Origin of the sequence: Bacillus sp. KICET-1 (assembly GCF_027721405.1) — a bacterium.
GTDB lineage: Bacteria > Bacillota > Bacilli > Bacillales > Bacillaceae > Bacillus > Bacillus velezensis.
Genome location: NZ_CP113515.1, coordinates 2307933 through 2365603, shown reverse-complemented (window position 1 = coordinate 2365603; position 57671 = coordinate 2307933). Strand labels below are relative to the sequence as shown.

Here is a 57671-nt window from a genome sequence, read left to right as displayed (position 1 = left end):
CGCAATGGACGCCGCCGGCAATTGAGCCGTTGTATCCGCCGGCAATCATCCGCTTATCTCTGACTACGGTTGCCCCGACTGACAGTCTCGGACATGTGCTTCTCAGCGCCAGCAAATGGCTTTGCGCCATAAAATATTGATTCCATGAGATTCGTTCCACAAGTGTTCCCTCCAAAAAGTCTTGTTGCTTTTCTAAGTTTACATAGATTTAAGCAGAACCGTCAATTCACTTTACCGTAATGGAAGTTTTTATCCGCTCAAATGACTTTTCTCCAAAGCCTGATACATTCATCAAATCTTCAGCAGTCTGAAACCGTCCGTTTTCTTCTCGGTAGGCGATAATGGCTTCCGCTTTTTTCTGCCCCACCCCGGAAATCGCCTGAAGTTCGTCCAAAGATGCCGTATTGATATTGACAGCTGCATTCTCCTTTTCACCCGCTGCTGTTTTCGGGTGATTCTCTTCTTCGCCTTCACTCGGAATATAAACAATCGTCCCGTCCTGCAGCTGCTCTGCTAAATTAACATTCAATTCATCCGCCTTTTTCTTCAGGCCTCCGGCTTTTTCAATGGCTTGCGTCACTCTGTCTCCCGCTTTCATTTCATACACGCCGGGATTTCGGACCGCACCTTTCACATCAATCATAATCTTATCGTCTGCGGTGTCTTTTTTGTCCGCGACGGATGCCGAGGCTGTTTGGCCGAGCACGGACTGCTGTTTGACCGGCTCTTCCTTTTCAGAACGAAACAGCCAAATACAGATAAAAACCGCCCCTGCCGCAAGACAAGCGCCCAGAATTTTCAGGTTCCGCCGCAGCCGCTCCGTCATCATCGCTTTCGTCATATTGCATTGCCTCCCCGCATAAGGTTTAGAGGATTAAGGGAAAAAGGAGGGGAATTCATTGAAAATAGGCTTTATCGGCACCGGAAACATGGGAACGATCCTGATTGAATCGTTTATCGAATCAAACGCTGCCGATCCCTCACATATCACCATCACAAACAGAACAATCGAAAAAGCATTAAAACTAAAAGAACGTTTCAGCGGCATCCATGTCACCGAGGATCAGGAAAAGCTCGTACAGGATAATGAAATAATATTCATTTGTGTAAAACCACTGGATATATATCCTTTGCTGAAAAAACTCACACCGCATTTACGGAAAGATCACATTTTAATCTCCATTACCAGCCCCGTTCAGACGGATCAGATTGAACATACGGTTCCGTGTCAGACGGCCCGCGTCATTCCGAGCATTACGAACCGCGCCTTGGCCGGCGTCTCGCTTGTTACGTTCGGCAAAAGCTGCAGCGAGTCTGCAAAAGCGGATATTCAAACGCTGTTCACTCATATTTCAAAACCTGTGGAAATCAGCAGCGGCATTACAAGAGCGGCGTCAGACATTGTCAGCTGCGGACCCGCTTTTATGAGTTATCTCGTTCAGCGCTTTATTGACGCGGCAGTGGAAGAAACGGACATCACCAAAGAAGAAGCCGTGATTATGTCGACAGAAATGCTTGTCGGTCTCGGAAAGCTTCTTGAAACGGGGCATTACACGCTTCCCGCCTTGCAGGAAAAAGTATGCGTAAAAGGCGGCGTCACCGGAGAAGGACTGAAGGCTCTCGAAAGCGGTGTTCAGGATATGTTCAATCGTGTCTTTCAGCGTACACATGACAAATACGATGAAGATATATCGTTAGTGAAGAAGCAATTTCACGTGTAACTGAGTATGCCATAAAGAGCTTTATCGCGCCAATCGCAAAAAATGCATTTTAAAAACCATCGTTCCGTTTAAACGATGGTTTTTGGTTTGCCTGCCGTAAAGAAAAGACGTTCAGACTCTGTTGAAGGAGGCCGGTCTGTAAAATCAGCCGTCACTTTCTTCAATTCAAATCCGGTCTCTGCAAGCATTTGTTTATATTCTTCAATGTAAAATGTTTTTTGCTCATGCGTCTCGTCATAGCGGTCATAAGATTGTCCGTTCCATACGAAAAAGGACATATCATGGATGACAGAAAGCTCTTCATCGCCGGCAAAGCTTTGCCAGATATAGCTGATCTGCTCATCCTGATCCGCATGGGTGCTGTCCGGAAAAAGCTCCGTCATTTTATACGGGGAATGGACGTCAAACAGAAGCAGGCCGCCCTCCTTCAAAACTTGAAAAACACTTTTGAAGGTGCTTAAGACATCATTTTTCGTTTTTAAGTAATTTAGGGAATCACAGCAGATGACTACGGCATCAAACTGTTCTTCAAAACCGGAAAGCTCTCTCATATCCTGCTGGAGAAAAAGAATCGGCTTTCCTGTTTTTTTCTGCTGGGCACAGCTCAGCATATCTTCACTCAAATCAATCCCCGTGACTTCGCAGCCTTTTTCAGCAAGCCTGATGGATATTTCTCCGGTTCCGCAGGCAAGATCAAGCACCCTTCCCTTTTCCGGAAGAGACGCTTCGATCCAGCCCGCCCATTCATCATACGGCGCATGGGACATTAACTCGTCATATACACCGGCGAAGCCTTGGTAAATCATGAGTTCAAGCCGAGTTCAAGCTCTGCGAGCGGCGCGTCGCCCCATAGCTTTTCAAGATTATAGTAGCTTCTTTCATCTTTATGGAAAACGTGGACAATGACGTCGCCGAGATCAACTAAAACCCAGCGGGCCTCATCAAACCCTTCCATCTTTTTGACATCAATGCCGTTTTCTTCTGCCTGATCTTTAATTTCGCGCGCAATGGCCTGAACCTGTTTATCAGAATTCCCGTGGCAGATTAAAAAGTAATCCGCTACAAGTGAGATTCCTTCCATGTCCAGCGCTAAAATATCTTCTGCACGTTTATCGTCGCATGCTTTTGCCGCGATTTTTAATACGGAAGCTTGATTCATTTTCCATATTCCTCCTGTCGTTTTTGAGACACCAGCCAGTTATAGGTTGCAAACGTCTCCGGAAAGACCGGCTGGTTTTTGTTCATCAGAAATATCATTGTATTTTTCATCGCTTGTATGAGCGCTTCGTTCAGATCTGTTTCCGCCAGACGGCGCACCTCTTCCACTCCGGGAAAATGGCGGCCGGGTTCAATGTAATCCGCAACGTAGATGACTTTGTCTAAAAGGGTCATTCCGGGACGCCCTGACGTGTGATAGCGGATTGCATCCAAGATCTCGGGATCAGTGATCCCCGCTTCTTTCTCAGCCAAATACGCTCCCACAGGGGCATGCCACAGCTCGGCATTGTAATCCAAGAGCTCAGCCGGCATTTTTTCCCGCACGATGATCTGCTTCATTTCTTCTTTCGGCCGGAATTTCGCATAATCATGAAAAATAGCCGCCATTTCCGCTTTTTTCGGATCTGCTCCGAACCGGCCTGCGAGAATAACCGCCGTATCTGTCACGCCGATTGTGTGGATGTAGCGATGCTCGGTCAGCTGTTCTTTGACGCAGGCAAGTGCTTCCTCACGATTCATATAAATCATTCTCCTCTATATACTGCCTCACTTTATCCGGCATTAAGTATTGCGTCGGCTTTTTTGCTTTGAGACGTTCTCTCAGCATCGTTGACGAAACGTCAAATTCCGGAACGTCGGCAAAAAGCAGCGGGTACGGGGTCTCAATATGATACCCCGGGCGCCGCACTCCGATAAATTGAATGAGCGTGAGCAGTTCGTCCAGTTTGTACCATTTCGGCAGATATTCAATCATATCCGCCCCGATAATAAAGAAAAGCTTGTCGTTCGGGTGCCGCTCCTTCAGCAAACGGACGGTATCATAGGTATAAGAAGGGCCTTTCCGGTCCATTTCCGCAAGCTCAAGCTTAAAGCCGGAATTAGAGCTGATGGCAAGCTTCAGCATCTCCACCCGGTGCCGGCTGTCTGTAAAGTCTCCATTCTGCTTATGCGGAGGGATTTTATTTGGCATAAACCAAATCTCATCGAGCTCCGCCTGATGAAGGACTTCATTAGCCATCAGAAGATGTCCGTTGTGCGGAGGGTCAAATGTGCCCCCGAATATTCCGATTTTCTTCATGTCAACCACCTTACGGAAGCTCGATTTGTTTATTTTCCTTTGATTCCTTATACAATACGATCGTATTTCCGATCGTCTGCACCAATTGTGAACGACTGCCTTTCACAAGGGCTTCTGCGACATCATTTTTATCGTCTTCGCAGTTTTGAAGCACGCTGACTTTAATCAGCTCTCTTGCTTCTAAAGCCTCGGCAATCTGTTTCACCATGTTTTCGTTGACTCCGCCTTTTCCCACTTGAAAAATAGGCGTTAAGTGATGCGCTTTTGAACGCAAAAACCGTTTTTGTTTTCCTGTTAACATTGTGTTCCTCCTAGTTTTCCTTCAACAATCGCTCTCATTAAGCCGCTGTCAGGCTCTTGTTCCGTCCACAGCTTGAAAGACAGTGCGGCCTGTTCCACAAACATGCCGACACCGTCAAGGGTTGTTAAACCTCTTTTTTCAGCTTCTTTTAAGAACGCCGTTTGAATCGGGTTGTATACGATATCACAAACGATGGCGCCCGTTTTGGCCCGTTCCAATGAGAGCGGCACGGCATCCGTTTTCGGATACATGCCGACAGATGTTGTATGAATAATGACGTCATATTGTTCAAGCTGATTTTCAGCTTCTTTTAAAGTAAGGGCGCGTTTCTGCTGAAAAGAGGGAGCAGCCGCAATCAGACTTTCTGCTTTTTCCGGCGTGCGGTTGCAAACGTCAAATTGTTTCGGCTCTCTGCGGACGATCGTTGTAAAAATCGCTCTTGCCGCTCCTCCCGCCCCAATCATGAGGATGGAGAGCTCTGATATCGATTTGTCCAATACTTTGACTAAGGATTTATAAAACCCATCTCCGTCAGTATTATACCCGATGAGCCTGTCTCCCTCTCTTTTGACGGTATTTACGGCCCCAAGTACTTTCGCGCTTTCATGTATTTCATCCAGATGCTCCATGATCGCGACTTTATGCGGGACTGTGACGTTCACTCCGCAGATGCCAAGCGCCTTGATTCCGTTAACGGCGTCCTTGAGATGATGAGGTTCCACCTGAAACGCAAAATACTGCCCGTTGATGTTTTTATCTTGCAAAGCCGCGTTATGAATATCGGGTGACATTGAATGCCCGATCGGATTTCCGATTACTCCGTACAATTGTTTCATGCTCCCTCTCCCCTTCTCTCTATATTAATGAACGGCGGACAAATACGTGTACGCCTTTCGGAGCGTATGCCGTTATTTTTTTATCTGCTTGCTGCACCGTGACCCAGCCGAGACCGGAAAAAACGATATCCGTCTTTCCTTCTTTAATCGTAAACGTGTGGGGCGTAAGCTCCGGAAATTCATCCAAATGATCTTTTCCGGGCGGGGTAAGCAGTTCTCCCGCATGCTTTTCGTATAAGGCATCAGCATTTTCAAGCTTTGTTCTGTGAATCATCAATTCATTCGGCATATAGCAGACAAACGCCGTTTTATCGCCTGATACATAGTCAAACCGGGCAAGCCCGCCGAAATAAAGCGTTTGTTTTTCATTCAGCTGAAAAGTGCGCGGCTTCAGTTCTTTTTTCGGTGTCAGCACCTTTAAGTCACGCTTGTCCACGTAATGCGCCATCTGGTGATGGTTAATGATTCCCGGCGTATCATAAAGTGCAGATCCGTCATCAAGCGGGATTTCAATCGCGTCAAGTGTCGTGCCCGGAAATTGAGAGGTGGTAATAATATTCTCTTCCCCTGAAACCTCTTTAATAATCCGGTTGATAAATGTGGATTTGCCGACATTGGTACAGCCCACCACATACACATCGCGCCCTTCGCGATAATGTTCAATGGCGTCAATGACTTCTTTCATCCCTTGTCCGCGGGAAGCGCTGATTAAAGAGACATCAAGGGGTTTTAAGCCGTATTCTTTCGCTTCGCGTTTCATCCATTGAACGAGGCGTTCCCGTTTTACGGATTTCGGCAGGATATCGGCCTTATTACCGACAAGAATAATCGGATTACCGCCGACAAAGCGGTTCAGCCCGTTTATCCAGCTTCCGTTAAAATCAAAAATATCAACGACTTTGACAATAAGAGAGTCAGTATCGCCGATTGTGTGCAAGATATTTAAAAAGTCATCATCCGTTAATGAAACATCTTGAATTTCATTGTAATTTTTCAGTCTGAAGCAGCGCTGGCAGATGACATTCTCTTTCGTGAGCGATGCCTTTGGCGCGTATCCGAGACCTTGTTTATCCTCGGTCTGGATCGCTACTCCGCAGCCGATGCAAACAACCTTTTCCATTTCTAATCCTCCCACTGAATATGGCCTTTACGTTTCAAAGAACTCAATATTCTCCGTTCAATCCGGCGGTTAAAGCGCGTCATGACTCCGTCAGAGGAAGCGACAGGCACGACGAGGATCGTATGATACCCGTTTCTGTTTCCGCCGAGAACATCAGTAAGCAGCTGATCGCCGATGACCACACAGTCTTCTTTTTTCAGATCCATGCTGCTGACGGCTCTTTTAAAGGCGCGTCCCATCGGTTTTCTTGCCTTATAAATAAACGGTATGCCAAGCGGCTCCGAGAATAATTTCACTCTTCGTTCATTATTATTGGAGACGATCGTGACTTTAATGCCGTGCTCCTTCATTTCTTCAAACCACTCGATTAATCGAGGTGTCGCACTCGGTCTGTCCCACTCCACAAGCGTGTTGTCAAGGTCTGTAATAATCCCTTTCACATTGCGTTCTTTGAGCTTTTCCGGTGTGATATGAAATATATTTTTCACAAATTCGTCAGGTAAAAAAAACTTTTTTAACAAAACCCGCACCCTTCCTTTTCTTTCTATCATCTATATGTCGAAACCTGTCAGATTTAAAAACAAAGTCGGACTCGGTAAAAAAATTTCGACAAAAATTGGGTTTCTTCACCAGTTGTGGATAAAATTACACACATTATCCACTCTTATTACATCCGGATTTATCCAGATTATAAACAAGATACTAACAAGTTATCCACTTACGAGTGTGGATAACAGAACGATTGTTCTTATTTGTATTTCATGGTAGATTAAAGATAACCTCACCATGATTGAAACGCAACCTTCCATCATATGCTTGCGTCTGATGATTGATTACAATTGTAAGGAGGTGCCACTCCCATTAATTGGGTCCCCGGCATGAGAAAGCTTTCTGATGAATTACTAATAGAATCTTATTTCAAAGCCAATGAAATGAATTTGAGCCGTGAATTTATCGAGTTAATTGAAAACGAAATCAAAAGAAGATCGCTCGGACACATTATTTCCGTTTCCTCTTAAACAGAAAAAAATTCCCGGGCGAATTTCCTTTTTTTACTCAGATGACTGATATTATATCACTTCGGTTATGCGCATTACTACCACTTTCAACAAAAAACACCCCTAAAATAGAGGTGTTTAAGAGGATGGCTGCTATATATTGAACCAATACAGACCGCCCAGGACGAGAATGACGACGAGCAGCACAACAAAAAATGCGTACCAGTACCCCGCATTCACCCGAGGAGGCGGGCATACAGGATATTGCGGAGGGAAACCGCGGTTCATAGCAATCGCCTCCAAAAGATGTTTTTTCTACAGCCTATGAAGCAGAAGCAAAACGGTTTAGGCAGCTGACGGCGTCAGCGTTCCAAAACCCGCCCATTTTTTATGCCTTCAATTAAGATTCTGGCGCCTTTTGGCGTCATATGATTTCCGGAGGGATCTATCAGTCCGGATTGGATCAGCGCCCGGTCTGTATCTTTGCCGCCGTCCGCGCGTATAAAGTGTTTCCAGTTATCCACCAGCGGCACTTTCAACTCAGCTGCAACCTGCCTCGTAACGCCGTTATAGGAATTATGCCATTTTCTCGCGCCGCCTTTTTCTTTAAAGGCTGAGGCTTTATATCTCGAATAGTAATAGAGATGATGCGTTCCGTTTCCTTCTATAACCGGGATGCACGTCATTAAAATCGGCTTTATGCCGTGATTTCTGCTTTCGTTTATGAAATAAGTCAGGTTTTCTTTAAACCGTTTCTTTGATACTCGCGGCTGATCTCCCGTCAAAATGCCCGCATCATTTGTTCCGAACATGATAAATAAATATTGGGGCTTACGCTCCAGCACATCGCTTTGAAAGCGCAGGCGCGCATCCTCAGTCGTCTGGCCGCCTATTCCCGCATTTATAACCGTAAGACGGCCGCGTTCCGCTGTTTTTAAAATGTTTACCCACTGCTGCGCCTTCGGATAATCACGATAATCCCAGTTGGAACCGCGCGTATTGCTGTCGCCGAACGCGACAACACTTTTCTCTTTGCCCGCAGCGCATCCTGATAACAGACAGGTTATCGTAATAAAAAGAACAGCAAACTTCATTTTCTCTCCCTCCAAACCTTACCTCCTATGGTACACATCTCTTTGGCGGCTTTCAACGCGGCGCTCTCTTTACTGGATATGAAAAGGACCGGAATCCTGTCCGATCAAATCCGAAACCTTAACAAACGTGTAGCCCTGCTTTTTCAGCTGGGGAATGATTTCTTTCAAAGCCTCCACCGTCTGGCGCCGGTTTCCTCCGCCGTCATGCAGAAGAACGATATCTCCATCTCTGGCATGTGAAACAACGTGCCTGACGATTTTTCCTTTTCCGGGCCTTTTCCAGTCCCTCGGATCTTGGTTCCATGACCACATGATGATATGATAGCCCTCTTTTAAGATGCTTTTGAAAGCCGTCTGATTCAACGACCCTCCCGGCGGGCGGAATAACTTGTCCCCTTCCGGCTGCAGCGATCTGATATGATGCGCGGAGCTGTGAAGCTCTTGTAAAATGTCTTTGCGTTTTAAACGGTGAAAATAAACATGGTTCATCGTATGGTTGCCGATTTCATGTCCTTCTTCAACGATGCGTTTTGCCGTTATGGGGTATTTGTCTATACGGCTCCCGATACAAAAAAAGGTTGCTTTAACATTGTGCTGTTTCAGCACGTCTAACACAGCCTCCGTATAGACAGGATGGGGGCCGTCATCGAAGGTTAAAGATAGCTTCTTTTTTTCAGACCTTATATCCCAGTACACGTTTCCCGTCTTCTCCATGTCACTTCTTTTTAAAGATTTCGCATCGGCGGACACGGCAGTGAGACTCGTGAGAACGCATATCATGATGATCAGATGAAAGCATCTCAACGTTTACACCTCCAGTAAACACTACTGTTAACGTGTCCCCTTTTATAAAAAATCATTCTCTGCATCAAATGATGTACATCCCCGCTTCCCGCTTGTTTTTGTCCAAATCCGGGTGCAGCCGTTTCTCATCAAACGGCAAATGCTGATAAACAAGTACGCTTATCGGACAGCTTATTTTAATAGAAGGAGATAGATTTGTGCTGTATACTAATTGAAAAGAGGTGAACGTACAGATGATAAAAAAGGGATTCAGTCTTGCCGTCATCATTGCTGTCGTGATGATCGGCTTTATGCAAAAAGACGTCTGGCTCAGCATGATTCGCGCGGGCGGCATGTACGCCGTGCTTATGAGTATCCTTCTGGTCGCAGCTGACGTATTTTTTCCGATCGTTCCATTCGCCATTATCGCAGCCTTAAACGGAGCGGTTTTCGGGATTGTAAACGGAGTGTGGATTACATTGTCAGGCGCGATGCTCGGAACAATGGCATTGTTTTTTCTCGTCCGGTACGGATTCAGAGACTGGGCCAGAAAAAAGCTGGTGGCTTACCCGGCCGCGGCTCAATATGAAGATTCATTTCATCAGCACGCGTTTACGGCGGTGCTTTTCGGGCGGCTGATTCCGATTATACCGTCGCTTGCCATGAATACCGTCTGCGGGCTGAGTAACATACGATGGCCGATCTTTTTTTCTGCGTCGGTGCTCGGCAAAATTCCGAACATTGTGATCGTGACCGTCGCAGGCGCTTCATTTACAAGCAACAAACTGCTGTCTTTCGGGATTTACGGAATGTATATGCTCGTCTTAATGGCGGTCATTTATAAGAAGTTTCCCGGCCTTTTAAAAACAACGAGAAAATGAAACGCGTACCGCCCCCTATTCCGGCGGTACGGCTCCTCTCATTCTGAGAACTTTTCCGTTACATTCTGAACCGATCACTTCCATGTTTTTCTTTCTGTAAAATGACAAAGCCGCTTCATTGCCCGGCGAAACTCTCAGGTGATATTCCGAAACACCGTTCGCTCTGAAAAACTGATTCGCGTATTGATGCAGTTTTGTTCCGCTCCCTCTTCCCCTCTGCTGCTCAGTCATATAGTAAAGGTGCACATAACCGATTTTTTGGCTGCGGTAAAATTTGATGGAAGCTTCAAGCTGTCCGATCGGCTGCCCGTTATGAAGAAGCAGCATAAAACCGTCGGGAAAGCATTTGATTTGGGATGACAGCCATCTGAGATATTCATCCTTATTAAAATGATCCGCCGTGCCAAAGCTGACGAAAAACGAATCCTCACGAAATGAAACGGCCGTCTCTTTATGTTTGTTTACATTGATCCGCTTGAAATACATCGGGAGTCCTCCTTTTTGAGGCTGCAAATAAGAACGAGCATAAAACGGCTGCCAACGCCAGCATAACAGCAGCCCCTGCGAGGACGATGCCGCGGACGGAAGAACTGACAGCCGCCGCTCCGAAAACCGCCGTTACCACTATAATGAAGACGGCTTCGACTAATGAATAAAAGCTCCCCACTCTCCCCATAATGTCCACCGGAACATTTTTTTGATAAAACGTCTGAAATCCCGTATTGGCAAACGCCAGAAAAAAAGCGAGAAGGAAAAATCCGAAAGCAGCCGTCCAAAAAACGTCAGAAAACGCATAAATCATATATCCAACCGCTGTGAATAAAGAGCCCATTCCCATCAATAAAGAAGCCGGCATTTTTTTATTAAAGAACACATTGACAAGCGCCCCCGCAATAACCCCTGCCCCTGAGACACTGACGAGAAAACCGTAATCGGCATCAGTCAGCTGAAGAACTTCTTTTGAAAAAGCGGCTTCAAGCGAATCAAGCGCGGATGGCATAACGGTCATGACCAGACTGAATAAAAAATAAATGATCATGACGTCTCGCGCCGTTCGGCTGAAGCGATAGACGAGCTTCCAATCTTCTTTGTACACTGCCAAAGAAAGCTTCTGTCTGGGAGAATGTACGTGAGGCTCATTTTCAAGGTTCGGCAGCATCATCGTGATGAACCCGGACAGCACTAAAGCCGCCGCATTCACCCAAATCGCAAAAATCGGCGTGCCGGCGATAAAAAGCAGCCCGGCCGCAGCCGGACCGAGGAGAAAAGCCCCTGATTCCGACAAAGCCCTTAGTGAATTGAATCGTTTTCTCCTTTCAGCCGGGATAAGCATCGTCACATACGCCATGGAACACGGACGAAACATCGCATTGGCCATTTGAATCAAAAATACAATACAATAAACGGAAAATAAAGACCGTGCAGTAAACATCAGCGGCAGAACGGCAATGAATGCAGCCCGGATGAAATCAAGCGACATCATCATATTCCGTTTGTTGCACCGGTCGATGATGCTGCCCGCCCACCCATTTGTCATCAAAACAGCCGCAGGCCTGATTAAATAAAGGATGGAAACCGCAAAAGCAGACCCCGTTTCTTTTAAGACAATAAGATTAAGAGACAAAAAATAAATCCATTCACCAATATTTGCTATCCCGATTCCGGTTAACAGAAACATCGGGTACCGCCAAGACTTCAGGTTTTTCATCTTATCCCTCCCTTAGAAATAAAAAACGCCCTCAAGACAATAAAGTCTTGAGGACGGGAAACAGCCCGCTATGCCACCTCAATTCGGTTTGGTGCCGGCCATGCCGGGTACAAAGCTTACTCGGTAACAGGAGTATCCGCCGCATCATCCTCGTGTTGCATGATTCCGATGCGAAGCTAAGAGGTTTGTTTCAACACATCCATTCATACTCCTTCACAGCTCCCGGAGCTCTCTGTCATGAATGATATCTGTCTACTCGTCTCTTCAGCGCTTTTCGGTTATATTGTTTTTACCCTTACTTTTTTTAACAATATACAGGCTCAATCAGCAAAAATCAAGAGGCTGTAAGAAATAAAACCCGATTTTGATTAATTTCCCTGTACAGACACAAACAGCCCTACCGACACATACAGTTACATATAGGCGATTGCCTACATAACTTTGTGGAGGTGAGGACGGTGACAGGTGTTTTTGCAGCGCTCGGGTTTATTGTGAAAGAACTTGTGTTTTTAGTATCATACGTGAAAAATAATGCCTTTCCACAACCGCTCTCAAATAATGAGGAGAAAAAATACTTAGACCTTATGGCTGAAGGAGATGAACACGCCCGCAACATGCTGATCGAACATAATCTCCGTTTAGTCGCCCATATTGTGAAAAAATTCGAAAACACGGGAGAGGACGCGGAAGATCTGATCTCCATCGGTACAATCGGGCTGATCAAAGGAATTGAAAGCTACTCAGCCGGAAAAGGCACGAAGCTTGCCACATATGCCGCACGATGTATTGAAAATGAGATTTTAATGCACCTGCGCGCATTGAAAAAAACGAAAAAAGACGTCTCCCTTCATGATCCGATCGGCCAGGATAAAGAAGGGAATGAAATAAGCCTGATCGATGTCCTCAAGTCGGAAAGCGAGGATGTGATCGACACCATTCAGCTCAACATGGAACTTGAAAAGGTCAAAAAATATATCGACATTTTAGACGACCGCGAAAAAGAAGTCATCGTCGGCCGCTTCGGGCTTGATCTAAAAAAAGAAAAAACGCAGCGCGAAATCGCAAAGGAGCTCGGCATTTCAAGGAGTTATGTGTCGCGGATTGAAAAACGCGCATTGATGAAGATGTTTCATGAGTTTTACCGGGCGGAAAAGGAGAAGCGGAAGAAGAAGGGAAAGTGAGCGAAAAGCCGGATCTGACATTCCGGCTTTTTCTATTTTATCTTTTTCAATCATGACTATAAACAGAATATGCGTAGCGCTCAGTATGAAGGGACAAATATACAAACTGTTTAATCGCGTCAAGGCCTGTGATGAATTCATTTGTGATACGGCCATTTTCAAAATCTATTTTGTAGGTTTGCGAGGTCTCTATAACTTCGCTGTCATCTTCAATATCATCAGATTCAATTTCTGAGGAAAGGGTCATGATAAGATCACTCGTATAACGTTCCTCCATTTATTGATTGAATGAACCATAATAAAAACCGCTCCTAAAGAGCGGTTTTAAAATATAAGAAATAATCTTTCTAAGAAGAAATCGAAAGCGATTTATTTACTGCTTTTTGAGCATGGATTAAAGTCGTATCAAATAATGGCACTTTTGAATCGTCTGCCTTTACTAATAGTCCAATTTCAGTGCATCCAAGAATGATTCCTTCTGCTCCTCTATCTACCAAATTATTTATGATCTTCTTATAAATGTTTTTGGAAGACTGTTTAATTTCACCCAGACACAGTTCTTGATAAATAATATTATTTATTAATTCCCTTTCCTCATCATTAGGAACAATGACATTAATATCATGAGACGCAACACGTGATTTATAAAAATCTTGTTCCATCGTATATTTAGTCCCAAGCAATCCTACTGAGCGAATGTCTTGTCTAATAATTTGTTCTGCAGTTGCATCGGCAATATGCAAAATAGGTATAGTGATCATTTCTTGGATATATCCAAGAACTTTATGCATAGTATTTGTACATATTACAATAAAATCTGCACCTGCTTTTTCTAATGATCTTGCAACTTGACCTAAAGCTTCACCTGCTTTATCCCAAGCCCCTACGGATTGATAATGTTCAATTTCCTTAAAATCAACACTGTATAAAAGGCATTTTGCCGAGTGAAGCCCTCCTAACTTCTTTTTTATTTCTTCATTGATAATTCGATAATACTCAGCTGAAGATTCCCAACTCATTCCGCCAATAAGACCAATAGTTTTCATAACCCACCTCGGATGAAATTTTCAAAATATTATAGTTATTCTATAGCATAGATTAGGTCTTTACAATTATTTATTTTTTCAGGATTATTATCATTAAATTTTATCGAGAATAAAAAATGATTGCCCGCCTTTTAAGGAGACAACCATCAAATTCTCACTCATTTCCAGTTATTCATCTTCTCCAGAGCGCAACCGTATAGGAATAATAATCAAATCAGCAGGTATTATTAATTTGTCATTTTCATTAAGCCTTATTTCAATAGATGAAACGGAAATCACTTCAGCCGGCATAATATCCACCGGTGACTCAGAATCAATAAAGTCAGAATATAGAAAAAGAGATGTGACAGTTATGAAAATCATTTTTCTCATTCGTTACTGCATTTTGGTATCAAATGACTTGACTTATAAGTCCTTAACTTGCGTCTTCTCTCAAACGATTCAACGCCGGACGCTCTAAAAACTCCTCAGAAAATCTTTCACAGGCATACTTCAGTCCCTGCTTTCTATATGCAGACCTCGATCTGGCTGCCGATGCTTGAGCCCGTGTTCCTCGGTTGATAACCTTACAGCTAATGGCTATCATCCTGAAGTTTGTCCTACTGAGGTGATTTTCAACGGTGGAAAAAAGAAAAACTAGTTACTGATTAGTAACTAGTTTTTATCTTAAAAGATTCAAATATTAGGTTTCAGATTTTCTGGTTTAACCATCTCATCAAATTGTTCTTTCGTTAATAATGTAAGCTGCACGCAGTCTTTTTAGCATTAACCCTTCCTTATGAACAAACTTGGCATTTTCTAATAATTTTCATACCCGATAAGGTTCTAATTCCCTAAGTTGTAGTATCGATATCCTCTGTGTAATCCATGGGATTAACCTTTTAAGTTCATTAAACTTAACTGTTTTATTAGACAAAGCTTACAGATCGAATTTCATGGCGCCTATCGATTTTACAATTTCAGGATCTCGGTGCGACCCGAAAAGACTTTCTCCTTTATCAAGGGTGGAAATCTTTTCGATATCCTCTAAGCTCAACTCAAAATCAAAAATGTCAAAGTTTTCGACAATCCGTTCTTTGCGCACCGATTTTGGAATCGTAACGACTTCACGCTGAACAAGCCAACGCAGCACGACCTGGGCGACGGATTTATTGTGTTTTTCCGCAATGGAAGTCAACACGCCGTTGCTGAACATGTTATTGCGTCCTTCAGCGAACGGTGCCCATGACTCGTGTTGAACTCCCTGCTCTTTCATAAAAGCAGCACTTTCTTTTTGATGGCAGAATGGATGCGTTTCGACTTGATTGACGGCTGGCACGATTTCATTATGCATGATCAGATCCATTAGACGGTCGGGATAGAAGTTGCTGACTCCGATTGCCCTGATTTTTCCTTCGCGGTACAGATCCTCCATCGCGCGCCAAGCGCCGTAGTAATCGCCGTATGGCTGGTGAATAAGGTATAAATCAAGATAATCCAGCTGCAGCTTATTTAAAGATTTGGAAAATGCCGCCTTGGCACTTTCATAGCCGGCATCCTGAATCCAGAGCTTGGTCGTAATGAACAGCTCCTCACGCGGTACGCCGCTCCGCTTGATTGCACGTCCGACTGCCTCCTCATTTAGGTAACCGGAAGCAGTGTCAATCAGGCGATAACCGGCCATCAGTGCTTCATATACTGCGTTTTCACATTCTTGAGCATCGGGGACTTGGTATACACCGAAGCCGATAATTGGCATTTTCACTCCGTTGTTTAATGTTACGGTTTGCATTGTAATTCCTCCTATTGTTCAAATGTAGAACGACAAACGGCACGCATCCCGAAAATCGGGCACTGCAGAATGAATTCCGCTGCGGCTGGTTTGCGTTATAATAAGCTTATTACCTTCGTGCAACACGAAGGCAAGCACTTTTTTAAAAAATTTTTAAAGGAGGATTACACATGCATACAGTCAAAGAAGCAGCGATGATAACCGGACTCACTGAGCATGCGGTGCGCTTTTACACGGATAAAGGCCTGGTGCCGAGCGTACAGCGCAATAAAAACAATATCCGTTTGTTCGATGAAGAATCAATCAACTGGCTGTTTGGCGTCAAATGCCTCAGGCAATCCGGAATGCCGATTGAAGACATTAAAACGTACGTGAATCTCTGTCTCGAAGGAGATTCGACCATCCCACAACGGTACACACTCATGATGGAGCATAAAGAAGATGCGCTCGCTCAGCTCGAAGAAGCCAAACAGCACATTGCCCATTTGGAACAAAAAACCGCCCTATATCAAGCCATTCTGGAGCACCGCTCTTTTGATACAACCAATCCCGCCAACTGGGAAAAAATACAGCATATGCATAGTGACGTATTTTACTCGCCCACTGTCCGGTAGATGTGAAAGATATTTATGAGCACATCAATGGATCTTAAACTCCTAAATTGGAATCCATATTGAATAGGCTAAGTTTGATGACATGTTATGAGCGATTAAATTTGTTTATATACGGCTATAAGGCTGCAAGTCCTTAAGGTTACTTTCTATTAATATAAATTGATAGAGGTCGCATCTGTATGCGACTTCTTGTTCGATGTTGTTTTCAAGTGTGTCATAGGTAATGTTAACTTCAGCAATTACTTCTTTTTGTGCTTAAGTTAACTGTGCTAATTGATGGAACAGACTTTTGATCCTTAGTCAGCGCAACTCTTAAAATCGTTGGCGTATCTTGAACCATTCGAATAAAAGTTGAAGCTTGAACAGGCTTGCCATCAAAGGATCGGCTTCTCGCGCGCTTGGTTTTCTGTATTTTCTTTGCTCGAAGGCTCGGAATCGATAATTTCTGAATTGTCTGCTTCATTAATAACTGCTTTTTAGAAAGAATCCCCCACTTGCTCAAAACTGCTTTTCATACAGTCTTAAGAGCCATCGCATCACAGTCATTTTTCCATCCAAAATCAGACTTGGCCTGTTCGCAAAGCAAGTTGTATGTACCCTTTGTATCCAAGCTGGAATTGAGCCTTTCCTCCATAAGGAACTATCCAGGCATACCCTAAGTTTTTATCTATAGGCAGGTCGAGTGTCTGCCACAGGAACGCTTTTCATACATCATAATAAAACCTTATTAAAACTTTACAAGACAGCCTGAATTGACTATAGTCTAATTAGACTAAAATATTGATGTAAAGAAGTGAAAAAATTAGATGATAAAGTCTTTTTTAATGTTGGGGCAGTCGAATATGGCGGGCCGTGGATTTTTGAATGAAGCAGACCCTATCTATAATGAAAAAATTAAAATGCTGCGCAATGGACAATGGCAGATGATGACAGAGCCGATTAATTACGACCGTCCGGTTTCCGGCGTTGGCCTGGCGGCATCTTTTGCAGATGCATGGTCAAAAGCTCATCCCGATGAAGAAATTGGCTTAATCCCGTGTGCGGAAGGCGGCAGTTCATTGAATGACTGGCATCCGGAAGGCATCCTTTTTCAGCATGCTTTGTCCGAAGCCCGCTTCGCCCTCCGTTCCAGTCAAATTTGCGGAATCCTTTGGCACCAAGGTGAGAGTGACAGTTATCGTTCGCTGCATGAAACTTATTACGAGAAATTAACTCTTATCATCGAGACGCTAAGAAACGAGTTGAAACTTGATGATTTACCGTTGATTATTGGAGGGCTTGGTGACTTTCTTGGGAAGACCGGTTTTGGACAGCACGCGACTGAATTTCGACAGGTTAATGAACAATTGCTGCGTTTTGCTAATGAACAACAGAATTGTTATTTTGTTACTGCGGCAGGTTTGACTGCGAATCCTGATGGCATTCATTTAGACGCAGCTTCACAACGTAAATTCGGTTACCGCTATTTCGAGGCTTTTTCGAAAAAGCACCATATCCTGAAACCCATTTCGGGAGAGGAGCAATCACTGAAAGTGAAGGGTGACTATTCTAAAACAGAACAGATTTACCTTCATAGTATGGATTTGGCTTCGGGTGAAATCACGTACGCGGAATTTGAGGCGCGGATGGCGAAGGTGATGAAACCATAATTCCCTTACTTATCCTTGGCTTGCTCATCCAAAACCCCGGAGCTCACGGCTATGAACTTCTGGCCTTAATGGAAAAACGTCATTACAAATACATTGTTAACTTCACGAAAGGTTCATTTTATTACAATCTGCAGCAACTTGAAGAAAAGTGTTTGATTGAACAGATTCAGCGGAAACCCTCAACCAGCGGGCGTGAAATCCGTAACTTTAAAGTCACAGATTCGGGAAGGGCAGAATTTGAAAAATTAATGATCAAATACGGCACCAAATCGGAATATGTGAACCTGCCATTTTATGGGGCGTTACTCTTTGCCGATGAATTCGACAAAAATAAATTACTGGATCTGATCCAATCACAAATCGATCAGACTAAAACTCGAATCGAGCTTCTTGATGAATACCTGTCCATCACTCAAGAAATTCCCGGCACAATCAATTACTTTCGCCGCATGAATGAAAATTCCCGTTCACATCACTTGGTTAATTTAGAGTGGTTCGAAAAATTGAAAGCAGAAATAGAGTGAACTATTGCATAATAAAAAAATGCAATGTTACATATATCAGAATATTAGTTACCTACATATAAAACCTGTGTCGCAGATATCTAGTAACACCATTGATACAGGTTTTATACTCCTTCTTTAATTAAACCAGTATAGGGTTGTCAACACTTGCCCCAAACAAGAGCAAGTGAATCTGCTGCGTGTTCTTCTTTTTCAATCCGTATGAATAACCGCTTTTTTTACACCTATTCAGTATTCAAGTAAGGCAACTGATTTTTCTCCTTCGTCCGCTAAACTGCTGCTTGCTCTGTTGTTTTAGCTTTATCTGAATCTGTTTTATCTGTAGAAGCAGAATCAGACCCACATGCAGCCAAAGTAAAGCTTAGAGATAATGCACCAATGCCTAACCATTTCTTCCATTTTTCATCAACTGAATTAATCCTATTTTAAGATTTTGTTAAAGTTCAAATCTCCTAAAGAAAGTATCTTTAACAAAAGGAAGAAGCTTCTTACATGTAATATAATGTGGTAAAATTTAGATAAGATTAAGTGGGAAGGAGACAGATATGAAAGTATTTGAAGCATCCTCGTTAATCTCAGCAGCGGAAAAGCGAGCAAAAGAATATGATCAGATTAGAGAACAATTTATCAATCTCAGGAAAGCTTTTCAGGGGATGGCTGACTTAGACGACAGTGAGTTTTCAGGCAAAGGCGCCGACAATATCAAAGCCTTTTTTCAAGACCACGCAGGCGTTACAGACAGCTGGCTTAATCTGATCGATATGAAGATTGCTTTTCTTAACAGTATCTCAGGAAAAGTAACTGATGCGGGATTAGCCGATTCGTTTGTGGAAGAGTCCTTTTTAGAACATGAGCTGATTCATGCGAAGAATAAATCAAAAGCCATCATGCAGGAGCAGCGCAATGAAATGAAAGGTATCCTTGATGAAATCAGCGATATCATTCATCTTGATGTTTTCTCTACAGAAGATGTCGATCAAAAGCTGGATTCAGCAGACAAAAAACGGGATAAGACCATACATAAACTCGGAAAGCTTGATCACGATCTAACGAAAGAATACGCAGAAACAGAAGCGAACGAACAGTTCATCCAGGCCGACTTTCAACAGCTCCAAAATGCCACGGGTAAGGGAAAAAATGCAACACCACTTCACTATAACGCCAAGGCGTACAGAGAAAGTGACATACATAAGAAAAAAGGCGAGATTGCAAGACATTCAGATGCTTATTTGACGATTAAAAAGGAAGAAGCGAAAGAGCGGGAAATCAAGGATCTGAAGAAAAAGCTCGCTGACGGTGTGACCGATCCGGATGAATACTTGGAAATTGCGAAGAAGATCGGTTACGAGAATCTTGAACCTTCCCAGCAACAATATGTGATTCAGCTTGAACAAGCACAACAGCTCGAAGAAGTTGGTGAAACCACATGGGAAGTCCTGAAAGGAGTTGGAGTCGGTCTCTACGATGTCGCTAAGGATACTGTGACTGGCGTTAAAGATTTAGCTGTCGGGACTTGGGAGTTTTCCCAGCTCTCCGAAGAACAAAAATTAGCCAAAACAATTTCAGCTGTATTGAAGACACCTTCCTATGCAAAAATCATATGGACAAACATAGCGGATTCATGGAATGATAAAATGGTTAACGGAGATGCTTACTCACGATCTCATTATGTTACCTATGTGGTCGGGAGCCTTGTTGGACTTAAAGGCGTTGGCTCTGCTGTGAAAGTAACAAGCAAACTTGGTAAAGCCGGTGCTGCCAAAGTAGATAAAGTGATTGAAGCTGGAGAAAAAGCAGCTACTAGACATGTAAACAAAGGGATTACCGTAGGGAAAAACTACATAAATTCTTTATCTAGAAATAAAGATGATCTAGCACTTGTAGGTATAGCACAAGATATTGAGAATACCCATAATGTAAAGAATACGTCTATATTAAAAAAAACAATACAATCCAAACATGATCAATTTGTTAAAGCTGCACCATACACGTACGAAAACAGTGCGGGCAAAACAACGACCATTAACTTAAGAATGGGTCATTTGAAAAATGATGTCCATCCAGTAACAAAAGTTCCCTATGATAAAGACGGATTTCCAATATTCGAATCAAAACATACACTCACACTTGATAAAGCCGACTTTAAAAAAAGTAGAGACCAGCATTTTGACAAATTAAATAAACAATTATATAAGCAGATTGAAGAAGATCCATCATTGATTAAGAAGCTTGATTTGAACGAAGATGATTTACTTGATCTTCAAGATGGAATAACACCAGAGAAATACACATGGCACCACCATCAAACTCCTGGAAAAATGGAGCTAGTAGATCGAGTCATTCATGCTAAAACTGGTCACACTGGCGGATATAAAATTTGGGGGAAAGATGAGAAATAGGAGGTTAATCAATGCAAAGTATTAAATGGAGAAAACGAAGCACTTTTAAAGAGGCGACAAACAGTCAGATCGAAGAGGTAGAAGAAAAATTAAAAATCAAGTTCCCGACAGATTACAGAGAGTTCATTAAAGACCATAATGGATGCTCTCCTATAGATAAAAAGGTTGTCTCATTCCAAAATTCTCGAGAATCAATAAACAATTTACTGAGTATAGGAGATCCAACTCGACCAATTGATCTCCTTAGTACACTTGATAATGTTAAAGATCGGTTAGTTGATAAGATCATACCTTTTGCTACAGATGCAGGGGGAAACCTCTTTTGTTTTGATTATAGATTGTCTTCTCAAGAACCCGTAATTGTTTTTTGGGATCATGAGATCGCTAATGAAGATAAGGGAAGTTCCATTAGCTATGTTTGTGATTCATTTACAGACTTAATGGACAAGCTTGAAGAACAACATTAAGTTTTTTGACTATAGTTCTGAAATTTCCGAACATAACTCTGAGTGTCCTTGGCATTCAAGGTTCTAAAAATAGCAGAGGAATATTGAATAATGTTTGATAATTCATTTTTAGAACAGAAGGAGTTTAACTATTGATTGATCTTACAAATACCGGTCTAAGTATTATTGCATCATTGTTAACCATCATAACAATAATTATAGGGTTTGCCGCTACCAAAGAAACTCCTACTAAAATAATTCAACGAGGCAATAACAACTCTGTGCATATTGGAAAAAAGAAAATCAATATAATAAACATTTTCATGCCTAGTCAAAATCAAATAGATAAAGTCACCAATGCAAAAAGGGAGCCCGGCTCAGATAACTATTTTATGATTGTTCTTTTTTATATAGCTATCATTATCTTTGGTGCATTTTATACTAGTTACTATTATTGGTTTGTTGCAATTCTGTTGGCTGTCTTTATAATCCGGTTTATTAAGTTTATTCGTTTTTCAATTGCCATAAAGCTTACATCAAACTTATATGACAAAAGTAAATTCTTCATCAATTTTATCCAGCAAATAATTTTATGTTGCATTCTTCTAAGTCTGCTGTTTTTTTCAGCACCACAGGAATTACAAATAGTTGCTGATCATATAAAAGTAAATTTTGAAGGAGGCACCTCCTTTAAAATTTGGCTTATAGACTTATTTAAATACACATTCAGTATATGGAATACTACTACTTTTTATTTTTTCATTTTTAGAAGCGCAGGGATGTTGATTCTTACTCTTTTTGTATTCTATTCAACAGGCAAGAATGCATTACCAATTTATAAACACAATTCTTTCAACAGAAGAAAAGTGTTGTTTAATGAACTTTCTTCTTATATTTTTGTTATTATTCTTATTTTTTTCTCACTCTACCCATGGATATTCATAGACCTAAAAAACAGCTTAGAACCTTTATGGAATGAATGGGCACGCAAATAAAAAATGTCAAATTTATTAATGTTAAGGCCCCTATAGAGGGTCTTCTCTTATTTTAATAAAGTTTTAAGTTGCTCTTTCAGTCTATAAATACCATCTCGATAAGCTCGGCATTTCAAGGAGTTATGTGTCGCGGATTGAAAAACGCGCATTGATGAAAATGTTCCATGAGTTTTACCGGGCGGAGAAAGAGAAGCGGAAGAAGTCGAAGGGGAAATGAGCGAAAAGCCGGATCTGACGGGACTGACCCCATAAGATGAGACAAATAAAAACACCTTCAAGTTTGAATACGGATGATTGTTAGCCGAAATTAGACTTGGAGGTGTTTTTTCTATGGGGACAAGAGTGAGTTATCCGGTTGAAGTGAAACAGAAGGCTGTAGAAATGAGATTGGCAGGCGTACCTATGAAAGAGATCCTGCAGGAGTTGAATATTAAGAATAAGACACAGGTTCAGACATGGGTTAGATGGTATAAGGCTGGTGATACACATCGATTCGAACAGCCTGTTGGAAAGCAATACACTTACGGAAAAGGTCCGGAGTATTCTTCCGATTTAGAGAAACTGCAGGCAGAGATTCGTTACCTGAGACAACAGAATGAAGTTTTAAAAAAGTACAACGAATTGGAAAGGAAGTTGATAGCGAAACGTCAGTCGAACTTGTAGAAATATTGCACAGCACAATGACCGTACAGGATATCTGTATTCATTTAGGTATCTCTCGAGCGTCTTATTATCGTTGGAAGAAGAATCTGATGAAGGATCATCCCAAGCGCCATTTGGAAAAACAAATCGGCACGTTGTGCCGAGAGCACAAGTATCGATATGGATATCGAAAAATCACAGCCATACTAAAAAAGAGAATGTGTATTAACCATAAAACGGTTCAACGTATTATGCAGAAAAATCAATGGCAGTGTCGGGTTAAGGTGAAAAAGCGCAAGAAGGATGGGCAGCCATATGCCGTGGTCGATAATATATTGGATCGGAACTTTCAGTCTGATCGTCCTCTTGAAAAACTAGTAACGGACATCACATATTTGCCTTATGGACAGAAACAATTGTACCTTTCCAGTATATTAGATTTATACAATGGAGAAGTGATTGCTTTTACTATTGGGGATAAGCAGGACACAGCCTTTGTCTTAGACACACTTGATCAGCTACCAATGCTGCCTGAGAACTGCGTGTTACATAGTGACCAAGGTTCTGTGTATACATCTTACGAGTATCAAAAAGCTGTTAAAACAAAAGGCATTACCATGAGCATGTCCCGCAAAGGGACGCCCGCTGATAATGCCTCCATCGAATCGTTTCATTCCTCGCTAAAGTCTGAAACGTTCTATCTTAACAGCATTGATCGAACTACGACTGCCATCGTAGAACGCACTGTCATAGAATACATTCATTATTATAACAATATTCGTATTCAAACCAAACTAAACAACCAATCACCGATAAACTATCGGCAATTGGCTGTTTAAAAGGTGTTTTGACCCCTGTCTCAAAAACGGGGGGCAGTCCCTGACATTCCGGCTTTTTTTATTTTCTTTTCAATATAAAACAATGATAACTTCTTTCATCTTATGAAACCCAAGAGTTATTAGGTGTTTTCTTTATCTGTACAAATACAGGTGAATAACTTAATTTATTACATATAAGTTATCCTGCAAAACTGTGCACGAAATGTCGGGTAGATACATTTCGCTCTTGTTATTCTTTTGTTAAAGGAGGTCAAATAAATGGATTCGCTTAAAAGGATGAACAGCGCATTAACGTATATTGAAGAAAACCTCACGAACGATATTGATTTCAAAGAAGCAGCAAGGCTTGCTTTCTGCTCTGAATATCATTTTAAAAGGATGTTTTCCTTCCTTACAGGTATTTCATTATCGGAATATATTCGCCGCAGACGTCTTACTCTTGCAGCTTTTGAACTTAAAGACAGCCGCGTAAAGGTGATTGATCTTGCGATAAAATACGGTTATCACTCACCAGATTCTTTTGCACGAGCATTTCAAAATCTGCATGGCATAAGACCATCAGAAGCTAAACATAATGGCCATTCACTTAAAGCTTATCCGCGAATGACCTTCCAGTTATCAATCAAAGGAGGAAATGAAATGAACTATCGCATTGAAGAGAAAGAGGCATTTCGCATCGTCGGCATTAAAAAAAGAGTCCCTATTTTGTTTAAAGGCGTGAATCCTGACATTGCATCGATGTGGGAAAGTTTAGATGAAGCAGCAATCAATCAACTAAAAGAGCTTTCTAATGTAGCGCCTGTAGGACTCATTAGTGCATCCACGAACTTTTCTGAAGGCCGGACAGAGGAAAACGGAGAGCTTGATCACTATATTGGCGCAGCCACAACGAAACATTGCCCAAATCACCTATCACAGCTTGAAGTCCCTGCCTCAACATGGGCTGTATTCGAAGCAGCCGGATCATTTCCGGATGCACTGCAGGAAGTATGGGGGCGGATTTATTCCGAATGGTTTCCATCGTCACATTATGAACAAATTGAAGGCCCGGAAATCCTGTGGAACGAGCATAAAGATGTAACATCGCCATCTTTTAAAAGTGAAATTTGGATCCCCATTTCAAAAAAGTAATATATCTTACAATGAAATTAGAGGAATTGAAGGTTTTAAGGGAGGGGTCTCATCCCCTCCTCTTTTTGCACCGACTCGAAAACTTTAATGAGCATCGACTATAAAGTCTGAGTTCTTTCCCATAAGTCCGCATATTTTTTTACGATATTTATAAATTCAGCCATCGCTAAGGAATGCCATCTTTTTTTATGATAAGCCACCTGCGTTAAAATACGTGTTTCATCCAAAATCAATCCACTTAATTTGTTTTCTTTCAACTCTTTTTGTACAGTGATCAACGGTAATAACGAAATTCCTAATCCGCACATCACACACTGCTTAATTGCCTCAACACTCCAGAATTCAAAGGTATTCTCCGAAACCAGTCCTTGGTGTTTCATATACTCTTCAAAGTAAGTACGGTAGCTGCACCCATGTTCTGTATATAAAATCACTTCATCAGATGAAAGATAAAAATCATCAAATGGAATATTTTTTAACTGATGATGTTCAGGGAATATCAATATCATTGGCTCAGTTATCAGTTTTTCTATATATAAATCAGCTTCCTCTTGTTCGTACCCCAAAAGAAACGCTAAATCCACCTTCCCATTTCGGAGATCATTTTTTAATTCCCAGCATGTCGATGATTTTAATGTTATTTTCACTTTAGGAAAGAGCTTTTTGAATTCGTGAATAATTGGAGGTAAACGGTAAACCGTTAAAGATTCCGGAGCACCAATAACGAGAGTACCGATCGGTTCATCGTTTGATTGTATTTGTTTTACTTTTTCGGAAATCCTGATCATTTCGTTTGCATAAGGAAACAAAAGTTCCCCCGCTTCAGTTAACAGCATTTTCTTCCCAAAACGATTAAATAACGGTTTTCCTATTTCTTGCTCAATATCTTTAATATGTGAAGTTATGGTCGATTGGGCATAACCCAAATATTCAGCTGCCTTTGTAAATCCTCCCTTTTCCACAATTGTTATAAATGTTTTTAAGTGCCGTATTTCCATCATGTCTCCCCCTTTGAACATCACTAATTCCGATGGAAAAGTTCATATATATCTATTTTACCGATGAAAGGAAACAACTTACAATTGGAATATGATCGTAAAACACGTTTAGGAAAGGATGGAATGTAAAGTGAGAGAAAGAAAACTCGGCCCCGTACTTTTAAGCGGATTAATTGTTGGTCCTATCTTAGGATCGGGAATTATATTGCTTCCACCAATCATTTATGGTAAGACTGGAGATTATGCCATATTAGCATGGTTTATGATGATGATCATTAGTTTTCTATTTGCTTCATTGTTTGGAAAATTGAGTGTTTTATTTCCGAATGAATCTGGTGTTGCGCATACAGTCGAACTTGCATTTGGACAACATATAAAACAATTAACTTCTGTATTTTTTATTATTGCGGGCAGTGTGGGGCCAGTTGCCGTTCTCATGACAGCCAGTCAATATCTAAAGGCTTTGTTCAAAAGTAATGGTTGGCCACTAGAGACATATGGAATCATTCTGATGATGATTTGTTTATTCGTTCTATTATTGAATATCTCTTCTATAGGAAAAGTGTCATTTATGTTCTCCACAATTGCCACAGTAGTATTGTTAAGTGGAGGAATTAGTTCAATCCCCTTTATGAGGGATAAAGCTTTTATTAAAACACCATTTCATCTTGATGATTTTGGTTATAGTATTCTATTACTTTTTTGGGCTCTAGTAGGTTGGGAAATTATAGGGAATTATAGTTTGGATGTCAAAAATAGAAAAAGAACGATTCCCCAAGCAATAGTAATAAGCTCAGTGGTCATCACAACGGTTTGTATCGTTGTAGCTGCTTCTTATCAATGGATTAATTTACATCAGGCACACACATTAACGATTATTTTAATTCCATTGCTTGGAACGTTTGCTTCACCAACAATGGCTTTCATCACAACAATATTATGTATGAGCACATATTTATTGGTTACTGGCGGAGTATCACGTCTAATAGCCTCAGAGAATAAAAAAATAACCTTGATTTCTTTCCGCTCCAAAACAAACATACCAATTGGAGCCCTAGGCTTATTAACATTAATTCATGCTATCGTTTTTATTCTTTTATTTATAAACTTCATTAATGTTGAACAAATTGTCGGCATAGCAAATGCTTTCTTTATTAGTAATGCGATTTGCGGTATTTTGTCTGCATATAAACTGCTACCTGGTAAGTTCTCAAAGAGTTTATCATTAATGCTTATTATCAGCTTTTTGATTATCCTTTCTTTCTCATCAATATGGATTTTATTAATGATTGCCCTTATAACTGCTTTTTATTTGATCCGACATTTTATTTGGATGCGTCAATTAAAGAAATCCGCTACTAATTCTCAAGACAAATTACGGTTTTAAGAATTTCTCACCCAAGCTTGGAGTGTATAAACAAAAACGGGAGATTTTACAGTTCGTATAGGACATAGTTATTTCTTTTACAATGATTACTTACAGACACCTTCCGCTCATTTACATCATTTTATATTCATTTCGGCCAGAAAAAGGGCACTGTTTTCAGTCTGTCCAAGTAAAAAAGGAAGGGGTTTTCCCTTCCTTTAGTCCTAACTTGATCTCCTGCCATTTTGAAACCAACATTTGAAGCACTGTCTGCATCAACAAAGTGAGTAAAAGGTTAGATGCTACTTGATTCATACTGTCTGTCAATGAAATTCGACTAATCATTATTTATTAAGAATTTTAATCTCTTCCTTGTAAAATAAAGAAGCAATCTCATTTCCAGACAGTTCATGTCATGTCCTTGGGACAAGTACCGATATCAATTTTTTTATTCTGTTCCAGCTCTCATTCACAATTAGGGACATTTTAGTGGCGTATCGGTATAAAGTGAACTAATTTATTAATGTTCAACAACAGAATTTCGTCTATTGACAATAAAGAATGCACAAATCATTGCAAGAATGGCCATCGCCCACCAGAACGTTGAGATCGCCTGATCATGATCGATGATAATCAAACGAATGACAGCCGTGATGCCAATATAAATAAAGTAGCGAAGCGGGAAATGAAAGTCTGATTTGAAGTATTTGATAATCAAAGCAATGAACTCAAAGTACATGAAGAATATAAGCAGTTCCCCAAGCATCTCATAATAGCTGTCCACTTTGTTGAACAGTGACTTGTATACGAATTGCACGATGTACCATGTCTCGCTGATCAGAAGTCCGCTTAAGGCTATCGCCAGGAAGAACAGACAGACATTGAGAAGCGCTTGTAACAGGTAAGGCGCCTTTTTAAAATTGTTGGAAAATCTCATCTTGTTGTCTCCTATTACAATATTTTCGTCGTTTTGATTCGCAGCCTACATCTTTCTGTTCCAAAATCGCAGCACGATGCAGTACTTGGAATTCTTTTGTATACTGTGAAACTGCCCCTGCATGCGGGACATCATTCGCGCAATGCTTCTTTCACCGAGTCCGTTGCTGTCCGGTGTTACATCCGCAAGTTTAATCGTATTGCTAACATGAATCTCAAATATTTCTTGATCCGATATAAACGTGATGCTGATTTCTTCTTCCGGATCTGCGTATTTAAATAAGTTTGACAACACATTATCAAATACACGCCCAAGCTCCTCCAAATTCACGTTAATATAGGTTTCCGGCAGCTCGCCTGAAATATGGACCCGGAAATGCTCCTGATGAAGGATAGCAATCTGATCTGATATTAGATCGTAGATCACTTCTTTCACTGCAACGGTCTCCAGATCGGCCTCATATTCCTTGTCCAGCAGGAAATACGCAAACAGATTGTCAGACAAGCTTTTTAATTGCAGTGCTTTACCATAAGCATTGGCTACATACCGATCTTTGCTGGAACCCGCTTCGCCTCCCTCTTTTTTGGCAAACTCCAGATTCATGATCAGCGACGTCAGCGGTGTGCGCATATCGTGCGACATTTCGGTAACCAGGCTGCGGCTCTCAGCTTGCAATTCCTCGATAGCTTTAAGTTTATCCAGGAAAGCTTTCCGCAGATCCTCAATGCTCTTTGCAATCATCGCTAATTCATCATGCCCTTTTATCGTCATCTCGTAGTCCAGCTGGCCCCCTTCAAGAATATGAATCTCTTGGTGAAGCGTTTTAAGGTAGCGAAGACTTTGGCGAATGCCCAAGAGAACAATGATTAAAAAGATGAGGGTTGCACCGAGCAAATCCAAAGTAAAGGCCAGATCATAATATCGGGAAGAGTAGAAACCGTCGATAATGACTCGTCCTTCACCATCGCTGAACTTGACCGGATGTGAATGATTTTGAGCATACTGAGTCAGCTTTTCCTTTCCATAATCCGATTCAGAATAAACGGAATCATATTGCAGCTCCTGATCCTTGAATATGGTGAGGTTAATATAATTTTCTTTTTTGACCCACTCGCCAAACGCTTTTCTATCCGATGTAGACAACTCATTTTCTGAAACGTACTGACTGAATTTTTGAATGTATCTCGCTGACTCCTTGTGGTAATACTCATCCGAACTCAGGTATCCCTCGATCAGATCATCTGTGATCTTTTGCAACGTCAGAAAGATCACACCGCTCACAATCGCAGCAACCATGATCAGCAAAGCCAGTTTTTTGGTTAGCGTAAATTTACGATGCGCCAAATCGATATCCTCTTCCCCATTCAGTTTTTATATAAACCGGACGTGCCGGATCATCCTCAATTTTGGAGCGCAGCTTCCGAATATGCACCATCACCGTATTGTTGGAACAGTAAAAGTAAGGCTGTCCCCACACACTCTCATATATATTTTGAGCAGAAAATATTTTGTTGCGTTTGCTCATCAGCAGTTTCAGGATACGATATTCCAGATCTGACAGCTTGATTTGCTGCTCCTCTTTCCAAACCTCATTAAATTCTTCGCTCACTCTCAGTTTGCCCCCGATAAGAAATGTTTCTTCCTGTTCCTTCTTTTCCTGATAGATTGTATATCTGCGTAATTGAGCAATCACTCTGGCGTGAAGTTCCTCTTCCGAGAAGGGTTTAGTCATATAATCATCGCCGCCGGCGAGTAATCCCTCAGTTTTATCGAGTGTACTCGATCTGGCCGTCAGAAACAGAATTGGAACGTTAGAGGTTTTCCTGATGTGCTGACAGGTTTCGATTCCCGAAATGCCTGGCATCATAATATCCAAAATAACCAAATCGAGCGAATCATTCACAAGTTGCAATGCTCGCTGCCCATCCTTGGCTCTTAGCACCTCGTATCCTGCACGCGTAAGGGATTCCTCCAAAAGATCACCAATATCATGATCATCCTCTACGACTAATATTCGATGGGTCATGCCTCTTTCACCTCATGATTCTTGATGTTATTTCTCGTGTGACCTTACTATATATCATTCATAAGTAACACGTACGTTATAAGATACTACGTAAATCTTAACAGTTTATGAAAGCTGATGTTCGCCACAAATTTGTCACATTTTCTAAAAAAATGATGAACCTTCATAAATTGTTAAGATTCTGTCTTTATATTTATCCATTGTAAGGCTCAAGTTTTTCAGATCCGCACTGCACATTGCAATGATAAATGGAAAAGGAGTATTGATATGATTGTACAAAACGAAGGACGCGGGCAACCGGTAAGTCTGCGGGAACGGGTTCATTTTCTGGACATCGTACGTGGATTTGCCTTGCTTGGCATTATTATTGTCAACTATTTCCTGATCGTAGATTCAGTAAAGGGATTCGAAATGGCCTCCGATGACGTACTGCACAATCTGGTTTCCTGGTTTGCCGAAGGGAAATTCGTTACATTATTCTCCTTCTTGTTCGGAGTTGGGTTTATGATCTTTATGGATCGAGCCGCGCAGAAGGTAGATAGTCCCAACAAGCTGTTTGCCCGTAGGTTATCTATCCTGTTGGGATTTGGCATTTTGCACATCACATTTGTTTGGGTCGGTGACATATTGACCTTTTACGCCGTAAGCGGCTTCCTGTTACTCGCCTTCTATAAACGCACGGCCAAAACGGTGCTTAGATGGATTATCGCACTTATCGTGTTTCAATTCCTGACCCCTGTTTTCACAATGTTGTACAATGTCATCAATACTGCAGGGTCAAAAAACCCGAATTTTTCAGAGTTTACTTTGTTTAGCCACACAACCCTTACTTACATGGAATCCATCAGCACTCGGTGGACAGATATGGTCACGATGGCGGCTGGCTCTTTCTCTATGATCTATTCCATGTTTCTCATGTTTCTGCTGGGCGTGTACTTTGTTAAGATGGAATTTTTCAAAGACATGGAAGCGAAAAAGTTCATATGGAAGCGTATCTGGATCATTAGCACAATCGCTTTTCTAATAACACAAAGCAGTATATTACTAGACATGTTTAATCTTTCTGAGAATATGCTGTGGAAGGACATTTCCTCTGTCTTGGGTCAAAATGGCGGCTTAACCGGAAGTATGTTTTATATGAGCACTTTTGCAATGCTGTTTCTGTACGTTCCTCAGCTGCGAGGCCCTATGATGATATTCACCAAAGTCGGACGGATGTCATTGACCTGTTATCTGCTTCACTCTATCATTGGAACAGTTCTGTTCCTCAAGTACGGATTCGGGCTTGCCGATCATATTCAATCCGCCGGCACGTTCATGTTCAGTCTGGCCGTGTACTTCGTGCTTATGAGCTTTAGTACATTGTGGTTGAAACGGTTTAAGTACGGTCCGATGGAATTGATATGGCGCAAGCTGACGTACGGCAAAGTAAACGGGAGTCCCAAAGCAACTCCGCTGCATTCTAAAAAATCAATTCAGAAATAACCCCTTTGCACAGATTGCATAACTTCAAATTAGTTGTTGACTGAAGTGGGTATTAAACTTTTATATTATTTAGTGCTTCTTTGGGCTAACTCCGACAGAAAATTCACCAGAGTTTACTCAATGTGCATAGCTCGTGATCGAATCTAAAATGAATCTTTTGCGCATGCCTATAGCCAAGGGCAACACATTCGACTATTTTATGCGATTTGCTATAGGAAAAATTTGAGAATAATGACTAAACCCTTGCAGCAAGTATTTTAACGCCAAAATTACCGCGGAAGAAAAAGCGGCAGAGCAGCTGGAATGTTTTACTGAACGACTGAACTCGTTATTTCAGCAACTGAAGGAGTGACAATCATGAAAACAAAAAAGGAACCAAAAGTTATTCTGGAACCAGCAAAGGAATCTGATCTGCCAGAATTCCAAAAAAAATTACAAGAAGCCTTTGCGATCGCCGTGATTGAAATGTTCGGTGATTGCGAAGATGGACCGATTCCATCGGACAATGATGTTCAGGAGTCTTTCGACGCTCCCGGAGCAGTCGTTTATCATATTCTTCGGGATGGTAAGAAGGTAGGTGGTGCAGTAGTACGTATCAACAGCGAAACACATCATAATTCGCTTGATTTATTCTATGTATCTCCAGAACATCACAGCCAGGGGATTGGTCTTTCTGCTTGGAAAGCCATAGAAGCACAGTATCCGGATACTGTGCTTTGGGAAACCGTGACACCTTATTTTGAAAAGCGAAATATCAACTTCTATGTGAATAAGTGCGGATTCCATATCGTAGAGTTCTACAATGAACATCACTCTGATCCGCATATGCATCGCAATGGACGCGAAGATGACAAGCCCCTGCCGGATGATGATGACTTTTTCAGATTTGTAAAGGTTATGAAAAAAAAGGACTAAACAATTGAACACTGCGATATGCCGCAGTGAATTGCCGGTAACTTTTTTTAAAGATATTTGTTTGGATCGAAAAAATTCTAAGTTAACCAATAATTCCCCATGTTTACAGAGTTGATTAATAAACGATACGAGGGATAAACGAATAAAGCCTTCCCCTTCTTTTTGAGGAGAAAGTATTAAAAGGCGGAAAGCCCTTCTCGTTATGAGAGGGCTTTAATTCGGTGTGAAAATGAAATGGATAATAAATATAAACAAAGAAATAATTAATTAGGTGATGAACGATTTATACGAATTTTAGAGAAATACTCCAACGGAGAACTTAACGAATAACAAATCACTTCTCTTTTGTGGGATGCTGCCGAAAATAAATCACTTCACAACAGACAAACTGAAAGCGGTATAAAAAAACAGCTCCGTTAAAATGGCCGGAACTGTCTTTGACTTTTGGATTTTGCAGTTATCTCCATCCGTCAGTTTAATTAGAATTCAGATAATCCAAGACACGATCAACTCTTTCATTGACTGAGTAATCTCCTTCAATTTTTAACAATGGACAAGATAAATCTGCCATCCAATGTTCGTGTAAAGCTTTGCTTCTAACTTCCATTCCGGCATGATCATATAAAGAAGCCCACTCTAAAAATGTTTTTGATTGTTCATATTTACTGCCGCCGGCTAACACTTCGTTTCCATAACGCTGAAATTCCCTATGCCTTAATCTCTCAAGCCGTATATCCTGCGGAATCCATAAGAAGATGACAAGGTCAAAATAACTTTTTAGATCATCGCCCCAGCGGCACACTGCGCCAGAAAGAATCCATTTCTCATTTATTGTCAAGTCTTTTTTAAGTAACTTTCTTCTTTCAGGGATTTCTCTTTTTTTAGTGAATTTATCTGTCCAATAGTAATCATCAGTATCAAGATGCGTATGCGGCAAATGCTTTGATAATGCAACACCCAATGTTGACGTTCCGACACCAGAGGCTCCCAATATGTGAATCTTATTTTTCATACTTCCCCCTCCTTATGAAGCAACCAAACTCCCTGTTGCATAAGGTACTTACTATTATTTTGACATAAATCCCCAAAAACCTTTACTTTGCCAGGGGAATCCAGATGCGGTTAAAACCATACCGCTTACGAACTTCATGGTCATTTTCAAACAGAATGATTAACTTTCTCTCCGGCCTATTTTAATATCCTCATACACTTTTTCAAAAGTCTCGATTGGCAGTGAAAACTTGGTTGTTTTCTCGTTACGGTGATTGATCACGATCTCAATTTGATTATTTTTTTGTTCAAACTCAATAAGTGCGTTCTCCCATTTATCTCTGATTGAAATGATACAATTTCCATTTTTCTTTTCCTTTTTCTTATAAATGTAATTCACTTTAACGCCCCTTTCATTGATCGGCAAAAGGTTTCGGAATAAGGAAGCTCCTCAAAAAAAGGATCAAAACTTTTATCAAGTTTGATCCTTTTCCCTTTTTAGTCATTTCTTTGCGAACGTTTATAGACATTCACGGTTACCAGCCAGCTCATAACAACGATTCCTGCAAAAAGAATGAGCATATTACTGTACAAATAAGCGGAATGATCATCGTTAACAGGCAGCAGCCTTTGATTCAGCAAGCGGATCGATAATAAACCGCCTGCAATCGAAATACCCGTTCCCTCTGATAAAAAGCTCGTAAAATTAAGCAGACTCATTCCGGCGCCGGCTTCCTTTTGTTTCAAACTGCCAGACACAATTGTAGATATAACCGTTTTTGTGAAGGAGAGCCCCCCAAAAACAAAAACGATGATAACGGTCATGAGCCAAGGTGCCGCATCTATGAAAAAGGCAGCGATTAAAAAGCTGGAAGACATCAATACAATCCCAATGGTCAGCACATACAAAGAACCTTTCCGATCAACAAGCAATCCTCCAATGTAACCGAAGATGATGACGCTCATTGTCCCGGGGAACATAATCCCGCTTCCAATTGCCGCAGTACTTAAATGGTGAACATCTTTCATCATATAAGGAACCATAGACACAAATCCTGCAGCAGTGCCGAATATCAGGCCTCCGCAAAGGACGCCCATCATAAACAAAACATTTTTCCCCAGTGCAGGGTCAACAAAGGGATCTTGAGTTTTCCTAATATGTCTCACAAATATCAGGAAAGCTAGAATACTGATGATCAGAAAAGATAGTCTATATGACGTTGTAAACAGCAGAAAAAATACGATGCCTGCAGACATTAATATAATCCCCGTCATATCAAAGCGCCCGCTGACTCTTTCTTCCTTTTCCAGCAGTTTCATCAGGAATGGAACGGTGATAACTGTTGCTGTCGGAATAAGCAGCAAATATGACCAGTGAATATAATGAGCAATCATTCCGCCAATAGCTGGTCCGACACCTTCCCCCATTGCCACCAGCGAACCGATCAGACCAAATGCTTTACCCCTGTTTTCTTTCGGAATATAGCGTACTACTGCAACCATCACAAGAGCCGGGAATGCGGCTGCACCAGCCCCTTGAATAAATCGGGCCAGAATGAGTACAGGAAAGAAAGAGTGTCCGACAAATCCAATGATCGATCCGAAGCCATTTACCATAATTCCAAATAGGAGCAGTTTTTTGATGCCCAGCTGATCTGATAACTTCCCATACAGAGCAGTTCCGATGGAAAAGGTTAACATAAAGGCCGTGTTCACCCAGTTTGCACTCGCCGGCAGTTTATGAAAATCGTTGGCGATATCAGGTAACGAGACGTTCAAAACCATTTCATTTAATACGCTGAAAAATGACAGAACACAAAGCCAAATGAACACTTGGTTGTGCCGTAAAGCTGACTGTGAATAAGGCGTATTCACAAATTTCCCTCCATTAATGAGGGCAGACGCAGTTTATAGGGCCATTGATACGCTTCCCTCTTTTAATTGTACCCTGTTCATTTTTTTGCACTTCATACATAACTCCCCCTGCATTGATTGATATACCTTATTATATACAGATTAAGGTATATAACAATATGGCTCGTGTGCGGAAAAAGAAAATTCCTCAATGCGATTTTGAATACATTAGAACATACACCCGCTATATGAGCAAGATGATGAAACATCAAATACTGTTATATTTTTATATTAAAACACCTTAAAACACCTCAGAACACTACTCACCCTTACTCTGACAAGGGATAAAGGCACTTGTTACACACGATACTGCATCCGTTCAGGATTTGTAATATTCTTTAGGTTATTGTTATACGCTAATAATTATATCATCATAGTTCAAAACCCAATCACTTTAATAAAGTTAACCAAAAGCTCTCAATAAATGATTTTATCTTATGATTTAAAAAGGCGCCTTTATTAATGATCATGCATGTTCACTCACAACTCTTCACTAATTCCCAAAATCACTTCAACTTCTTTAATATGATCTAATTCATAGAACATAAAAAACTCAGCTTCTAACCGATTTGGACATTTCATTAAAATCTCTAAACGGTCAGAAAAATGAACACAAGAGATTATTCTCCAATTCATAGCTCTCATCTTCCGCAATTGCTTATAATCCTCTTGAAATTTTTCCTCTCGTTTTAATTTCTTTTCGTATATTTCATCTATTAAATTAAAGTTTTTATTTGTGTTGGAAACATTAATTCTTCTTATGAAAAGAGCAATAAAAACACATAACAAAATACCTAAAGCAATATAAACATAAGTATCAATTATATGTTCAGAAATATTATCGAAATCCTTTTGCAACTCATTGGAATTCTCTAGTGGTTTCAAATCATTAATATTGTATTTTTTGAAAAGTAAACCTAATCCATAGTTAAAATATGAATTAAAATAAGAGTTCAAAAATAAAAATACTGGCACAATCGTTATTGTAATAATTGAAGCTTTTGTGGAAAAGTTGGCAGCTCTTTCGTATTTATCTTTGGCATAAAGTCGAAGATCTGCAACTTGACTAAGATTTAATTTTTCAATTTCCTTTCTAAGTTTGGAAACATTCGTTGCTAATTTCAACTTAACTTTTGGATCTTCCAAATGTCTAATAATATGCATATAACCTTCTTGACTGAATAAATTTACTTCAACAATACAAGTGAACTCCGAACGAGTAATTCAAAAGTTCAAAAAACATCGTTTCAACTCTATCTTACTATGGCATCTAACCCCTATAATCAGTGAAGAGGTAAGTTTTATATCTCATGTTCGTTGTACATCTCTGATGAATAATCTTGAGTATATCGTCAGCAGCTTCCATTATAATTTTCTGTACGAGATAATTTTACTACCTCCACTTCCTTCTTCAATTGCTATTTGAATAATTAAGCTCTCAAACTCTGGAAAGTCGCCTTCAATTGGATAGGATTTAATTACAACCAAATAATTGTCTCCTCTCTATTAAAGACTACACTGTTAACTTTCAATTAATCCTTTCAAAAATTATTTCCAATTCCTAATTACCAAATTTTTAGCATCTATCCCATTTGAATTATTCTGCATCTGTTTCCCCCTTTTTTGATCTGCACTTTAAAAGCAGTTCTTCCAGATAAAGATTTCACCTTAATTAAAAAAGACGAGGATTTCTCCCCGCCTGAATTGCAATCTTTATTCGCCTAACATTTCGAGAAATTCAGCAAAATTATTTGCCACCGGATAAGTTACAGGAGCAAACTCTCCTGATTCTTCATGACTCCATACACACACTGCAGGTTCGTTCCTATTTGATCTATAATCCAAACAAACAAAATCACCTGCAAAGAGAACGGCGATTGGCAAAATCTCAACTCCAATTAAATCCTCATCTTCAATTATTCTCTCATCTAACTGTGACATGGTAGCCCCTATATCGTACCACTCGAGTTCATTTTCCCCAGTGACTTTTAAAATACATAGAAACCTATCAATAGCATAGTTATGCCCATTACATAAAAATTGGCTTTCTAAAGGTATTCCTCCACTATTTTGTTTAATAAAGGTTTTATAACTTTGAGGTAAGGTTATTCTCCATTTTCTTTCTTTTTCATCCAGCAGCTCGTCTGTTGGAAGTGGATTTATAATTGAATTTTCCTTCATATTCATAAGTCGTTACCTCCAAAATTTTTATCTTGGTGCATCTGCCCACATCCCTTTCGTTCTGCCTCCATTATGTATTGTAACATTATGAATGCCAAACGGGACTAACTCCATTATCCCAGGAAATTCAGTGTGATGCCAAGTCATGCCATCTCTGTGACCACCAATTGCTTTATCTAAATAATCAAATTGCACCTTATCAGAAGCATGCCACAATTCTTTTGGCAACGGAATTGTCTTTTCTACAACTTCAGCACCTTTGAAATCAGCAAACCCAAATGGCATCCCCTCTACTTTTGTTACTTTTATATTTGGGATTAACTGATTTGTAAGTGCTTTTTCTTTTATCAATTTCTTCTGCTTTCCTGTTAAATTTTCTCCACCTAAGATTGTATCATCCCACGACCATGGTTTATTAGAGTTTACTGTTTCTTTATATAATTGTGCATAGTCGTCTACTACATCATTAAAATGTTTATTTCCACTAATAAATTCTTCAATATTTTTTGTGTCTACTTTTTTCGCTAAGTCAGCTTTTTTAAGTCTATGCGCGGGCTTTTTAGTAACTTTTACACCAGTATTAGCACTTTTAGCCATCATCATCAATTTGTCTTTTAAACCTAAGCCGTCAACCGCATTATAAGGGACCTTTCCTATTCCTGCACCTGCTAACTGATGTTTTGAGGCATAAGGAAGCCACTCTGCTAAAGATATATCTTTAACCGTTTGTCCGGCCTTGGTCACACTAGTTTTTACTGCTACCTTTGTAGTCGCTACTCCTGTTTTGGTTATAGATCCAGCACCTTTTGTTCCAAATATTGAAGTTACAACAGTCCCTACAGCATAGGAAACCCAATGTGCTCTAGAATATGAATCTCCATTTACCATATCTCGCTCATACGAGTCGGATATGGATTTTGCAATCATATTGTATGTATCAACAGGATGGATGACGGCCGTTACAACAGCTTCAATCGTACCTGCTGGATTGACCACCAAATCGTAGATGCCAGTGACAAAATCCTTCCCTACATCGTAAAGCCCAACCCCTACTCCTTTTGTAACGTTCCAGACCTGATTTCCTAATTCCTGTTGTGACTTTGCTTGAAGTAGTTGTCCATAGTAAAGTTTTTGATCAGACGTCAGGTTTTCATAACCGACTTCAGTTGCAATGTCGATATAATCATCTACTGATAAATCCCCTGGCTTGTCCAATTTAGCCTTTAATTCTTTGATTCTGCGTTTCTCTGCTTCTTCCTTTTTAATGCGTAAATATGTTTTCACTTCTGCATCAATATGTTTATGTGCTTTATATACTTCTGATTCATGAAACTTATTCGCATCATAATACATCGGTAGTGCTGATTTTCCTCTTCCTGTAGCAGCCATCAATGCAGAATAGAAAGATTTGATATGCTGCTCAATAGGTTCAGATTTGGCATATTCCATCACTAGTTCATGATCCAATTTATAAACAGCGTCTATTGTTTCTCTTCGGACTTTGTCAGCATCATTAAGTCGATCATTAACTGGCTCACTTGAAAACGGTGTTAAATGAATAATGTCGCTAATACCAGCAAATATTCCGGAAAGCTCCCGCTGTTGTTCGTCAATAATACTACGACTGTTTTTGATTCCCTGTTCTAATTGATTTTCGACAAAATGTTCATCAACAAATGTACCACCGGCAAGCCCCATATCTTCCAGCTTTCCTTCAATACTATTGAAAAAGACGATCTGCATCTCAGTGAAGTTCATATATGTTTCGGTGTACAATGCTAAATCGTTAAAAAAATCTTTAATATTATCTGCGCCTCGGCCAGTGAAATCATCACCCAGATTAGACACATCTTCTAATGATTTCTTTAAATCGGATAGTTCTTCACGAAGTTGTTGATATTCTTTGGAGCGTTGTTGTGAGGATGTAATAAGCGATTGTGCATCAAGGATTTTCATAAAAAGGCTCCTTATGAGTTATTCTGTAGGTTAAGAATATCATAAAAGGGAGAATATTCATTGAACTTTTCACCAAACCTTTAAAATATTTCAATTATATCGTCAACCACATTTCACCTAAAAAGAATTAAAGAAAGTCTTCTCTTAATGAATACAATACTGGCTTTAAAGGAGATACTCTTTTAAAGCCTAGACATTTATTGGACAGTGACTTTTCCATAAAAACAAAAAAATGTCTGCCTAATTTTCAAATTAATCTTTCCTATCCTTATATATCTTTTTTGCACTATTATATTCTCTTTTTTTCTTATTATATTAAAATGTTTTATGTTGGAGACGTGGTCATGATTGAAGGACTTGATTCATTTCAAGTCATCCTCTATATCTTAGTGAAGCTCAAATTGCATAAGATTAATAAAAATTTAAAAAGGCGAAGTTATCCTCGCCAATTGAATAGTCATTTTGATTAATTTTTAGGAATTTCCCTCGGCAATTTATCTGCATATTTAGGGTTGTCAGTCCATCCACTGCTTATATTTCGTTCTTTACATGTAAGATAAGCTTCTTCTCCAATCAACAATCTGGTTTTCTCTAAGTTTTCATGCGAGACATTTGATTTGATACCGTCATGAGGAATCCATTTATAAAAATAAACTTTATTTTCTTCTTCAACTATTTTTCGATAGGGAGCAATATCAGCTGGGACAACACGATTCTCATTTGATATATTATGAGGAACACGATCATTAACTAAATTAAGAAAAGCATTAGTGCTGAATTTGTTATTATCATCTTTTTTTATCCCTAATATCTCACATAATCGATAATACTTTTCTTTTTCTATGTAAGAGTTAATATTATATCCCTCTTTCACTTCAAATTCCAAATAAAAATTTACTCCTCTAGCTGCCAAAATCAATTTAAATGGAGACTTATCGATAAGGAATATACACTTGAAATGAGCTGATTTAAATCGAATATCAAATTTAGATCGATCAATATTTTTTCTTGTCATATCTTTACATAAAAAATTCAGATTTTTTAACTGCACACCTCTACACCCTTCTAATTTATTGTATGAATGAAGAGAGCAATTCAAAATGGGCCCTAAAAAAATAATCAGATGTTTACTAACTAGTGGTAGTCGACACTTAGTTGAAGGAAGAGAAAAAAACTTCTCAACATTTAATTACTTATTGTTATAGAAGATTCTTTTAAGCCATTTAAGGATTAATTAACCCCTTTTTCAGTATCATCCTCTCTTGATATTAACTTAATCATCTTTTTTTCCCTTAAATCGAATGGGTAAAGAGAATTTTTATTCTCTTTTAGAATCTTTTTTATTTCTGCGGGAATGGTATTAATATGTTTATATTCTGATATTTCAAACATCACAGAATGCCCCTTTGAATGTACAACATCAACATTGAAACAGACTATTTTCTTATCACATTTGAAGTATAATTCATCTTTGCCGTATTTGTCTTCTTTTAGTTTTTTAATAAAACCTTCCAGGTTGGAATTCTCAGAAGCAGTTCCAACGTATTCAGCACTTAAATAATTATCACTTGGTTGCAATATGAGGACTGTACTTTCATTCCCTATAACTTTTCTAAAAATTAAACTTGTATTAAAAAACTTTACACTTTCATTTATTGATACATTAATTATATTTTTATCAACAGAAAATTTCAGTATAAGATTATTTAACTTCTCAATAATTTCATGTATTTCAATATTCTTAAATTTGTTCAAAGTACTTGTAAAATTACCTAGTGTAAATTGATTTGAATTAAATTGTTTAAAATTATTAAATTTATTAAATGCAATTGGTATTAAATAAAATAAAGCCATCATTGTTAAAGTGATACTACTGATAATTAAAACATTCCCTATGCCCTTATATTTAGTCACTAAGTTAATTAGAACAATTCCCCATGGAATGAGCATAATCCATAAAATAAATTTAAAAAAAATCAATGTCTTTTTATAATTTTTACTATTTTTATAAAGATTCTGCAGTTTATTAATTTTTTGAATTACGTCTTTAACATTGTTATCAAAATTGTCATTAATTATTATATAATTTATTTCACTCCATAAAGTCTCCGCCCCGAAAACAATTTTTTCATTAAAAATTGTTATAATAATAACAAGAAGAGCTAATGTTGTAGCAATGATAGATGTAATACTTATTAAATAAGTAACCACTTCTGCATCAAGAGTAAAAAGGTTTTTAAAGAACACCACGATTTCACATATTGACATTATTTAATTCAACCATTTCTATAATTTTTTTAAATAATTTTTTCAGACAGTTTATTTCAAAATTCGAATTTGATGAAAAAGTGACTAGACCATTTGTGTAGACTTTACCACTTATCAAGTTACTGCAAAGAAATGTAAAGGTCAAACCGAATATTTCATCAACCTCATTAATATATAGATCCCCATAAGAACAGATGTGTTTTTTAACAGGAATCGGTAATAGTAGAATATTCAATTTGACGCTACGGTTAATTTCACTCAAAACTGTATCAAGTATCTGTGCTTGACTAGGATTATCCGTAAAAAGTATATAGTAATCCCCCAGAATCATAAATTTTATAATGTTCATTTTTCCGTATTTATAAGAAATAGACCAATGCAGTTCTCCCAATAACATATTGGAATTTGGCCATCTTATAGAATAGAATCTTGACTCTTTCATAAAAGAAAAATTATTTTTTTTACACTGTTCATTCAATGCACTTACAGAGACGATTATTACTGCCTCAGATACAAACATATTATCTTACCTTTCAAAGGTTATTCTATTGACCACTTATCCCTAAAATAAGTAATGATAATATTTTTTATCTCAGGATCATAACTTTCAGTATCAAAAGACTTTATCAGATCTGATTTTATTTCACTTAGTTGCACTACTGACTCATCCTCTTGGTAATCTTCGAGTGGAGTTAAAACCTTTTCTATACACTTTGCCCCTTCAACCTTTAACTCATCTCTATTTTCCGTTAACCTTATTATCTCTTCAAAGAGAGTTATAGCAAAATCTCTATTATGTATATTAGTGTATTCTGTGTCACTAAAAGTTATGTTGAAAATACTTTTAAAATCTATCTCTACTTGAACTTTAGCTCCGTTTATCTCATTTATAACCTTCATGAAATCAAATCGAAAGCTTATTATTTTGTCCATATTATAAATTCTTTTAATAGCATCTCTATCATTAAAAATGCGGTTTCCGTACATTTTGATGCCCTTAATATACTCAGCATTACTATTACTTAATTTTACCCTATCCACTCCATTTAAAGTGAATTCGAGCCTCGGTAAAGATTTGTATAATAGATAAAATGTTAATAAAGTGACATTGTCAAATACATCATGCTTTCTTCCTTTAGTTTTTTGCAAAATGTAAATGTGTTTAAATCTTATTAAAGAGAAATTATTTGTTATAAATTCTGTGAATTTATCGAAGATTCTTCTATAAATATTACCTGTCCCTATACATAATTTTTTTCTAGTTAAGAAAATTACAGAACAACTACCTTGATCTAAAGGAGTCACCCTTTCACCATCTCGATCAATAAAATACTGTTTATATTTTAATTCTATTGTTACTGAGTGATCCTGTTCATCGATTCTGATATCCTCTTTATTAAAATCAAACTCTTGATACTCAAAAGTATTGGTTTCTTCAAACATTTCTGTAAACATATCGTATAAGTTAGATTCCGAATCCACGCCTGAAAAGTTTGAAAAAAAGTATGGCGTCCCCCTTGTATACTTTTCATAAAAGATATCATAACAAATACTTAATACTTCTTCTTCTTGATCTCTATGATCTCTGCAAAACTCAATAATTTTTGTTAAAAGTCTTGTTGAATCCAAATCTCCATTAATTCTAATATTCATTTCATACTCATCATTTAAAAAAATTGCAAGTGAAAGTAACCGCTTTTGATAAGTTGTATCTCTTCTTCTTTCATCAAAGGCTTTTTTAAGTGACTCTATATTCATTGTTCTACCCCTATATCTTCAAACTCTAAAACCGCATTACCTAACCTGATCACTATATCTTTATTTTTAATTCATAAATAACAATCTCTATAACCTTTTATCGACATACGTTACAAATATTTAAATTATATCTAATAAATTCAAAAAAATCAATATTAATCTCAATACTGACCTTTATCAAGAGACGCTTTGTTTAATGAAGGTATTCACACTCTAACTCGAAGATGAAGAGGAAGAATAAGAGACGTTTGATGGCGAAGTTGTTTTAGTTGTGGGAATTACTAGCTTTTCACAAAATATAAAGTCTCCTGCACTCTAAAGAGTTAAGGGTACAGCAAAGCGTAACAAGGTGATGACTTTATCCAAAGGACAGCATTTAACTTTAGAAGATGCTCAGGCTACCGGTCAATCAAAATCTCGTATGGCGCTGATTACAGAAGTGATCTGATAACTCTCATTCTTTGATATATAGTTTTTTCCATCTTTTGCTTCTTCATTTGAAAAAGCAATTGACCTTCACTTCTTCATCAATTATTCTTATAAATGAATCAAAAAGTCCATCTATATTCTTACTACAGAGGTAAACCGTTTATATAACGGTTTCTGCGTCTTCAATAAGAAAAAGAGAGCGTGCACACCACTGCAGCTCCCTTTAATAAAACATTACTGTATACTTAAATGTTATATCACAATTTTGGCGAATAATTTTGTGGTTTTTTGTGATTTTCTTGTTGCAAAAACATCCAAAAAAAATTTTTAGACTTCTTAAAATGCTCTCCATGCCACCTATCCTCATTATCTGCAATATAGTCTAGCGCTTTCAACAAGACTCTAACAACCTCTTGCTTTGTCATCTTCATAAACTTTTTTTCAGCAATTTTTTTATCTCTGCTGGATTTAATCTTCCTGAAGTAGGCATCATCAACTTCAAGTATTCGATTCTTTTTGTCATTTAACCGTTTCTTTTTCCTATACGATATACTGTATTCCTGATAGTAACAATAAAGGTCAGTATTTGTTTTCACAGAGTTTGAATGAATTCCTTTACTTGTTGGATCTAGTTCCTTTGTTCGTTTACTTATACTCTGCCGGGTTACAGGCATTCCCTCTTTAACTAAGGAATCAATCGCTTTTTTTCCTAGTTGAAAGGTACGATCCCACATTTTAGGTTTCTGTTTTAAAATTTACAGTACCAAAAAACCGCAATTTCATTTGCTGTTGAAAAATTGGAATAAAGCATTGTATCGACCGCTCCTATGACAAAGTTATTTTTGGCATAAAAATGACAAGCTGAAACATTAATATCTTGTGTTTCAAGCATAAGACCGCATAAATGATTCTCCTTTGCCCACTCAATCGCTTTATGTAATAAAGCCGTCCCGACACCATTTTTTCTATAATCTTCTGCAACGGCAATGTCTTCAATCAGTGCGTATCCATTCCAATTAGAACGAAGCTTACTCCGGCCGACACAGTCGTTCTCTGCGTAATAAAAAAAGACAACTTTATCCTCTTCTTCAATATAACTGACATCAATGTCTTCATCGTCATATTTTTTGACATAAGGCTCAGCAAATTTCTCCTCTGTATATGTCCAAACATTGTCCTCAAATGAAGGGATGATTCTCCCTGAAACTACGAAAGGTTCGTTTGGTTTATTGAAGTCTTTCATATTGAATCGCGTCATTTTAGTTATCATCATAATCACCTTTCTGCATTTATTGACCTTAATTTACATCTATTGAACTGTTGATTCGTCTGCATGTCATGGATACCGGTTTAATCACTCTAAGACTAAAACAAAAAAGATACCAACATCGATTGGTATCATCTATTCATTCGAGCCCTTACAACAATATCCTATTTCGGAGCTTCCAAACCGAATTTAATCCATTCCTCTTTTGCCGGACCGTAAATACCCGGAACAGGTAAACCCGCTTGTCTCATAAGGACAGTCATTTGTCCTCGATGATGGTTTTGATGTTGAATTAAAAACATCAAAAGTGAACCATTTGGCAATTGCTGACCAATAAAGTTGACACATTCTTGAAGTGTATCGTCAGTCCATTGCGTTTTTAACGCCTGTACAAATGCATTACTGGCTTGATGATAACTCTCAGCAATAAACCGCGCCGATGCAGGAACAGGATAATCTTCGGCCGGAGCGTGAAACGTTAAATCTGTGTTTGAGGTAATGATGTGAATGGCAGCGACAGTATGCCAAGCAATACGGCCTAAAGTCCAATGTTCTGAAGTGATTTCTTGTTTAAGTGATTCATCAGTCAGATGATTCAGCAGTTTTTGTGTCGCATCGGCTTCGAATTCCCAAGATTTCAAAAAATGGTCTAAGGTTTGAAACATAAAAATCCTCCTTATCCTTTTTTATTTTTCTATGTATCTACAGTTCAATTATAGTGCTCCGTTTAGTTAAAAAAGAACAAAATGATAGACAGACATTTTCAACAGAAAGCCCGATCTGACAACAACAGACAAAAATATAAGAACATAACGGATAACTCTATACTTCTTTTTCTTCAATCGACAAAAAAAGGATAGCTGTTCAAACAGGGTTCTTCTGTCTAATATTTTTTCTTTGCGAAAGTCCATATCGTCTTAGTGATTGAACCGGAGACAAAACAGCTCCCCGTCATCATAGCCACCCAAATGAAAAATGTCGGTTCGGCGCCTATTACAATAAACATGAATATCAAGGACAAAATGAAGACAATAACAACCATCATCCATACTTTTTTAAAGATGAAATATCCTAAAATCCCTAACAGAAAAGAAGCTGCCGGAAGAAAAATAAGAATGATATACGCGGGGCTCAACAGCGGGCTAATACAAACACCTCCCAATTTCAAAACGAGGCAGTTCCGACTTTTTGTCTGATATGAAGTGATTTTTTTCATCTTGATATTACACCGCTTCATTCATTTTATACATATTATACCAATACCATCGAGTCAAATATAGATATTTATTCATTTTTAACATATTTTAGAAAAACCAGAAGTGAATTAAAGTCTGAGGATAGCCCGCTTTTTCTATCCCTAGTAAGCCCTGCCGCATTGATTTTAGCCCATCATTGTTTTTGCAGCGCTAATATTCTCAAAATCGTGTGCATGACGCTGCTTTCCTCATTTGATTTGATGACAAAGTGCGCCGCATCTTTTATTTCGTCAATGGCGTTCTTAACCGCAAAGCTGTAGGATGCCGCTTCCATCAATTCTTTGTCATTGCGGCCGTCTCCGAACGCCATTGTTTCATCAGCCGAAACCCCTAATAATCGCTGCAGTTCTTGTACTGTTGTTCCTTTATGTATTCCGATATTTGATATGTCCATCCAGGTATCCTCTGATGCTACGATATATAATTGGTGAAAAAATTCATGCAGCTTTTCTCTCGTTTCCGGACAGTTGGCGTCGGGGTCATGAACCGTAATCTTGATAAAATCGTCTTTTATCTCGGTAAAATCAGTTATTCTCGTTACATGTGCATAAGAGGCATTTACATATTTCATTTCACTTTCAGACAGATTTTCTTTTACGATCGCGCCATTTTTTGTGCATGCGATAATGCTATGCCCGCAGCTGATTTTTTCTAAAGCGCCTATAATTGACAGTCCCGCTTCATTGCTGATCAAAGATTCATATACGAATGTGCCGTTCTTTTTTATACGTGTGGCACTGTCTCCTAAAATCCAAAAATCTTTCGCATCTTCTCCGAATAAGGCTTCCACCCTTTCACACTGCTTCCCGGTGCAGAGGGCGAAAGCGACATGCTGTTCCTCCATTACTCGTTTTGTCTTTTCAAATAACGTTCTGTCAAAATCGCCTTGATTATTTAAAAATGTGCCGTCTAAATCCGTAATCACTAATTTAATCATCGTTCAGCACCTCCGCAGTTAAAATGTCTTTTTCAGACAAAGGGTTTTTCACATTTGAGGATGGAATCAATCGCATTTAAGACCCCTTCTTCATTGTTTGATTGCGTGATATGCGCGGCAGCCTGTTTAATGCTTTCCTGCGCATTATCCATGGCGATCCCGTATTTCACGGCGGACACCATCTCCAGATCATTGCCGCTGTCTCCGAAGGCCGCGCATTCTTCATCATTTATCCCCCATTGTTTCTGGAGAAGCTTAATCCCGCTTGCTTTATGAAGCCCCGGTATGATCAGATCTATGTCACCGTGCCCGCTTGATACAGGCGTGACGAAAGACCCGATGGTGTTTTTCAAATGGCTCAGAAGTACGGAACAATGTTCGGCGGGAAAGCTGATGGAAAATTTAAAAATGTGATCATCGATGTTTTCAAAATGCGGCACCCTTTTTAACACATAATAATACTTACTGGCATGCAGATATTCATCTTCACTGGCATTTTCATGAATATACGCGCTTTTTTTTCCGCAGACAATGACGTTTTTCACCTCATACTGCTCTAAAGCACGGATTACTGCTTTTATAGTGTCTTCAGACATGTTACCCGCGAATAATTCTTCTCCGGCATTCACGACGAAAGCGCCATTCTCGGCAACGAAAGCGATTTCACTTTTGATTTCCGGAAAGAAGGATGTAAGCTGCGCATATTGGTTTCCGCTTGCTACGGCAAATTTAATTCCTCGCGCTTTTAATTCACGATACTGATTCATAAAACGCTCTTTGTTATATGCCATTTCATCATTCAAAAACGTTCCGTCCATATCAACCGCTATCAGTTTGATACTCATATTGTCCTCCTTTTTTCGGCCGCTTTTGTCAGAGACCCTTGAAGAGATCATGCATAAAGCGTATGAACGAATTATATCCACAGGTGTTCCGTGCCGTAAATCATTGGATGACGTCTTGTTTTGAATGACACAAAAAGTGATTTGTCACATCAATATAACACTATGTTTCTTTTAAAAATGATATGTTACGATTAGATGTACATTCACCATTCTCATAAAAAGGAGAATCCCCCTGCATGTTCACACACGAAATGATTGCTTCATTTAATGAGCTTGAAACTTCTTTATACAACTACATCTCCCAAAACAGCGAGAAAGTCGTCTATATGCGAATCCGTGAATTGGCAAATGAAACCCATGTATCGACGGCTTCTATTTTACGTTTCTGCAAAAAAATAAACTGTGAAGGGTTTTCGGAGTTTAAGGTGAAGCTGAAAATGTATGCGGAGGCAAATAAAAAAACGATTTTAAAGAGTCCCCATCATTCCGTTGCCGAGTTTTTTGAAAGAACAGTAAGCGGAGGCATGGAAGAAAAGCTGAAGGAAGCAGCTGCCCTTGCGGCCGATGCAGAAAGCGTCATTTTTATCGGAGTGGGAAGTTCAGGAATTCTCGCCGAATACGGAGCCAGATATTTTTCGTGCTTAGGGAAACTTTCAATGTATATTAAAGATCCTTACTTTCCGGCCCATTCCCATTTCCGCCATAACAGCATCACGATCGCATTATCGGTTTCAGGTGAAGGAGATTCTACAGTGACTCATCTGAATCAGCTGAAACAAGAAGGAAGCCGGGTCATCAGTATTACAAATCATAAACATTCAACCATTGCCAAAATGTCCGATGTGAATATTTCATATTACGTGACGGAAGAATGGGTTGAAAATGCGAATGTCACCACCCAAATCCCCGCTATGTACATACTTGAATCAATGGCTCGGGAGATATACAAATTGAGAGAATAAATTCAGGAACGAACCACTGATACGCTGGAAATTTCGGCATTTTTGCAAAAGTGATGAGAAACCCTTCTCTGATGCTAGAGAAGGGTTTTGAGGATCACAGATGAGACACAATACAATTTGCATGGCCGGCCAGTTTATATTCTCCCAAACCGGAAGGCAGGAGAATATGATCTCCTTTTCTAAAGGGATATTCATGCCCGCCTGCAATCATTATTCCGTCTCCTTCGATCACGCTGACAAGAAGGAAGGGCTGATGCTGGAATAGATTTGCTTCACCTTTTACATCCCACTTTTCGACTGAAAAATAAGGACATTCTATTAAAATAGCCGCAAGCAGATCATCTGTTTGTTTATAGTGAACGGTCGGCCGTTCACGGACAGATGGAACGTCTATCACTTCTATACTTTTTTCCAAATGGAGCTCGCGCATCCTGCCGTCCGCATCTTTTCTTCCGTAGTCGTACAATCTGTAAGTCGTATCTGAATTTTGCTGCGTCTCTAAAATAAGTGTGCTCTTTCCAATCGCGTGAACGGTGCCGCTTGGAACAAAGAAGAAATCTCCCGGCTTTACCTTAACTCTGTTCAGGAGCCCGTCCCATTCTCCGTGCTTAATCATGGATATCAGTTCTTCTTTTGTAGTTGCGTTGTGGCCGAAAATGATCTCCGCATCTTTTGCACAATCAATGATATACCAGCATTCGGTTTTTCCAAGTTCTCCGTTTTCATGCATTTTGGCAAAGTCATCATTCGGATGCACCTGAACGGACAGGTCTTGGTCCGCATCCAAAATTTTTGTAAGAAGAGGAAAACGGTCTCCTTCAAGGTTTCCGAATAAATCTCTGTGATGCTCCCACAATTCACCGAGCGTACATCCTTTATACATGCCGTTTCGAACTGTGCTCTGTCCATTTTGATGAGCGGCAAAGGCCCAGCACTCCCCTGTCCGCTCGGACGGAATATTATAGTGAAAATCACGCAGGGCGGCGCCTCCCCAAATTCTTTCTTTGAAAACCGGATTGAAAAATATCGGTTCAGTAGACATGATCATCCCCCGCTTTATTCGATTTCTTCCAGAAGCTCATACGCCTCTTCTTTTGTCTGAACGGAGAGCAGCCTTTCCCGATAGCTGTCATCCATCAGTTTTCGGGATAACATCTGCAATATTTTCAGATGCTGATTTCCGCCGCTTTCCTTCGGTACGGCAATCATAAAAATCAGTTTTGCATCAGAACCATCAAGGCTGTTCCAGTCAACACCCGAACGTCTTATTCCGAATGCGACACCCGGCGTTCTGACGGCATCAGACTTTCCGTGCGGAATGGCGATATTCATACCTATCGCCGTGGTTCCCTGCTGTTCACGGCTCAAAATGGCCTGTTTAAATCCGCTGTCAGACAGAAGCATACCTTTACGGGACAATTTCTCGATCATTTCATCGATAATGTCATCCCTCGTTTCGCCGGATAAATGCGGTTCAATCAAGTCCGTGCTGATAATGTCAGTCAGTTTTTTGATTTCGGTCATCCCGGCTTTTCGGCTGTCAGCCTGAGATGGTTCCTTTGTTTCTTTTGCCGCTGCAGCTTCATTTGGTGCGGCAGACGGCAGCACCTCACCGGGCGCGGGGGATTTCGCCATATCTTTCTTCAGTACATTAACCAACAGAGCGGTGACAAGAGAGCCTGCTGTTACAGCGATAAAAAACATCAATACATGATCTACTGCTCCAAGTACAGCAACGATGGGGCCGCCGTGTGCCACTCTGTCCCCCACATGGCCGATCATCGCTATCACCGAGCCGGTCATAGAACCCGCCATAATACTCGGGATCACACGAAGGGGATCTTGGGCCGCAAATGGAATGGCTCCTTCCGTGATACCGAAAAGGCCCATCGTAAATGATGCTTTTCCCATTTCTCTTTCTGCGGCGGCGAATTTTCTTTTTCCTAAAAACGTCGCAATCCCAAGCCCTATCGGCGGTATACAAATGGAAACGGCAATCGGGCCCATAATTTCATAATTTCCCTCTCCGATCATTGCCGATCCGAAAAGAAAGGCCACCTTGTTTACGGGTCCTCCCATATCAAAGGAAATCATCGCTCCTAAAATCAATGCCAGAAGAATTGAGCTCGAACCTTTCATTCCCGCAAGCCAAACCGTTAATGATGCGAAAATATGAGCGACGGGGGCGCCGATCAGAAATACAAACGCCAAACCGACGATCAGTGAGGCAAACACCGGAATAATAATGATCGGCATAATCGGCTGTATTGCTTTAGGAACTTTACATTTTTTGATTCCAAGCGCCGCATATCCCGCCAAAAATCCCGCAATGATTCCTCCAAGAAATCCTGCGCCGCTTGCACTGTCGTAAAAGCTGCCGGATGCCGCAATATATCCGCCGATCATTCCGGGGACAAGACCCGGCTTATCAGCGATGCTGAACGCGATGTACCCGGCTAAAATCGGGATCATGAATGAAAAAGAAGCACTGCCGATCTGTTCAATCGTTTTCCAAAAAGACTCGTCCGGAATGACTAAGCCCTTTGGTGTTTTTTCTCCTCCAAGCGTCAATGCAACCGCTATCAATAATCCGCCGACGACAATGAAAGGAACCATAAAAGAAACGCCGTTCATTAAATGACGGTAAATCGGGTTTTGTTTTTTGCCCTGCTGACTTGCGGTTTGAGCTTTTGAAGCAGATTGATAGATCGGCACTTCACCGCTAAGCGCTTTTTGAATTAATTCTTCCGGTTTGCGGATGCCTTCCTGAACCCCGACGGCCAGCAGCTTTTTTCCCGCGAATCGGTCTTTGTTCACCGAACGGTCCGCCGCGATAATGATTGCGTCTGCTTCCTGGATTTCCTCTTCGGTCAGCCTATTTTCCACCCCGATTCCGCCCTGGGTTTCCACTTTGATCTCAACGCCTAATCTGCCGGCTGCTTTTTGTAAATTTTCAGCAGCCATATACGTATGGGCAATGCCGTTCGGACATGATGTAATCGCTAACAGTTTCATATAAATCCTCCTTTGCAGTCTGAATTTCAAGATCTTGTCTCAACTTTATACTGAAATCAGCCTGTGATAAGCGCGTTTTTTTACCATAAGTTCCGGAAATAACGGCATTTTTCCCTATAAACAGAAAAAAAGCAGGGAGCCATCCCCTGCTTTTAATAGTTTAAATACGATAAAAACGTCATCACATTTTTTTCTTCCGTCAGTTTTTGAATAAATGCCGGCTGCTCGCTAAGATAGGAAAGCTCACTGAATAATTGCTTTACCTTGTTTTGATCTTCGTGTTTGACGGCAAGCATAAATACAAGCGACACCTGTTCCGTCCCCCACTCAATGGGCTCTTTTAAGGTGGCGATTGCAATGGCTGATTGTTTGATATATTTAGAGTTCGCGTGAGGGATGGCAATACCCGCCCCGATATTTGTCGCCGACATTTTTTCTCTCATTACTGCATGAATGCCATACTCTTTTTCTACATAGCCTTTTTCATACAAAGCCCGCGCCAGCTTTTCAATGACCTGATAACGGTGCTCTGTCTCTTGCTGTAAAAAAACGAGAAACGGAGTCGTATCGTTCAGCATTTTAAACGTTTTTTGCTCCCGGCGGTGCGATGTATCAAGCTGTTGCATAAATGCGCTGAGCTTTTTTTCATCAGCAGGCTCCAAAAGCGGTGATACGACAATATGAGGAATCGTTACATTTCCAAGCCCTATCGTAGAAATGACGAAATCTATATCTTTATGCTTTTTGATATACTCTGTCAGCTCCGCTTTTGCGATACAGTCTTTTACCGTAATGTGATGAAATTTGCGTTCAATTTTAGTCCGCAGCAATTGCGACATGCCAATGCCCATATGGCAGACGATGATCGTCCTTTTAGGGTTATGACTGCTTCGGCGCAGCCGTTCGATCGCTGCCTGAAAATGCAGCGTCAAATAGGCTGCCTCTTCTTCAGGAATATAAAGATCAAATGTTTGATTGATGTCTTCTAAAACGTCAATGATAAGATGAAACAAATAAGGGTACATTTTTTTGATGTCGTGAAGCATGGGGTTTGAAACAGAGAGATCATAGCTCAGCCGCTTCAACACCGGATCGAGATGAATGTTCAATCCGTTGATCAGTTCCTGGTCTTTATGAAAATCCAGCATTTGCAGTTCTGAAACACAGTTGATCAAATGCCTGACGACTTTGGAAAGCTCAGAATCTTCAAGATCAAGCTTCTTTTCTTGCTGCAATGGATAGCGGACTTTCCCGCCTATTATATGTAAAGTTAAATAGACGGCTTCTTCCTCAGGAAACCGGATGGCAAATACCGGCTCAAGCCGTTTTAAACAAGCCAGTGTCCATTCATATTCTTTCTTCTTTTTTACCGCCTCCAGCTGTCTTGCAGAAATGGCGACCGGCTGTTTCATTTTGATACGGCGGATCGTCAGCAATGTATGCAGCAGCAAACTTTCAAATGTTTCATCCGTAAAATAGATAGAATGGTTTTTTTGTAATAACTTGATTTCTTTTCTCACAAAGTCCGCTTCATGACTTAAAAACTTACTTTTTATAAATTGGCTTGTAAATTCCGCATTATCAATCAAATCTGAAATTCGCGCCAATGCTTTTCTTTTGTTTTTTTCGTCCCCTTCAATCTTTAAGCCGAGCCGCTGTTTAGATACCAGCGTGAGATCAAATCGCTTCAGCCACTCTTCAACCGCACTTACATCCTTTTTAATGGAAGCTCTGTTTACAAAATGCTGTGCGGCAATTTCTTTTGCGGAAACGGGCTTTGAATTCATTAATAAATCATAAGCGATGTGAAGTATTCTTTCTTCATCGGTCTTGTGCCGGCATGTAAAGTGCTCATTATAAATTTGCCGGCTTAACCGTAACCTTTCCTGTTCAGATATATGTAAATAGACGCCTAATCCCGGTTTGCGGATCAGCTGCGCTTGAGCATGTTCATTCAGGAAATCTTCAATCGTTTTCAAATCATTCCTGATCGTTTTTTCAGAACAGCGGACCCTGTCTGCGAAATCTTGCACAACTAAGTAGTCATCAGGTTCAGATAACAACAGATACAAAATCTTTTTCTGCCTTGAATTCATGTATTTCATCTGTTTTTCTATCCTTCCTGTCCGTTTCTGCTGGAGCAATTGTGATAGGTTAAATATACTGCGCATACGAAACCGTTTTCATTTTATAGTGAAACAAAAGAGTAAAAAGTTTTGTTTTTTACCGCAGGTTCCGGAAAAATCATGTTTTATACAGAGCTATTCACATTGACAATAAAACACCAACCGTTTTTAAACGATTGGTGTCGGCAGCGAAAACCTGCTGTTACAGCCAAAATGTTTCGCCAAGCGCTAATGCTTTCAGGTTTTCAGGAGGTAATGCAAGCCGGTCCCACTCGCCGTGCAGTCTGCTTAATGCTTCCGGGCCTGTATCATCAGCAAGCCGGAATGCCCCGTAATGCATCGGAATGAAGCTGTCAGCCTTCAGCTCCAAAAACGCTTTCACGGCGTCTTCCGGATTGATATGTGACACTTGCATAAACCATTCCGGTTCGTATGCTCCGATCGGCATCAGAGCCGCCTTAATACGAAACCTCTCTCCGATTTCTTTAAAGCCTTCAAAATAGCCTGTATCTCCTGCAAAATAAATGGACTCGCCGTTTTCGCTTTCTATGACCCAGCCTCCCCAATGAGAGGTATCGGTATCCCAAAGCGTTCTCCGTGTCCAGTGCTGGGCCGGAACAAATGATATATTCACCCCCCGCAACTCAAAACGATCCCACCAATTCATTTCATGAACCTTTTTGCGGCCTTTTTTGATGAACAGCTTTTTCAATCCCGCAGGCACGTAAAAATCCGGGTTTCCTCTCAGTTTATTTATACTCGGAAAATCAAGATGGTCATAATGCCCGTGTGAAATGAGCACGGCATCAATGTCAGGCAGTTCGCTCAATTCATATCCCGGCTCTGTCAGCCGTTTTTGAAAACCCATCCGCCGCGCCCATACAGGGTCGGTCATTATGTTAAGCCCCTGTATTTGGATCAGAAATGAAGAATGGCCGATCCATGTTATGGCGGTTTCCGTCCGATTGACGGCAACATCACGGACATCCCTAGTGACCGCTTTCGGAATGTTCTCGCTTAAGTCTTTACTTTTCTCTCTTCGTTCTTTCATCCATTTCAACATGTCCCTGAATCCATGTTCATTCTTCACGCCATTCAAGTTTTCATATCTTTTTTTCATTATCATTCTCCCTTGACACGTGTATTCCATTAGATTCATCGGACATTTATACAATGTCTGTAAATACCGCCCCGCTTGCTTCGGCTAAATCTTGAGGCGCTGCTTTCAGCTGCATTCCGATTTTCCCCGCACTGACAATCATAAACTCCAGTGTTTCAGCGGATCTATCAATAAAAGTCGGAAACCTTTTTTTCATGCCGATCGGAGAGCAGCCGCCGCGCATATAGCCGGTCACTCCTAAAAGGTCCTTCATGGCAATCATTTCTATTTTCTTCTCACCTGCCGCCTTCGCAGCCTTTTTCAGATTCAGTTCTTTTGCAACGGGAATGACAAAGACGTAATAACGATCTGTTCCTGCAGATGCCACTAAGGTTTTATAAACATATTCGGCAGCGTATCCGATTTTTTGTGAAACGGAAAGACCGTCTGCGGGCTGTCCCCCTTCTGTTTTGTAACCTAATAGCTCATAGGGAATGTTTTGCTGCTCAATGATACGGACAGCATTTGTTTTCACTGTTTTTTTCGCCATGGTTTTCCTCCATTTTCTGTATTTCTGCTTTATTTTCAACTTCGATTTTAATAAAATGACCGCTCAGTTGCGTGCTTTGTAATAATCAAGTGCAAACTGTTTAAAACGCTCAGCAGCGGGAGAGAGAGCATGGTTTTTTAACTGGGCTAACGCTATGGTGCGTTCGCATTGGTAATCTGCAACCGGGAGAAAAACGACCGGAAAGTATGAATGCTCTGCGGTTTTCGGCAGAACTGCAGCCCCAAGACCCGCGGCGGTCAGCCCTAATATGGTTGACACTTCCTCTCCTTCAAATGCGAGATGCGGGTGTATATTCAAATCCCGGCACATCAGATCAAACATATACCTCAGCCCGTATCCCGGTTTAAATCCGACAAAATCCTCGTCCTGCATCTCTTTCATTTGAATGCTTTTATTTCCTGCAAGCGGGTGGTTCTCAGGAAGCACCGCATATAGAGGCTCTTTCTCCAGCACCGTCCATTGTAAAAGCTCGCTGGGAAGCGGCGGGGAGCTGAGACAGATATCCGCATCTCCCGTTTCCACCATTTTGCGGAGCGTTTCATTTGCGCCTTGATAAAGCCGGAAGGTCACGTTTGGGTATAGCTTTTTAAATTCGGCAATCAGTTGAGGCATTAAGCGCAGCCCGAGCGTATGAAGAAAAGATACAGATATTTCGCCGTGTTCCAGGCTCATATTTTTTTTCACTTGTTCAACGCCTTCATTTAAAGCTCGTCTCGCTTGTTTTGCTTTTATTAAGAACTGCTCTCCATGCCTTGTCAGCCGGACGGCTTTTGTCTCTCTGTAAAATAACGGCGCGCCTAATTCTTCTTCGAGCCTGATAATCGATCGGCTTAATGCCGGCTGAGAAATCATCCTTTCTTTTGCCGCATTTGTGAAATGCTGATGAGTTGCCGCCGCAATGAAGTTGTCAATTTGATGAAGCTCCATTTTCTCCTTCTCCCCTTTCCTCATAACCTACACGCATTATTTCTATAGTTATTATAAATTAGACACATTGAAATGAAAAGCGTACGATACATATATAACCAACAGTGAGAAAAGAGGGACATTCATGACGTTTATTCAGCCTCATACAAAGGCTTACAGAAAGGCCAGCTTGGCTCTGTTTATCAGCGGCTTTGTGACATTTGCCACGCTTTACACGACACAGCCGCTTATGCCTTTGTTTTCGGAAGAGTTTCATATTTCCGCTGCAGCTGCCAGCTTAACTTTATCCATCTCAACAGCCGTTTTGGCATTTTCATTATTGGCCGCCGCTTCGTTGTCTGACGGATTCGGCAGAAAAAAATTAATGGTGCTGTCGTTAACAGCTACTTCTGTTTTAGGTATATTAACAGCGTTCAGTCCGGCTTTTCCGGCGCTTTTGGCGATGAGGGGGCTGCTCGGTATTTTTCT

General features: G+C 40.2%; 63 protein-coding genes and 6 pseudogenes (2 of these 69 cut by a window edge). 18 read left to right on the top strand and 51 right to left on the bottom strand.

What is annotated here, in order from left to right; all coding sequences use genetic code 11:
* On the bottom strand, positions 1-160 hold the 5' end (the start) of the coding sequence (locus OVA33_RS12220; protein ID WP_003152868.1) for a ComE operon protein 2. Its footprint begins 410 nt before the window's first position; only the first 160 of its 570 coding nucleotides appear in the window; its start codon is at positions 158-160; its stop codon lies beyond the left edge, outside the window.
* 66 nt (positions 161-226) lie between these two features.
* Positions 227-841: a helix-hairpin-helix domain-containing protein gene (locus OVA33_RS12215; RefSeq protein ID WP_013352942.1), complete on the bottom strand. Its 615-nt coding sequence runs from the start codon at positions 839-841 to the stop codon at positions 227-229.
* 58 nt (positions 842-899) lie between these two features.
* Here OVA33_RS12215 and comER point away from each other — a divergent pair, with 58 nt between their 5' ends.
* Positions 900-1721, top strand: coding sequence for a late competence protein ComER (gene comER / locus OVA33_RS12210; RefSeq protein WP_014305449.1), 822 nt, complete (start codon positions 900-902; stop codon positions 1719-1721).
* Positions 1722-1789: 68 nt separating this feature from the next.
* Here the strand turns inward: comER and OVA33_RS12205 are convergent, their stop codons facing one another.
* From OVA33_RS12205 to OVA33_RS12170, 8 genes are read right to left on the bottom strand one after another with little or no spacing between them, the layout of a single operon-like run.
* On the bottom strand, positions 1790-2527 hold the full coding sequence (locus tag OVA33_RS12205; RefSeq protein ID WP_014305450.1) for a class I SAM-dependent DNA methyltransferase: 738 nt from the start codon (positions 2525-2527) through the stop codon (positions 1790-1792).
* Positions 2524-2880: a ribosome silencing factor gene (rsfS, locus tag OVA33_RS12200; protein ID WP_003152864.1), complete on the bottom strand. Its 357-nt coding sequence runs from the start codon at positions 2878-2880 to the stop codon at positions 2524-2526. The genes OVA33_RS12205 and rsfS overlap by 4 nt, the downstream gene beginning before the upstream one ends.
* A complete protein-coding gene (gene yqeK, locus OVA33_RS12195) occupies positions 2877-3458 on the bottom strand; it encodes a bis(5'-nucleosyl)-tetraphosphatase (symmetrical) YqeK (protein WP_017418181.1) in 582 nt (193 codons plus the stop codon). Before yqeK ends, rsfS begins: the two co-directional genes overlap by 4 nt.
* Positions 3448-4017 (bottom strand): nicotinate-nucleotide adenylyltransferase, encoded by a 570-nt coding sequence (locus OVA33_RS12190; RefSeq protein WP_017418182.1) that lies wholly within the window; start codon positions 4015-4017, stop codon positions 3448-3450. The genes yqeK and OVA33_RS12190 overlap by 11 nt, the downstream gene beginning before the upstream one ends.
* Before the next feature lie 10 nt (positions 4018-4027).
* Positions 4028-4318 (bottom strand): ribosome assembly RNA-binding protein YhbY, encoded by a 291-nt coding sequence (gene yhbY / locus OVA33_RS12185; protein ID WP_003152858.1) that lies wholly within the window; start codon positions 4316-4318, stop codon positions 4028-4030.
* Positions 4312-5154 carry a shikimate dehydrogenase gene (aroE, locus tag OVA33_RS12180; RefSeq protein WP_017418183.1) on the bottom strand — a complete coding sequence of 281 codons (843 nt, stop codon included), beginning with the start codon at positions 5152-5154 and terminating at the stop codon, positions 4312-4314. Before aroE ends, yhbY begins: the two co-directional genes overlap by 7 nt.
* Before the next feature lie 19 nt (positions 5155-5173).
* Positions 5174-6274, bottom strand: coding sequence for a ribosome biogenesis GTPase YqeH (gene yqeH, locus OVA33_RS12175; RefSeq protein WP_128974108.1), 1101 nt, complete (start codon positions 6272-6274; stop codon positions 5174-5176).
* 2 nt (positions 6275-6276) lie between these two features.
* Positions 6277-6795, bottom strand: coding sequence for a YqeG family HAD IIIA-type phosphatase (locus OVA33_RS12170; protein ID WP_007408254.1), 519 nt, complete (start codon positions 6793-6795; stop codon positions 6277-6279).
* Between the two features lie 357 nt (positions 6796-7152).
* On the opposite strand from OVA33_RS12170, the gene OVA33_RS12165 reads away from it, so the two are divergent.
* Positions 7153-7293 carry a sporulation histidine kinase inhibitor Sda gene (locus OVA33_RS12165; protein ID WP_003152850.1) on the top strand — a complete coding sequence of 47 codons (141 nt, stop codon included), beginning with the start codon at positions 7153-7155 and terminating at the stop codon, positions 7291-7293.
* 132 nt (positions 7294-7425) lie between these two features.
* On the opposite strand, the gene OVA33_RS12160 is transcribed toward OVA33_RS12165, so the two are convergent.
* The 3 genes from OVA33_RS12160 to OVA33_RS12150 all read right to left on the bottom strand — a co-directional run bounded on the left by OVA33_RS12160 (position 7426) and on the right by OVA33_RS12150 (position 9170).
* A complete protein-coding gene (locus tag OVA33_RS12160; protein WP_003152848.1) occupies positions 7426-7560 on the bottom strand; it encodes a hypothetical protein in 135 nt (44 codons plus the stop codon).
* A gap of 74 nt (positions 7561-7634) precedes the next feature.
* Positions 7635-8366, bottom strand: coding sequence for an SGNH/GDSL hydrolase family protein (locus tag OVA33_RS12155; RefSeq protein ID WP_025649828.1), 732 nt, complete (start codon positions 8364-8366; stop codon positions 7635-7637).
* Between the two features lie 69 nt (positions 8367-8435).
* Positions 8436-9170 carry a polysaccharide deacetylase family protein gene (locus OVA33_RS12150; protein WP_013352949.1) on the bottom strand — a complete coding sequence of 245 codons (735 nt, stop codon included), beginning with the start codon at positions 9168-9170 and terminating at the stop codon, positions 8436-8438.
* Positions 9171-9403: 233 nt separating this feature from the next.
* Here OVA33_RS12150 and OVA33_RS12145 point away from each other — a divergent pair, with 233 nt between their 5' ends.
* Complete coding sequence (locus tag OVA33_RS12145) at positions 9404-10030, top strand: TVP38/TMEM64 family protein (protein ID WP_017418184.1); 627 nt, start codon at positions 9404-9406, stop codon at positions 10028-10030.
* Positions 10031-10045: 15 nt separating this feature from the next.
* On the opposite strand, the gene OVA33_RS12140 is transcribed toward OVA33_RS12145, so the two are convergent.
* Together OVA33_RS12140 and OVA33_RS12135 are read right to left on the bottom strand one after the other, a co-directional pair.
* On the bottom strand, positions 10046-10516 hold the full coding sequence (locus OVA33_RS12140; RefSeq protein WP_063636714.1) for a GNAT family N-acetyltransferase: 471 nt from the start codon (positions 10514-10516) through the stop codon (positions 10046-10048).
* Positions 10482-11738 carry an MFS transporter gene (locus tag OVA33_RS12135; protein ID WP_063636715.1) on the bottom strand — a complete coding sequence of 419 codons (1257 nt, stop codon included), beginning with the start codon at positions 11736-11738 and terminating at the stop codon, positions 10482-10484. The genes OVA33_RS12140 and OVA33_RS12135 overlap by 35 nt, the downstream gene beginning before the upstream one ends.
* A 458-nt stretch (positions 11739-12196) precedes the next feature.
* On the opposite strand from OVA33_RS12135, the gene sigK reads away from it, so the two are divergent.
* The gene (gene sigK / locus OVA33_RS12130) at positions 12197-12919 is read left to right on the top strand and encodes an RNA polymerase sporulation sigma factor SigK (RefSeq protein WP_007408248.1); all 723 of its coding nucleotides are present in this window, start codon (positions 12197-12199) and stop codon (positions 12917-12919) included.
* A 49-nt stretch (positions 12920-12968) separates the two neighbouring features.
* On the opposite strand, the pseudogene OVA33_RS12125 reads toward sigK, so the two are convergent.
* The 6 genes and pseudogenes from OVA33_RS12125 to OVA33_RS12100 all read right to left on the bottom strand — a co-directional run.
* Positions 12969-13166 (bottom strand): annotated as a pseudogene (locus OVA33_RS12125) (DUF2634 domain-containing protein); the annotation flags it as partial.
* Positions 13167-13266: 100 nt separating this feature from the next.
* Positions 13267-13965 (bottom strand): aspartate/glutamate racemase family protein, encoded by a 699-nt coding sequence (locus OVA33_RS12120; RefSeq protein ID WP_063636716.1) that lies wholly within the window; start codon positions 13963-13965, stop codon positions 13267-13269.
* Positions 13966-14058: 93 nt separating this feature from the next.
* Positions 14059-14328 (bottom strand): annotated as a pseudogene (locus OVA33_RS12115) (DUF2577 family protein).
* A 55-nt stretch (positions 14329-14383) separates the two neighbouring features.
* Positions 14384-14501 (bottom strand): annotated as a pseudogene (locus OVA33_RS12110) (hypothetical protein); the annotation flags it as partial.
* A 272-nt stretch (positions 14502-14773) separates the two neighbouring features.
* Entirely contained in the window at positions 14774-14881 is a 108-nt protein-coding gene (locus tag OVA33_RS12105; RefSeq protein WP_076984016.1) for a winged helix-turn-helix transcriptional regulator, read from the bottom strand.
* A gap of 3 nt (positions 14882-14884) precedes the next feature.
* Positions 14885-15736 carry an aldo/keto reductase gene (locus tag OVA33_RS12100; RefSeq protein ID WP_063636717.1) on the bottom strand — a complete coding sequence of 284 codons (852 nt, stop codon included), beginning with the start codon at positions 15734-15736 and terminating at the stop codon, positions 14885-14887.
* Positions 15737-15906: 170 nt separating this feature from the next.
* Here OVA33_RS12100 and OVA33_RS12095 point away from each other — a divergent pair, with 170 nt between their 5' ends.
* Positions 15907-16350 carry a MerR family transcriptional regulator gene (locus tag OVA33_RS12095; RefSeq protein ID WP_013352974.1) on the top strand — a complete coding sequence of 148 codons (444 nt, stop codon included), beginning with the start codon at positions 15907-15909 and terminating at the stop codon, positions 16348-16350.
* Positions 16351-16536: 186 nt separating this feature from the next.
* Here OVA33_RS12095 and OVA33_RS12090 read toward each other — a convergent pair.
* Both OVA33_RS12090 and OVA33_RS12085 read right to left on the bottom strand, forming a co-directional pair.
* Positions 16537-16717, bottom strand: a pseudogene (locus OVA33_RS12090) (phage major capsid protein); the annotation flags it as partial.
* A pseudogene (locus OVA33_RS12085) lies at positions 16712-17051 on the bottom strand (recombinase RecT); the annotation flags it as partial. The pseudogenes OVA33_RS12085 and OVA33_RS12090, both read right to left, overlap by 6 nt.
* A 105-nt stretch (positions 17052-17156) precedes the next feature.
* Here OVA33_RS12085 and OVA33_RS12080 point away from each other — a divergent pair.
* The 8 genes and pseudogenes from OVA33_RS12080 (at position 17157) to OVA33_RS12045 (ending at position 24975) form a co-directional block, all read left to right on the top strand.
* Positions 17157-17999, top strand: a complete 843-nt coding sequence (locus tag OVA33_RS12080) for a sialate O-acetylesterase (RefSeq protein WP_017418186.1) — start codon at positions 17157-17159, stop codon at positions 17997-17999.
* Positions 17996-18523, top strand: coding sequence for a PadR family transcriptional regulator (locus OVA33_RS12075; RefSeq protein WP_026092261.1), 528 nt, complete (start codon positions 17996-17998; stop codon positions 18521-18523). The genes OVA33_RS12080 and OVA33_RS12075 overlap by 4 nt, the downstream gene beginning before the upstream one ends.
* A 545-nt stretch (positions 18524-19068) precedes the next feature.
* Complete coding sequence (locus tag OVA33_RS12070) at positions 19069-20922, top strand: T7SS effector LXG polymorphic toxin (protein WP_017418188.1); 1854 nt, start codon at positions 19069-19071, stop codon at positions 20920-20922.
* Between the two features lie 11 nt (positions 20923-20933).
* On the top strand, positions 20934-21389 hold the full coding sequence (locus OVA33_RS12065; RefSeq protein WP_003152829.1) for an SMI1/KNR4 family protein: 456 nt from the start codon (positions 20934-20936) through the stop codon (positions 21387-21389).
* Between the two features lie 131 nt (positions 21390-21520).
* Positions 21521-22363, top strand: coding sequence for a hypothetical protein (locus OVA33_RS12060; RefSeq protein ID WP_003152826.1), 843 nt, complete (start codon positions 21521-21523; stop codon positions 22361-22363).
* A 100-nt stretch (positions 22364-22463) separates the two neighbouring features.
* Positions 22464-22580: pseudogene (locus tag OVA33_RS12055) on the top strand (sigma factor-like helix-turn-helix DNA-binding protein); the annotation flags it as partial.
* A gap of 113 nt (positions 22581-22693) precedes the next feature.
* A protein-coding gene (locus OVA33_RS12050) for an IS3 family transposase (protein WP_094246999.1) occupies positions 22694-23844 on the top strand; the annotation gives its coding sequence in 2 pieces (ribosomal slippage) (positions 22694-22967 and positions 22967-23844; 1152 coding nt in all).
* Between the two features lie 258 nt (positions 23845-24102).
* Positions 24103-24975, top strand: a complete 873-nt coding sequence (locus OVA33_RS12045) for an AraC family transcriptional regulator (RefSeq protein WP_017418189.1) — start codon at positions 24103-24105, stop codon at positions 24973-24975.
* Positions 24976-25073: 98 nt separating this feature from the next.
* Here OVA33_RS12045 and OVA33_RS12040 read toward each other — a convergent pair whose 3' ends face one another.
* The gene (locus OVA33_RS12040; RefSeq protein ID WP_063636719.1) at positions 25074-25973 is read right to left on the bottom strand and encodes a LysR family transcriptional regulator; all 900 of its coding nucleotides are present in this window, start codon (positions 25971-25973) and stop codon (positions 25074-25076) included.
* A 130-nt stretch (positions 25974-26103) separates the two neighbouring features.
* Here OVA33_RS12040 and OVA33_RS12035 point away from each other — a divergent pair, with 130 nt between their 5' ends.
* Positions 26104-27360, top strand: coding sequence for an APC family permease (locus tag OVA33_RS12035; RefSeq protein ID WP_071181860.1), 1257 nt, complete (start codon positions 26104-26106; stop codon positions 27358-27360).
* Between the two features lie 499 nt (positions 27361-27859).
* Here OVA33_RS12035 and psiE read toward each other — a convergent pair whose 3' ends face one another.
* From psiE to yrkP, 3 genes are read right to left on the bottom strand one after another with little or no spacing between them, the layout of a single operon-like run.
* Complete coding sequence (gene psiE, locus OVA33_RS12030) at positions 27860-28276, bottom strand: phosphate-starvation-inducible protein PsiE (RefSeq protein WP_012118039.1); 417 nt, start codon at positions 28274-28276, stop codon at positions 27860-27862.
* Between the two features lie 45 nt (positions 28277-28321).
* Positions 28322-29620 (bottom strand): two-component system sensor histidine kinase YrkQ, encoded by a 1299-nt coding sequence (gene yrkQ / locus OVA33_RS12025; protein WP_021494348.1) that lies wholly within the window; start codon positions 29618-29620, stop codon positions 28322-28324.
* Positions 29607-30302: a two-component response regulator YrkP gene (gene yrkP, locus OVA33_RS12020; RefSeq protein ID WP_022552925.1), complete on the bottom strand. Its 696-nt coding sequence runs from the start codon at positions 30300-30302 to the stop codon at positions 29607-29609. Before yrkP ends, yrkQ begins: the two co-directional genes overlap by 14 nt.
* Positions 30303-30569: 267 nt before the next feature.
* Between yrkP and OVA33_RS12015 the strand changes: the two genes are divergently transcribed.
* Together OVA33_RS12015 and OVA33_RS12010 are read left to right on the top strand one after the other, a co-directional pair.
* Positions 30570-31787, top strand: a complete 1218-nt coding sequence (locus OVA33_RS12015; protein ID WP_063636720.1) for a DUF418 domain-containing protein — start codon at positions 30570-30572, stop codon at positions 31785-31787.
* A 357-nt stretch (positions 31788-32144) separates the two neighbouring features.
* Complete coding sequence (locus OVA33_RS12010) at positions 32145-32702, top strand: GNAT family N-acetyltransferase (protein ID WP_128974109.1); 558 nt, start codon at positions 32145-32147, stop codon at positions 32700-32702.
* A gap of 475 nt (positions 32703-33177) precedes the next feature.
* Here OVA33_RS12010 and OVA33_RS12005 read toward each other — a convergent pair whose 3' ends face one another.
* The 18 genes from OVA33_RS12005 to OVA33_RS11925 all read right to left on the bottom strand — a co-directional run bounded on the left by OVA33_RS12005 (position 33178) and on the right by OVA33_RS11925 (position 48503).
* The gene (locus tag OVA33_RS12005) at positions 33178-33714 is read right to left on the bottom strand and encodes an ATP-binding protein (protein WP_014305463.1); all 537 of its coding nucleotides are present in this window, start codon (positions 33712-33714) and stop codon (positions 33178-33180) included.
* Between the two features lie 159 nt (positions 33715-33873).
* Complete coding sequence (locus tag OVA33_RS12000) at positions 33874-34092, bottom strand: hypothetical protein (protein ID WP_063636810.1); 219 nt, start codon at positions 34090-34092, stop codon at positions 33874-33876.
* Between the two features lie 98 nt (positions 34093-34190).
* Entirely contained in the window at positions 34191-35567 is a 1377-nt protein-coding gene (gene tet, locus OVA33_RS11995; RefSeq protein WP_128974110.1) for a Tet(L)/Tet(K)/Tet(45) family tetracycline efflux MFS transporter, read from the bottom strand.
* 33 nt (positions 35568-35600) lie between these two features.
* On the bottom strand, positions 35601-35663 hold the full coding sequence (locus tag OVA33_RS20695) for a tetracycline resistance efflux system leader peptide (RefSeq protein WP_134816631.1): 63 nt from the start codon (positions 35661-35663) through the stop codon (positions 35601-35603).
* 423 nt (positions 35664-36086) lie between these two features.
* Positions 36087-36770 carry a hypothetical protein gene (locus OVA33_RS11990; RefSeq protein WP_061860734.1) on the bottom strand — a complete coding sequence of 228 codons (684 nt, stop codon included), beginning with the start codon at positions 36768-36770 and terminating at the stop codon, positions 36087-36089.
* Positions 36771-36971: 201 nt separating this feature from the next.
* Positions 36972-37094: a hypothetical protein gene (locus OVA33_RS11985; protein ID WP_260654643.1), complete on the bottom strand. Its 123-nt coding sequence runs from the start codon at positions 37092-37094 to the stop codon at positions 36972-36974.
* 225 nt (positions 37095-37319) lie between these two features.
* On the bottom strand, positions 37320-37793 hold the full coding sequence (locus tag OVA33_RS11980; RefSeq protein WP_046559892.1) for an SMI1/KNR4 family protein: 474 nt from the start codon (positions 37791-37793) through the stop codon (positions 37320-37322).
* Positions 37794-37814: 21 nt separating this feature from the next.
* Positions 37815-39743 (bottom strand): T7SS effector LXG polymorphic toxin, encoded by a 1929-nt coding sequence (locus OVA33_RS11975; RefSeq protein WP_063636723.1) that lies wholly within the window; start codon positions 39741-39743, stop codon positions 37815-37817.
* 466 nt (positions 39744-40209) lie between these two features.
* Positions 40210-40794 (bottom strand): DUF6037 family protein, encoded by a 585-nt coding sequence (locus OVA33_RS11970; protein WP_061860737.1) that lies wholly within the window; start codon positions 40792-40794, stop codon positions 40210-40212.
* A 179-nt stretch (positions 40795-40973) separates the two neighbouring features.
* Positions 40974-42011 (bottom strand): hypothetical protein, encoded by a 1038-nt coding sequence (locus tag OVA33_RS11965; protein WP_063636724.1) that lies wholly within the window; start codon positions 42009-42011, stop codon positions 40974-40976.
* Positions 41998-42531, bottom strand: a complete 534-nt coding sequence (locus OVA33_RS11960) for a hypothetical protein (RefSeq protein WP_061860739.1) — start codon at positions 42529-42531, stop codon at positions 41998-42000. The genes OVA33_RS11965 and OVA33_RS11960 overlap by 14 nt, the downstream gene beginning before the upstream one ends.
* A 20-nt stretch (positions 42532-42551) precedes the next feature.
* Positions 42552-43769: a hypothetical protein gene (locus OVA33_RS11955; protein WP_061860740.1), complete on the bottom strand. Its 1218-nt coding sequence runs from the start codon at positions 43767-43769 to the stop codon at positions 42552-42554.
* Between the two features lie 686 nt (positions 43770-44455).
* Complete coding sequence (locus OVA33_RS11950) at positions 44456-44932, bottom strand: hypothetical protein (protein WP_061860741.1); 477 nt, start codon at positions 44930-44932, stop codon at positions 44456-44458.
* A gap of 14 nt (positions 44933-44946) precedes the next feature.
* Entirely contained in the window at positions 44947-45468 is a 522-nt protein-coding gene (gene satA, locus OVA33_RS11945) for a streptothricin N-acetyltransferase SatA (RefSeq protein WP_033574159.1), read from the bottom strand.
* 161 nt (positions 45469-45629) lie between these two features.
* Positions 45630-46130, bottom strand: a complete 501-nt coding sequence (locus OVA33_RS11940; protein ID WP_007408241.1) for a DinB family protein — start codon at positions 46128-46130, stop codon at positions 45630-45632.
* Positions 46131-46348: 218 nt separating this feature from the next.
* On the bottom strand, positions 46349-46681 hold the full coding sequence (locus OVA33_RS11935) for a DUF2651 family protein (RefSeq protein WP_077392153.1): 333 nt from the start codon (positions 46679-46681) through the stop codon (positions 46349-46351).
* 173 nt (positions 46682-46854) lie between these two features.
* Positions 46855-47658, bottom strand: coding sequence for an HAD-IIB family hydrolase (locus tag OVA33_RS11930; protein ID WP_128974111.1), 804 nt, complete (start codon positions 47656-47658; stop codon positions 46855-46857).
* Between the two features lie 32 nt (positions 47659-47690).
* Complete coding sequence (locus OVA33_RS11925) at positions 47691-48503, bottom strand: Cof-type HAD-IIB family hydrolase (RefSeq protein WP_025649662.1); 813 nt, start codon at positions 48501-48503, stop codon at positions 47691-47693.
* Positions 48504-48739: 236 nt separating this feature from the next.
* Here OVA33_RS11925 and OVA33_RS11920 point away from each other — a divergent pair, with 236 nt between their 5' ends.
* On the top strand, positions 48740-49465 hold the full coding sequence (locus tag OVA33_RS11920) for a MurR/RpiR family transcriptional regulator (RefSeq protein WP_025649663.1): 726 nt from the start codon (positions 48740-48742) through the stop codon (positions 49463-49465).
* Positions 49466-49559: 94 nt separating this feature from the next.
* Here the strand turns inward: OVA33_RS11920 and manA are convergent, their stop codons facing one another.
* The 6 genes from manA to OVA33_RS11890 all read right to left on the bottom strand — a co-directional run bounded on the left by manA (position 49560) and on the right by OVA33_RS11890 (position 57203).
* Positions 49560-50507: a mannose-6-phosphate isomerase, class I gene (gene manA / locus OVA33_RS11915; RefSeq protein ID WP_017418205.1), complete on the bottom strand. Its 948-nt coding sequence runs from the start codon at positions 50505-50507 to the stop codon at positions 49560-49562.
* 14 nt (positions 50508-50521) lie between these two features.
* Positions 50522-52480 (bottom strand): fructose-specific PTS transporter subunit EIIC, encoded by a 1959-nt coding sequence (locus tag OVA33_RS11910; protein WP_025649664.1) that lies wholly within the window; start codon positions 52478-52480, stop codon positions 50522-50524.
* A 152-nt stretch (positions 52481-52632) separates the two neighbouring features.
* Positions 52633-54585 (bottom strand): mannose transport/utilization transcriptional regulator ManR, encoded by a 1953-nt coding sequence (locus OVA33_RS11905; protein ID WP_017418207.1) that lies wholly within the window; start codon positions 54583-54585, stop codon positions 52633-52635.
* A 223-nt stretch (positions 54586-54808) separates the two neighbouring features.
* On the bottom strand, positions 54809-55726 hold the full coding sequence (locus OVA33_RS11900; protein WP_025649665.1) for an MBL fold metallo-hydrolase: 918 nt from the start codon (positions 55724-55726) through the stop codon (positions 54809-54811).
* A gap of 46 nt (positions 55727-55772) precedes the next feature.
* A complete protein-coding gene (gene ybaK / locus OVA33_RS11895; RefSeq protein ID WP_063636726.1) occupies positions 55773-56255 on the bottom strand; it encodes a Cys-tRNA(Pro) deacylase in 483 nt (160 codons plus the stop codon).
* 63 nt (positions 56256-56318) lie between these two features.
* Complete coding sequence (locus tag OVA33_RS11890; protein ID WP_003152795.1) at positions 56319-57203, bottom strand: LysR family transcriptional regulator; 885 nt, start codon at positions 57201-57203, stop codon at positions 56319-56321.
* A 124-nt stretch (positions 57204-57327) separates the two neighbouring features.
* Between OVA33_RS11890 and OVA33_RS11885 the strand changes: the two genes are divergently transcribed.
* Positions 57328-57671, top strand: the 5' portion of a protein-coding gene (locus OVA33_RS11885) for an MFS transporter (protein WP_017418209.1). Its footprint extends 865 nt past the window's final position; the window shows 344 of its 1209 coding nt (coding positions 1-344); it begins with the start codon at positions 57328-57330; the stop codon falls past the right edge of the window.

Coding starts and splice junctions, on each gene's coding strand:
- OVA33_RS11955 (WP_061860740.1), bottom strand. CDS start 43,769: ATGAATATAGAGTCACTTAAAAAAGCCTTTGATGAAAGAAGAAGAGAT.
- OVA33_RS11950 (WP_061860741.1), bottom strand. CDS start 44,932: ATGTGGGATCGTACCTTTCAACTAGGAAAAAAAGCGATTGATTCCTTA.
- OVA33_RS11910 (WP_025649664.1), bottom strand. CDS start 52,480: ATGAAACTGTTAGCGATTACATCATGTCCGAACGGCATTGCCCATACG.
- aroE (WP_017418183.1), bottom strand. CDS start 5,154: ATGAAACAATTGTACGGAGTAATCGGAAATCCGATCGGGCATTCAATG.
- yqeH (WP_128974108.1), bottom strand. CDS start 6,274: ATGGAAAAGGTTGTTTGCATCGGCTGCGGAGTAGCGATCCAGACCGAG.
- OVA33_RS12145 (WP_017418184.1), top strand. CDS start 9,404: ATGATAAAAAAGGGATTCAGTCTTGCCGTCATCATTGCTGTCGTGATG.
- OVA33_RS12190 (WP_017418182.1), bottom strand. CDS start 4,017: ATGAAGAAAATCGGAATATTCGGGGGCACATTTGACCCTCCGCACAAC.
- OVA33_RS11980 (WP_046559892.1), bottom strand. CDS start 37,793: ATGAATATGAAGGAAAATTCAATTATAAATCCACTTCCAACAGACGAG.
- OVA33_RS11890 (WP_003152795.1), bottom strand. CDS start 57,203: ATGGAGCTTCATCAAATTGACAACTTCATTGCGGCGGCAACTCATCAG.
- OVA33_RS11965 (WP_063636724.1), bottom strand. CDS start 42,011: ATGTCAATATGTGAAATCGTGGTGTTCTTTAAAAACCTTTTTACTCTT.
- OVA33_RS12160 (WP_003152848.1), bottom strand. CDS start 7,560: ATGAACCGCGGTTTCCCTCCGCAATATCCTGTATGCCCGCCTCCTCGG.
- OVA33_RS12120 (WP_063636716.1), bottom strand. CDS start 13,965: ATGAAAACTATTGGTCTTATTGGCGGAATGAGTTGGGAATCTTCAGCT.
- yqeK (WP_017418181.1), bottom strand. CDS start 3,458: ATGAATCGTGAGGAAGCACTTGCCTGCGTCAAAGAACAGCTGACCGAG.
- OVA33_RS11925 (WP_025649662.1), bottom strand. CDS start 48,503: ATGAGTATCAAACTGATAGCGGTTGATATGGACGGAACGTTTTTGAAT.
- OVA33_RS11930 (WP_128974111.1), bottom strand. CDS start 47,658: ATGATTAAATTAGTGATTACGGATTTAGACGGCACATTTTTAAATAAT.
- OVA33_RS12080 (WP_017418186.1), top strand. CDS start 17,157: ATGATAAAGTCTTTTTTAATGTTGGGGCAGTCGAATATGGCGGGCCGT.
- OVA33_RS12015 (WP_063636720.1), top strand. CDS start 30,570: ATGATTGTACAAAACGAAGGACGCGGGCAACCGGTAAGTCTGCGGGAA.
- OVA33_RS12215 (WP_013352942.1), bottom strand. CDS start 841: ATGACGAAAGCGATGATGACGGAGCGGCTGCGGCGGAACCTGAAAATT.
- psiE (WP_012118039.1), bottom strand. CDS start 28,276: ATGAGATTTTCCAACAATTTTAAAAAGGCGCCTTACCTGTTACAAGCG.
- OVA33_RS12205 (WP_014305450.1), bottom strand. CDS start 2,527: ATGATTTACCAAGGCTTCGCCGGTGTATATGACGAGTTAATGTCCCAT.
- OVA33_RS12045 (WP_017418189.1), top strand. CDS start 24,103: ATGGATTCGCTTAAAAGGATGAACAGCGCATTAACGTATATTGAAGAA.
- OVA33_RS12140 (WP_063636714.1), bottom strand. CDS start 10,516: ATGTATTTCAAGCGGATCAATGTAAACAAACATAAAGAGACGGCCGTT.
- OVA33_RS12070 (WP_017418188.1), top strand. CDS start 19,069: ATGAAAGTATTTGAAGCATCCTCGTTAATCTCAGCAGCGGAAAAGCGA.
- OVA33_RS12155 (WP_025649828.1), bottom strand. CDS start 8,366: ATGAAGTTTGCTGTTCTTTTTATTACGATAACCTGTCTGTTATCAGGA.
- OVA33_RS12040 (WP_063636719.1), bottom strand. CDS start 25,973: ATGGAAATACGGCACTTAAAAACATTTATAACAATTGTGGAAAAGGGA.
- rsfS (WP_003152864.1), bottom strand. CDS start 2,880: ATGAATCAAGCTTCCGTATTAAAAATCGCGGCAAAAGCATGCGACGAT.
- yrkP (WP_022552925.1), bottom strand. CDS start 30,302: ATGACCCATCGAATATTAGTCGTAGAGGATGATCATGATATTGGTGAT.
- satA (WP_033574159.1), bottom strand. CDS start 45,468: ATGATAACTAAAATGACGCGATTCAATATGAAAGACTTCAATAAACCA.
- manA (WP_017418205.1), bottom strand. CDS start 50,507: ATGTCTACTGAACCGATATTTTTCAATCCGGTTTTCAAAGAAAGAATT.
- OVA33_RS12010 (WP_128974109.1), top strand. CDS start 32,145: ATGAAAACAAAAAAGGAACCAAAAGTTATTCTGGAACCAGCAAAGGAA.
- OVA33_RS12135 (WP_063636715.1), bottom strand. CDS start 11,738: ATGAAAAACCTGAAGTCTTGGCGGTACCCGATGTTTCTGTTAACCGGA.
- yhbY (WP_003152858.1), bottom strand. CDS start 4,318: ATGTTAACAGGAAAACAAAAACGGTTTTTGCGTTCAAAAGCGCATCAC.
- OVA33_RS11940 (WP_007408241.1), bottom strand. CDS start 46,130: ATGTTTCAAACCTTAGACCATTTTTTGAAATCTTGGGAATTCGAAGCC.
- OVA33_RS11920 (WP_025649663.1), top strand. CDS start 48,740: ATGTTCACACACGAAATGATTGCTTCATTTAATGAGCTTGAAACTTCT.
- OVA33_RS11975 (WP_063636723.1), bottom strand. CDS start 39,743: ATGAAAATCCTTGATGCACAATCGCTTATTACATCCTCACAACAACGC.
- OVA33_RS12165 (WP_003152850.1), top strand. CDS start 7,153: ATGAGAAAGCTTTCTGATGAATTACTAATAGAATCTTATTTCAAAGCC.
- ybaK (WP_063636726.1), bottom strand. CDS start 56,255: ATGGCGAAAAAAACAGTGAAAACAAATGCTGTCCGTATCATTGAGCAG.
- OVA33_RS11935 (WP_077392153.1), bottom strand. CDS start 46,681: ATGAAAAAAATCACTTCATATCAGACAAAAAGTCGGAACTGCCTCGTT.
- OVA33_RS11900 (WP_025649665.1), bottom strand. CDS start 55,726: ATGAAAAAAAGATATGAAAACTTGAATGGCGTGAAGAATGAACATGGA.
- OVA33_RS12095 (WP_013352974.1), top strand. CDS start 15,907: ATGCATACAGTCAAAGAAGCAGCGATGATAACCGGACTCACTGAGCAT.
- OVA33_RS11960 (WP_061860739.1), bottom strand. CDS start 42,531: ATGTTTGTATCTGAGGCAGTAATAATCGTCTCTGTAAGTGCATTGAAT.
- OVA33_RS12065 (WP_003152829.1), top strand. CDS start 20,934: ATGCAAAGTATTAAATGGAGAAAACGAAGCACTTTTAAAGAGGCGACA.
- OVA33_RS11905 (WP_017418207.1), bottom strand. CDS start 54,585: ATGAAATACATGAATTCAAGGCAGAAAAAGATTTTGTATCTGTTGTTA.
- OVA33_RS11990 (WP_061860734.1), bottom strand. CDS start 36,770: ATGCATATTATTAGACATTTGGAAGATCCAAAAGTTAAGTTGAAATTA.
- OVA33_RS12100 (WP_063636717.1), bottom strand. CDS start 15,736: ATGCAAACCGTAACATTAAACAACGGAGTGAAAATGCCAATTATCGGC.
- OVA33_RS12005 (WP_014305463.1), bottom strand. CDS start 33,714: ATGAAAAATAAGATTCACATATTGGGAGCCTCTGGTGTCGGAACGTCA.